Origin of the sequence: Glaciibacter superstes DSM 21135 (assembly GCF_000421145.1) — a bacterium.
GTDB classification, from domain to species: Bacteria; Actinomycetota; Actinomycetes; order Actinomycetales; family Microbacteriaceae; genus Cryobacterium; species Cryobacterium superstes.
The window spans coordinates 57,672-115,342 of the sequence record NZ_ATWH01000004.1 but is presented as its reverse complement, the minus strand read 5'-3'; the positions used below and the strand labels follow the sequence as shown (position 1 = coordinate 115,342).

53 protein-coding genes (2 of these 53 cut by a window edge) are annotated in these 57,671 nt (G+C 62.9%); 38 read left to right on the top strand and 15 right to left on the bottom strand.

All coding sequences use genetic code 11. The features are described 5' to 3' along the window. The 10 genes from K323_RS24645 to K323_RS28805 form a co-directional block, all read left to right on the top strand. Positions 1-116, top strand: partial view of an IclR family transcriptional regulator gene (locus K323_RS24645; protein ID WP_084697068.1) — the 3' portion only. The gene continues 709 nt to the left of window position 1, outside the view; the window shows 116 of its 825 coding nt (coding positions 710-825); its start codon lies beyond the left edge, outside the window; its stop codon occupies positions 114-116. Positions 117-277: 161 nt separating this feature from the next. Further along, positions 278-1,459, top strand: coding sequence for a 4-hydroxybenzoate 3-monooxygenase (locus K323_RS0106545; protein WP_022884489.1), 1,182 nt, complete (start codon positions 278-280; stop codon positions 1,457-1,459). A 25-nt stretch (positions 1,460-1,484) separates the two neighbouring features. After that, positions 1,485-2,261 (top strand): protocatechuate 3,4-dioxygenase subunit beta, encoded by a 777-nt coding sequence (gene pcaH, locus K323_RS0106540; protein WP_022884488.1) that lies wholly within the window; start codon positions 1,485-1,487, stop codon positions 2,259-2,261. After that, positions 2,254-2,919 (top strand): protocatechuate 3,4-dioxygenase subunit alpha, encoded by a 666-nt coding sequence (gene pcaG / locus K323_RS0106535; RefSeq protein WP_022884487.1) that lies wholly within the window; start codon positions 2,254-2,256, stop codon positions 2,917-2,919. Before pcaH ends, pcaG begins: the two co-directional genes overlap by 8 nt. Next, complete coding sequence (locus K323_RS24640) at positions 2,903-4,363, top strand: lyase family protein (RefSeq protein ID WP_022884486.1); 1,461 nt, start codon at positions 2,903-2,905, stop codon at positions 4,361-4,363. Before pcaG ends, K323_RS24640 begins: the two co-directional genes overlap by 17 nt. Next, positions 4,360-5,556: a bifunctional 3-oxoadipate enol-lactonase/4-carboxymuconolactone decarboxylase PcaDC gene (pcaDC, locus tag K323_RS24635; protein ID WP_022884485.1), complete on the top strand. Its 1,197-nt coding sequence runs from the start codon at positions 4,360-4,362 to the stop codon at positions 5,554-5,556. The genes K323_RS24640 and pcaDC overlap by 4 nt, the downstream gene beginning before the upstream one ends. A 61-nt stretch (positions 5,557-5,617) precedes the next feature. After that, complete coding sequence (locus tag K323_RS24630) at positions 5,618-6,526, top strand: CoA transferase subunit A (protein ID WP_022884484.1); 909 nt, start codon at positions 5,618-5,620, stop codon at positions 6,524-6,526. 1 nt (position 6,527) lies between these two features. After that, the gene (locus K323_RS24625; protein WP_022884483.1) at positions 6,528-7,214 is read left to right on the top strand and encodes a CoA transferase subunit B; all 687 of its coding nucleotides are present in this window, start codon (positions 6,528-6,530) and stop codon (positions 7,212-7,214) included. Further along, positions 7,211-8,431 carry an acetyl-CoA C-acetyltransferase gene (locus tag K323_RS0106510; RefSeq protein WP_022884482.1) on the top strand — a complete coding sequence of 407 codons (1,221 nt, stop codon included), beginning with the start codon at positions 7,211-7,213 and terminating at the stop codon, positions 8,429-8,431. Before K323_RS24625 ends, K323_RS0106510 begins: the two co-directional genes overlap by 4 nt. A gap of 768 nt (positions 8,432-9,199) precedes the next feature. Then, positions 9,200-9,613, top strand: a complete 414-nt coding sequence (locus K323_RS28805) for a hypothetical protein (RefSeq protein WP_022884481.1) — start codon at positions 9,200-9,202, stop codon at positions 9,611-9,613. Positions 9,614-9,679: 66 nt separating this feature from the next. On the opposite strand, the gene K323_RS0106500 is transcribed toward K323_RS28805, so the two are convergent. Together K323_RS0106500 and K323_RS0106495 are read right to left on the bottom strand one after the other, a co-directional pair. After that, complete coding sequence (locus tag K323_RS0106500) at positions 9,680-10,429, bottom strand: SDR family NAD(P)-dependent oxidoreductase (RefSeq protein ID WP_022884480.1); 750 nt, start codon at positions 10,427-10,429, stop codon at positions 9,680-9,682. 31 nt (positions 10,430-10,460) lie between these two features. Then, positions 10,461-12,077: a phytoene desaturase family protein gene (locus K323_RS0106495; protein ID WP_022884479.1), complete on the bottom strand. Its 1,617-nt coding sequence runs from the start codon at positions 12,075-12,077 to the stop codon at positions 10,461-10,463. A 162-nt stretch (positions 12,078-12,239) separates the two neighbouring features. Here K323_RS0106495 and K323_RS0106490 point away from each other — a divergent pair, with 162 nt between their 5' ends. The 3 genes from K323_RS0106490 (at position 12,240) to K323_RS0106480 (ending at position 15,420) form a co-directional block, all read left to right on the top strand. Beyond that, positions 12,240-13,022 carry an SDR family NAD(P)-dependent oxidoreductase gene (locus tag K323_RS0106490; RefSeq protein ID WP_022884478.1) on the top strand — a complete coding sequence of 261 codons (783 nt, stop codon included), beginning with the start codon at positions 12,240-12,242 and terminating at the stop codon, positions 13,020-13,022. Then, positions 13,019-14,035, top strand: a complete 1,017-nt coding sequence (locus K323_RS0106485; protein ID WP_022884477.1) for a substrate-binding domain-containing protein — start codon at positions 13,019-13,021, stop codon at positions 14,033-14,035. Before K323_RS0106490 ends, K323_RS0106485 begins: the two co-directional genes overlap by 4 nt. Before the next feature lie 65 nt (positions 14,036-14,100). Beyond that, positions 14,101-15,420 (top strand): MFS transporter, encoded by a 1,320-nt coding sequence (locus tag K323_RS0106480; protein ID WP_022884476.1) that lies wholly within the window; start codon positions 14,101-14,103, stop codon positions 15,418-15,420. A gap of 95 nt (positions 15,421-15,515) precedes the next feature. Here the strand turns inward: K323_RS0106480 and K323_RS0106475 are convergent, their stop codons facing one another. After that, complete coding sequence (locus tag K323_RS0106475; RefSeq protein ID WP_022884475.1) at positions 15,516-16,298, bottom strand: IclR family transcriptional regulator; 783 nt, start codon at positions 16,296-16,298, stop codon at positions 15,516-15,518. Between the two features lie 91 nt (positions 16,299-16,389). After that, the gene (locus tag K323_RS28800) at positions 16,390-17,004 is read right to left on the bottom strand and encodes an SRPBCC family protein (protein ID WP_022884474.1); all 615 of its coding nucleotides are present in this window, start codon (positions 17,002-17,004) and stop codon (positions 16,390-16,392) included. A gap of 112 nt (positions 17,005-17,116) precedes the next feature. Here K323_RS28800 and K323_RS0106465 point away from each other — a divergent pair, with 112 nt between their 5' ends. The 10 genes from K323_RS0106465 (at position 17,117) to K323_RS0106415 (ending at position 30,532) form a co-directional block, all read left to right on the top strand. Then, positions 17,117-17,932 carry an IclR family transcriptional regulator gene (locus tag K323_RS0106465; RefSeq protein WP_084697066.1) on the top strand — a complete coding sequence of 272 codons (816 nt, stop codon included), beginning with the start codon at positions 17,117-17,119 and terminating at the stop codon, positions 17,930-17,932. A gap of 93 nt (positions 17,933-18,025) precedes the next feature. After that, a complete protein-coding gene (locus tag K323_RS0106460) occupies positions 18,026-19,456 on the top strand; it encodes an aldehyde dehydrogenase family protein (protein ID WP_051147238.1) in 1,431 nt (476 codons plus the stop codon). A 64-nt stretch (positions 19,457-19,520) separates the two neighbouring features. Beyond that, positions 19,521-21,299 carry an ABC transporter substrate-binding protein gene (locus tag K323_RS0106455; protein ID WP_169515614.1) on the top strand — a complete coding sequence of 593 codons (1,779 nt, stop codon included), beginning with the start codon at positions 19,521-19,523 and terminating at the stop codon, positions 21,297-21,299. Positions 21,300-21,332: 33 nt separating this feature from the next. Next, complete coding sequence (locus tag K323_RS0106450; RefSeq protein WP_084697064.1) at positions 21,333-22,658, top strand: alcohol dehydrogenase catalytic domain-containing protein; 1,326 nt, start codon at positions 21,333-21,335, stop codon at positions 22,656-22,658. A gap of 166 nt (positions 22,659-22,824) precedes the next feature. Further along, positions 22,825-23,766, top strand: a complete 942-nt coding sequence (locus tag K323_RS0106445) for an ABC transporter permease (RefSeq protein WP_022884469.1) — start codon at positions 22,825-22,827, stop codon at positions 23,764-23,766. Beyond that, a complete protein-coding gene (locus K323_RS24610; protein WP_022884468.1) occupies positions 23,753-24,667 on the top strand; it encodes an ABC transporter permease in 915 nt (304 codons plus the stop codon). Before K323_RS0106445 ends, K323_RS24610 begins: the two co-directional genes overlap by 14 nt. Next, positions 24,664-25,743: an ABC transporter ATP-binding protein gene (locus K323_RS24605; RefSeq protein WP_022884467.1), complete on the top strand. Its 1,080-nt coding sequence runs from the start codon at positions 24,664-24,666 to the stop codon at positions 25,741-25,743. Before K323_RS24610 ends, K323_RS24605 begins: the two co-directional genes overlap by 4 nt. After that, the gene (locus tag K323_RS0106430) at positions 25,743-26,750 is read left to right on the top strand and encodes an ABC transporter ATP-binding protein (RefSeq protein ID WP_022884466.1); all 1,008 of its coding nucleotides are present in this window, start codon (positions 25,743-25,745) and stop codon (positions 26,748-26,750) included. The genes K323_RS24605 and K323_RS0106430 overlap by 1 nt, the downstream gene beginning before the upstream one ends. Positions 26,751-26,806: 56 nt before the next feature. After that, positions 26,807-28,432, top strand: coding sequence for an FAD-dependent oxidoreductase (locus tag K323_RS0106425; protein WP_022884465.1), 1,626 nt, complete (start codon positions 26,807-26,809; stop codon positions 28,430-28,432). A 255-nt stretch (positions 28,433-28,687) separates the two neighbouring features. Continuing rightward, the gene (locus K323_RS0106415; RefSeq protein WP_169515613.1) at positions 28,688-30,532 is read left to right on the top strand and encodes an oxidoreductase; all 1,845 of its coding nucleotides are present in this window, start codon (positions 28,688-28,690) and stop codon (positions 30,530-30,532) included. Positions 30,533-30,589: 57 nt separating this feature from the next. Here K323_RS0106415 and K323_RS24600 read toward each other — a convergent pair whose 3' ends face one another. The 5 genes from K323_RS24600 to K323_RS0106390 form a co-directional block, all read right to left on the bottom strand. Further along, positions 30,590-31,057: a MarR family winged helix-turn-helix transcriptional regulator gene (locus K323_RS24600; protein WP_022884462.1), complete on the bottom strand. Its 468-nt coding sequence runs from the start codon at positions 31,055-31,057 to the stop codon at positions 30,590-30,592. Between the two features lie 60 nt (positions 31,058-31,117). Beyond that, positions 31,118-33,040 (bottom strand): FAD-dependent monooxygenase, encoded by a 1,923-nt coding sequence (locus K323_RS0106405; protein ID WP_245570934.1) that lies wholly within the window; start codon positions 33,038-33,040, stop codon positions 31,118-31,120. Positions 33,041-33,717: 677 nt separating this feature from the next. Then, the gene (locus K323_RS28415; protein ID WP_022884459.1) at positions 33,718-34,248 is read right to left on the bottom strand and encodes an ABC transporter permease; all 531 of its coding nucleotides are present in this window, start codon (positions 34,246-34,248) and stop codon (positions 33,718-33,720) included. Continuing rightward, entirely contained in the window at positions 34,167-34,457 is a 291-nt protein-coding gene (locus tag K323_RS29765) for a hypothetical protein (RefSeq protein ID WP_157509368.1), read from the bottom strand. Before K323_RS29765 ends, K323_RS28415 begins: the two co-directional genes overlap by 82 nt. A 154-nt stretch (positions 34,458-34,611) precedes the next feature. Then, positions 34,612-35,388, bottom strand: a complete 777-nt coding sequence (locus K323_RS0106390) for an alpha/beta fold hydrolase (RefSeq protein ID WP_022884458.1) — start codon at positions 35,386-35,388, stop codon at positions 34,612-34,614. A 221-nt stretch (positions 35,389-35,609) separates the two neighbouring features. Here K323_RS0106390 and K323_RS0106385 point away from each other — a divergent pair, with 221 nt between their 5' ends. Beyond that, positions 35,610-36,371, top strand: coding sequence for a response regulator transcription factor (locus tag K323_RS0106385; protein WP_022884457.1), 762 nt, complete (start codon positions 35,610-35,612; stop codon positions 36,369-36,371). Next, complete coding sequence (locus K323_RS24590; RefSeq protein ID WP_022884456.1) at positions 36,368-38,056, top strand: sensor histidine kinase; 1,689 nt, start codon at positions 36,368-36,370, stop codon at positions 38,054-38,056. The genes K323_RS0106385 and K323_RS24590 overlap by 4 nt, the downstream gene beginning before the upstream one ends. Positions 38,057-38,164: 108 nt before the next feature. Here K323_RS24590 and K323_RS24585 read toward each other — a convergent pair whose 3' ends face one another. From K323_RS24585 to K323_RS24580, 3 genes are all read right to left on the bottom strand, one after another. Beyond that, the gene (locus K323_RS24585; RefSeq protein ID WP_033372572.1) at positions 38,165-38,650 is read right to left on the bottom strand and encodes a MarR family winged helix-turn-helix transcriptional regulator; all 486 of its coding nucleotides are present in this window, start codon (positions 38,648-38,650) and stop codon (positions 38,165-38,167) included. A gap of 9 nt (positions 38,651-38,659) precedes the next feature. Further along, positions 38,660-40,387: an MFS transporter gene (locus K323_RS0106370; protein WP_051147252.1), complete on the bottom strand. Its 1,728-nt coding sequence runs from the start codon at positions 40,385-40,387 to the stop codon at positions 38,660-38,662. 218 nt (positions 40,388-40,605) lie between these two features. Next, complete coding sequence (locus K323_RS24580; RefSeq protein WP_022884453.1) at positions 40,606-42,402, bottom strand: DUF6398 domain-containing protein; 1,797 nt, start codon at positions 42,400-42,402, stop codon at positions 40,606-40,608. A gap of 95 nt (positions 42,403-42,497) precedes the next feature. Here K323_RS24580 and K323_RS0106360 point away from each other — a divergent pair, with 95 nt between their 5' ends. The 10 genes from K323_RS0106360 (at position 42,498) to K323_RS0106315 (ending at position 50,503) form a co-directional block, all read left to right on the top strand. After that, positions 42,498-42,764: a hypothetical protein gene (locus tag K323_RS0106360; protein WP_157509367.1), complete on the top strand. Its 267-nt coding sequence runs from the start codon at positions 42,498-42,500 to the stop codon at positions 42,762-42,764. Then, positions 42,761-43,213, top strand: a complete 453-nt coding sequence (locus K323_RS24575; RefSeq protein WP_022884451.1) for a type II toxin-antitoxin system VapC family toxin — start codon at positions 42,761-42,763, stop codon at positions 43,211-43,213. The genes K323_RS0106360 and K323_RS24575 overlap by 4 nt, the downstream gene beginning before the upstream one ends. 245 nt (positions 43,214-43,458) lie before the next feature. Then, positions 43,459-43,974: a 50S ribosomal protein L10 gene (gene rplJ, locus K323_RS0106350; RefSeq protein WP_022884450.1), complete on the top strand. Its 516-nt coding sequence runs from the start codon at positions 43,459-43,461 to the stop codon at positions 43,972-43,974. 50 nt (positions 43,975-44,024) lie between these two features. Continuing rightward, positions 44,025-44,408: a 50S ribosomal protein L7/L12 gene (gene rplL, locus K323_RS0106345; RefSeq protein ID WP_022884449.1), complete on the top strand. Its 384-nt coding sequence runs from the start codon at positions 44,025-44,027 to the stop codon at positions 44,406-44,408. Between the two features lie 335 nt (positions 44,409-44,743). Further along, positions 44,744-44,884: a hypothetical protein gene (locus K323_RS29760; RefSeq protein ID WP_022884448.1), complete on the top strand. Its 141-nt coding sequence runs from the start codon at positions 44,744-44,746 to the stop codon at positions 44,882-44,884. A gap of 110 nt (positions 44,885-44,994) precedes the next feature. After that, a complete protein-coding gene (locus tag K323_RS24570) occupies positions 44,995-45,474 on the top strand; it encodes a MarR family winged helix-turn-helix transcriptional regulator (protein WP_022884447.1) in 480 nt (159 codons plus the stop codon). A 28-nt stretch (positions 45,475-45,502) separates the two neighbouring features. Further along, positions 45,503-46,750, top strand: coding sequence for an MFS transporter (locus K323_RS0106330; RefSeq protein WP_022884446.1), 1,248 nt, complete (start codon positions 45,503-45,505; stop codon positions 46,748-46,750). A 184-nt stretch (positions 46,751-46,934) separates the two neighbouring features. Continuing rightward, positions 46,935-48,257, top strand: a complete 1,323-nt coding sequence (locus tag K323_RS0106325; protein ID WP_022884445.1) for an ABC transporter substrate-binding protein — start codon at positions 46,935-46,937, stop codon at positions 48,255-48,257. 153 nt (positions 48,258-48,410) lie between these two features. After that, entirely contained in the window at positions 48,411-49,544 is a 1,134-nt protein-coding gene (locus tag K323_RS0106320) for a carbohydrate ABC transporter permease (RefSeq protein WP_022884444.1), read from the top strand. After that, complete coding sequence (locus K323_RS0106315) at positions 49,541-50,503, top strand: carbohydrate ABC transporter permease (RefSeq protein WP_022884443.1); 963 nt, start codon at positions 49,541-49,543, stop codon at positions 50,501-50,503. Before K323_RS0106320 ends, K323_RS0106315 begins: the two co-directional genes overlap by 4 nt. 23 nt (positions 50,504-50,526) lie before the next feature. Here the strand turns inward: K323_RS0106315 and K323_RS0106310 are convergent, their stop codons facing one another. After that, positions 50,527-50,820, bottom strand: coding sequence for a hypothetical protein (locus K323_RS0106310; RefSeq protein ID WP_022884442.1), 294 nt, complete (start codon positions 50,818-50,820; stop codon positions 50,527-50,529). 157 nt (positions 50,821-50,977) lie between these two features. Here K323_RS0106310 and K323_RS30670 point away from each other — a divergent pair, with 157 nt between their 5' ends. Together K323_RS30670 and K323_RS0106300 are read left to right on the top strand one after the other, a co-directional pair. Continuing rightward, positions 50,978-53,926: a helix-turn-helix transcriptional regulator gene (locus K323_RS30670; protein ID WP_022884441.1), complete on the top strand. Its 2,949-nt coding sequence runs from the start codon at positions 50,978-50,980 to the stop codon at positions 53,924-53,926. 18 nt (positions 53,927-53,944) lie between these two features. Next, complete coding sequence (locus K323_RS0106300) at positions 53,945-55,879, top strand: ABC transporter ATP-binding protein (protein WP_026851319.1); 1,935 nt, start codon at positions 53,945-53,947, stop codon at positions 55,877-55,879. A gap of 20 nt (positions 55,880-55,899) precedes the next feature. Here the strand turns inward: K323_RS0106300 and K323_RS0106295 are convergent, their stop codons facing one another. Both K323_RS0106295 and K323_RS0106290 read right to left on the bottom strand, forming a co-directional pair. Beyond that, entirely contained in the window at positions 55,900-56,586 is a 687-nt protein-coding gene (locus tag K323_RS0106295; RefSeq protein ID WP_022884439.1) for a DUF305 domain-containing protein, read from the bottom strand. A gap of 4 nt (positions 56,587-56,590) precedes the next feature. Continuing rightward, positions 56,591-57,277, bottom strand: coding sequence for a thioredoxin-like domain-containing protein (locus tag K323_RS0106290; protein ID WP_022884438.1), 687 nt, complete (start codon positions 57,275-57,277; stop codon positions 56,591-56,593). A 353-nt stretch (positions 57,278-57,630) separates the two neighbouring features. Between K323_RS0106290 and K323_RS0106285 the strand changes: the two genes are divergently transcribed. Continuing rightward, positions 57,631-57,671 carry the 5' end (the start) of a cystathionine beta-synthase gene (locus K323_RS0106285; protein WP_022884437.1) on the top strand. It continues 1,324 nt past the right edge of the window, so only the first 41 of its 1,365 coding nucleotides appear in the window; the start codon lies at positions 57,631-57,633; its stop codon lies beyond the right edge, outside the window.

Genomic DNA, 57,671 nt, shown 5'->3' with positions numbered 1-57,671 from the left:
TCACCCGCACGGATCCGGCCACCGGAGCGCGCCTCGATCCGGCACAGGAGCAGGCGGTGCGGGTCGCTGCGCACGGCATCAGTCGCGCCCTCGGGTATCGCCGCTCCGCCACGTAAAGTCGACGTCCCCGCGCTGGCCGCTGCGGGTCTGTCACTTCCACTCAGTGGAAGGTGCACTCAATTTTTGGACCGGCGGGTCGAGAATGGTGCAACTACCTGTCACCGTCTACCTGTCAACGTCTACCTGTCAATGTCGCGAGGATAGGACACCGCAAGCCGTGCCCAATGAGATAACCCGAATTGCCATCATCGGTGCAGGTCCGGCCGGTCTGCTCCTGGCCTGGGCCCTCCGTGATGCCGGAATCGATTCGATCGTGGTCGAGAATCGTTCGGAGGACTACGTGCTCGCCCGCATCCGTGCCGGCGTGCTTGAGCAGGGCTCGGTGGAGACCCTCACCCGCCTCGGCCTCGGCGATCGCATAGCCAGCGATGGCATGGTGCACAACGGCATCTATCTGCAGGCCGACGGGGTCCGCCACAACGTGAACTTCAACGAACTCATCGGTCGCACCGTGACCGTCTACGGCCAGCAGGAAGTCGTGAAAGACCTGGTCGCAGCCCACCGCGACGCCGGCTCGACCATCTATTACGAGGCAACGGATGTCTCGGTGCACGATCTGGAGTCCAGCGATCCCCGTGTCACCTTTGGCCACGGCGGCGAGCAGCACACGATCACGGCCGACTTCATCGTCGGTGCCGATGGGTTTCACGGCGTCTGCCGGCCGTCGATACCCTTCTCTGACATCACTCTGTATGACCGCAATTACCCGTTCGCCTGGTTGGGCATCCTCGCTGACGTCGCGCCATCCACCGATGAGCTGATCTACGCGCTGCATGAAGACGGCTTCGCCATGCACTCGATGCGCTCGCACACGGTCTCACGCCTCTATCTGCAGGTCGATCCAACTGAAGACATCGCGAACTGGCCAGACGAACGCATCTGGGAGACGCTGCAGACCCGACTCGCCGTGCCGGGCTGGACCCTGCACGAAGGAACCGTCACCGAAAAATCGATCACCCCGATGCGCAGCTTCGTCGCTTCGCGACTCGACTACCACAACCTTTTTTTGGTCGGCGATGCCGGACACATCGTGCCGCCCACAGGAGCCAAAGGGTTGAACTCGGCAATCTCCGACGTGACCATGCTCGCCGCCGGGCTGATCAGCCACTACGCGGGCGACGACGGGTTGCTCAGCCGCTACGGCGCCGCGGCCCTCGCCAGGCAGTGGAAGGTGCAGCAGTTCTCGCAGTGGATGACCGAAACATTGCACAGACACCCTGGCGACCTGCAGACGAACGAGTTTGACTATCGCAGCCAGCTCGGCCGAATCGACTACGTGACCGGCTCCCTGCACGCCCAGCGATCGCTCGCCGAGCAGTACACCGGCCTCCCGCTTTGATCCAGCACCCACCGAAAGAAGAATCATGACAACGCTGCCTTCCCAGGACGAGATCACCGCAGAGATCGTTGACGTCGAAGCGGATGCCAGGGCCAAAGTTGAAGCCGGCGGCTCACCGGAGCTCCACCCGCGCCGTGACTATGCTCCGTACCGCAGTTCTGTGCTCCGCCACCCCACCCACGAACTGGTGCGCGTCGACCCTGAGGAGATCGAACGGTTCTCCCCGGCATTCGGCCACACCGACGTGAACCCGCTGGAAAGCGACCTCACCATCGCACACTCTGCGGAGCCGATCGGGGAGCGCATCACCGTCAGCGGCCACGTGGTCGACGGTGATGGCCGCCCGGTGCGGAACCAGCTGATCGAGATGTGGCAGGCCAACTCGGCGGGGCGCTACGTGCACAAGCGCGACCAGCATCCGGCTCCTCTCGACCCGAACTTCACCGGCGTCGGCCGCGCCATCACCGGGGAAAACGGCGAATACAGCTTCCAGACGATCAAGCCGGGGCCATACCCCTGGCGCAACCACATCAACGCCTGGCGTCCGGCGCACATCCACTTCTCGCTGTTCGGCAACGCGTTCACCCAGCGCCTGATCACCCAGATGTATTTCCCGGCCGACCCGCTGTTCGCACTCGACCCCATCTACCAGTCGATCGCGGATCCGGCAGCGCGCCAGCGCCTGATCGGCCAGTACGACCACAACCTGAGCGTGCCGGAGTTTTCTCTCGGCTACCGCTGGGACATCGTTCTGACCGGACCGAAGTCCACCTGGATGGAGAGCGAGGAAGCCCATGACTGACGTGAACCGCACGATTGCCGAGCAGGCAGAAGAATTCGACACGATTGCGCCACCGGAACTTGACCAGTCGCAGATCGGGTCCGCGCGCCAGGGTGACGGCATCCAGACCCCGTCGCAGACGGTCGGGCCGTTCTTCGGATATGCGCTGCCGTATGAGAAGGGGTGGGAGCTGGTTCCCGGCCATCACCCGCAGGCGATCCGTTTCCACGGCACGGTCTACGACGGCGACGGCGCTGTTGTTCCCGATGCCATCATCGAGATCTGGCAGGCCGACTCCGAAGGGGTGCTCAGCACACAGCTGGGCAGTCTTGAGCCGGACGGTTACACCTTCACCGGTTTCGGCCGCACCAGTGTCAACCTGGCTGGTCACTTCTCGTTCACCACCGTCAAACCCGGTGCGGTCGCAGCCGGCGCTGCCCCGTACATCCTGGTCACCATTTTTGCTCGTGGGCTCACGCACCACCTGTTCACCCGCGCGTACTTCCCGCCGGCCTCCGACGCAGAGAGCGCGGCTCATGAGGGCGACCGGGTGCTGCCCGCGGTCCCCACAGAGCGGCGTGCGACGCTCATCAGCGTGGCGGACGGGCCGGCGTCGTACCGATTCGACATCCGCATGCAGGGTGTTGGAGAGACGGTGTTCCTTGACTTCGACGACTGACCCACACCCCGATCCTGCGCGCTCGACACGAGATGCCGGGCTCCTCGATCCGTTCCGTCCTGCAACTCGCCAGTCCGAACTCACCAGCGACGCCGCCTGGCTTCAGGCCATGGTCGACGTCGAGCTTGCCCTCACCCGCACCCTCATCGACGTCGGGCTGGCGCCCGAATGGATGAAAGCGGTCTGCGACACCCTGACTGACGCCGATTCGCTCGACCTCGCCGCGATCGCCGCAGAGGGACGCGGCGGTGGCAATCCGGTCATTCCCCTGGTCGCGCATCTCGGGGCCGCCGCAGAGGCCGTCCGCCCCGGCGCCTCAGACCACCTCCATGTCGGCGCCACCAGCCAGGACATCCTCGACACCGCAGCTATGGTGATCGCCCATCGTGTGACCGGCGAGATCCGCACGCAGCTGAGCGTGTTTGGCGACAACCTGGCCACCCTCGCCGACGAGAACCGGCAGACCGTGATGGCCGGCCGCACTCTCGGCCAGCAGGCCTCCCCGACCAGCTTCGGCCTCGTGGCCGCCGGCTGGCTCGATGCGGTGGTTTCCACCGTCGATGCACTCGACCGCGTGCGGGCCGGACTCCCGGTTCAGCTGGGAGGAGCGGTCGGCAATCTCGCCGTGCTCACCGAGATCGCCAGGTCGAGGCGAACGGATGCCACGCCCGTCGCCGTCGTCGACGAGGTGACGGCCGGGTTCGCCCGGCGCCTCGGCCTCGTCGATCCAATGCTCAGTTGGCACACCAACCGCGTGGTCGTCACAGAGCTGGGGTCTGTGCTGGCGCAGGCAGTCGGGGTCGCAGGAGCCTTCGCCCTCGACATCACCGTGCTCTCGCGAACCGAGATCGCCGAAGTGAGCGAACGCCTCTCCGCAGGGGAGGGCGGCTCGAGCGCCATGCCGCACAAGCGAAATCCGGTGACGGCCGTGCTCGTCGCGGCGGCCGCCCGTCAGGCTCCTGGGTTGCTCAGCACGCTCTACGGCAGCATGCTCGCAGAAGACCAGCGGCCGAGCGGCGCCTGGCACGCGGAATGGCACCCGCTCAGGGAGCTCGAGCGTCTCGCGATGTCTGCGGTGAGCGGGGCATCGTCGCTGGCAGGGCGACTCGACATCGACGCGGAGCGAATGCGCGCCAACCTCGAACTCACCGACGGGCTCGTGTTCAGCGAGAGGGTGACAACTATTCTCGCAGAGGCGCTCGGCAAGACTGCCGCCTTTGACATGGTCGCGCGCGCCTCTCGCGAGTCTGTCGACACCCACCGTCCACTGCAGGTCGTCCTCTCCGGTTCCCTCGCCTCCGACGGTCACAACGATCGATTGCGTGAAGCACTGTGGGCGGCGTTCGACTACGGCGGTGACCTCGGCCGGTCGGATGCCGGCATCGACAGGGTGCTCGCACGTCATCGCGCACACGCTCAGGCCGAAAGGAACACAGCCTCATGACCAGACCCATCCTCCGGTGCGTCGTTGAACCGGTGCGAAGCGGCGCGGCAGACGCGCAGCTGATCGTGCTCGGCCCTTCGCTCGGCACAACCACTGCGCTCTGGGACGGAGTGGTCCCTGCTCTCGCGGAGCACCACCGGGTGCTGCGATTCGACCTGCCAGGCCACGGCTTCGGCCCGGCGACGACCGAGCCGTTCACGGTCGCCGAGCTTGCGGCATCCGTCGTCACCGCCGTTGACTCCATCGGCGGAGGCTCATTCCATTACGCAGGCGTCTCGCTCGGCGGTGCGATCGGCCTGAGACTCGCGCTGGACTTCCCCGACCGGCTGCGCTCCCTGGCCGTCATCTGCTCCGCTTCGAAAATCGGTTCATCCCAAGGCTGGCTTGAGCGCGCGGCGCAGGTTCGCGCCAGCGGCACGTCCGCGCAGGTGCGCGGCAGCTCAGAGCGCTGGTTCGCGCCGGGTTTCCTCGAGCGCGACCCGTCCGCCGGCTCCACGGCACTCGAGAAGTTGATGCACGTCGACGACGAGTCGTATGCGCTGTGCTGCGAGGCACTGGCGGGTTTCGATGTGACGGATGCCGTCGGCGACATCCGTCTGCCCACCCTCTGCGTCTCGGGAGAATTCGACCTGGCGACTCCAACCGCACTGCTCGAGGAACTGGCAGAGGCGATACCGGGTGCCAGCCAGGTGACCATCTCGAACGCGGCGCACCTGCCGGCATACGAACGGCCGGATGTGGTGGCCTCGCTGCTGCTCGCCCACGTCTCCGGGAAGGGAACACCGGGCGCTGGCGAACACACGGATGCCTTTACCGCGGGCATGGCGGTTCGACGGGCCGTTCTCGGTGACGCCCATGTTGACGCTGCAACGGCGGCGATCACCCCCGAGACCGCCGACTTCCAGGAGTTCATCACCCGCTACGCCTGGGGCGAGATCTGGGCCAGGCCGGGGCTCGACCGGCGTACCCGCAGCTTCCTCACAATCGCATCGCTGGTGACGGGTGGCCACGAGCACGAACTCGCGATGCACGTGCGCGCCGCCCTGACCAATGGGCTCACCCGCGCCGAGATCAGCGAGGCCATCATGCACACCGCGATCTACGCAGGGTTGCCAGCTGCGAACGCCGCGCTCGCTGTGGCGCGCGACACGTTCGCACTGATCGACGCCGCGGCGGATGCCGCTGGCTCCTGACTACCAACTCCTGATTCACACACCCTGATGACCACCTCCTGATCCAACGAAGGACAGCTCTATGGACAAGACGTACACCTCCGCGGCCGCGGCCGTTGCCGACATCCCCGATGGCTCATCGATGGCGGTGGGCGGGTTCGGCCTGGTCGGCGTGCCGATCGTGCTGATCCGTGCACTGCTTGCCCAGGGAACGACCGACCTTCGCGTCGCGTCCAACAACTGCGGTGTCGACGGCTGGGGGCTTGGTGAGCTACTCGCTGCCGGGCGAATCAGCAGGGTGATCGCGTCATACATCGGTGAGAACAAGGACTTCGCCCGCCGTTACCTCGGTGGTGAGCTCGAGGTGGAGCTGACTCCGCAGGGCACGCTCGCCGAGCGGCTGCGCGCCGGCGGCACCGGCATCCCGGCGTTCTTCACCGCCAGCGGTGTCGGCACGATGGTCGCAGAGGGCGGCCTCCCGTGGCGTTATGGCCCGGACGGCGAGGTGACGGTGAAGTCGCCGCCAAAGGAGACCCGCATTCTCAGCACCTTCGGTAAAGAGACCGAGTATGTGCTCGAGGAGGCCATTGTCACCGACTTCGCCCTGGTGCGAGCGGCCAGGGGAGACCGGCACGGCAACCTGGTGTTCGAGAAGTCGGCACGCAACTTCAACCCGCCGGCGGGCATGGCCGGCCGGATCACGATCGCCGAGGTCGACGAACTGGTCGAGCCGGGCGAGATCGACCCAGCCGAAGTGCACCTCGCGGGCATATACGTTGACCGCATCGTGCAGCTCAGCCCGGACGAGGCATCCGACCTGCCGATCGAAAAGGTGACCACCCGGCCCAAGCCGGGTGCGGCATCCGCTGCGACATCGGACACTGCGACATCGGATACTGCGACATCGGATACTGCGACATCGGACACTGCGACATTGGACACTGCGACATTGGACACTGCGACATTGGACACTGCGAAGGAAGGCAACTGAGATGGCACTTTCACGCAACGAAATGGCGGCACGGGCGGCTCAGGAACTCGCCCCGGACAGCTATGTGAACCTCGGCATCGGTCTGCCGACGCTGATACCCAACTTCCTCCCGGAGGGCGTGCACGTGATCCTGCACTCCGAAAACGGTGTACTCGGCGTCGGCCCGTATCCGTGGGAGGGGGAGGCAGACCCGAAACTCATCAACGCGGGCAAGGAGACCATCACGGTCAACCCGGGAGCCGCGTACTTCGACTCCTCGCAGAGCTTTGGAATGATCCGTGGCGGCTTGATCGACGTCGCCGTGCTCGGTGCCATGCAGGTGTCGACCGCTGGCGACCTCGCCAACTGGGCGGTCCCCGGCAAGCTGATCAAGGGCATGGGCGGCGCGATGGACCTCGTGCACGGCGCCGACAACGTGATCGTCGTGATGGAGCACACGGCGAAGGACGGGTCGTTCAAGATCGTGCCGGAGTGCACCCTGCCGCTGACCGGCAAGAAGGTCGTCACGCGCATCATCACCGATCTCGCCGTGATCGATGTGACGGATGCCGGCCTCGTCTTGCGTGAGGTCGCCCCTGGTCTCACCGTCGAAGAGGTTCAGGCGGCGACCGGCGTTCCACTGATCGTGGAGAGCGCGCCGACGGTCATCACCACCATCCTGTCGTCGGAAGACGAGGCCGGCTCATGACGGCCATGCGGGAGGTCGTGATCTGCGAGCCGCTGCGAACCCCGATCGGGCGGTTCGGCGGTGTGTTCAAGGCGGTCGCGCCAGTGGAACTCGCCGCCACCGTGATCGCCGCGCTCATGTCGCGCACTGGCCTGGACGGTTCGGTCGTCGACGACGTCATCCTCGGCCAGGGCTACCCATCGGCCGAGGCGCCGCCGATCGCCAGGGTCGCCGCCCTTAACGCGGGTCTCCCCGTCACCGTCGGTGGAGTGCAGCTCGACCGCCGCTGCGGTTCAGGGCTACAGGCGATCCTCGACGCGGCAATGCAGGTGCAGACCGGGGTGAGCGACGTCGCGATCGCCGGCGGAGTCGACTCGATGAGCCAGGCGCCGATCTACACTGTCGATTCCCGCTGGGGGCTCTCAGGCACCACCGGTGTGCTGCTGCGCGACGCGCTCGGCCGTGCAAGGGAGACAGCGGGCGGCACCCGCTTCCCGATCCCCGGCGGCATGATCGAGACCGCGGAGAACCTGCGCCGTGACTACTCCATCGACCGCGCCGAGCAAGACGCACTGGCGCTGCGCTCCCAGCAGCGGGCGGCCCGTGCCGTGGCCGATGGGCGCTTCGACGACGAGATCGTGCCGGTCTCTGTGCCGGGCAGGAAGGGCGCCGTCGTGATCGTCGACACCGACGAGACACCGCGGGAGACCACCATCGAGGCGCTGGCAGGGTTGCGTCCGATCATGGTGAAGACGGATGCCGACGCCACCGTCACCGCAGGCAACGCGAGTGGGCAGAACGACGCGGCAGCGGCGTGCATCGTCACCACGCCGGGGCGGGCTGCAGAGCTGGGCCTCACCCCACTGGTGCGGCTGGTATCGTGGGCCCGCGCCGGCGTTGACCCCACCCTGATGGGCATCGGGCCGGTTCCCGCCTCGGCGAAGGCGTTGGAACGCGCCGGGCTGACCCTCGCCGACATGGACCTGATCGAACTCAACGAGGCGTTTGCGGCGCAGGTGCTCGCGGTCAGCCGCGAATGGGGTTTCACCGAAGCCGACTGGGAGCGCACCAACGTGAATGGATCGGGCATCTCGCTCGGGCATCCGGTGGGCGCCACCGGCGCGCGCATCCTCGCCACCGGCGCCCGCCAGCTGCAGCGCGACAACGGCCGCTACCTGCTGGAGACCATGTGCATCGGTGGCGGGCAGGGCCTCGCCGCGGTCTGGGAACGGGTCTAGCACCATGACGGTAACCAGGCCCGGCCGGATTGACGGCAAGGATGCCCGTCAGCGGCTGCGCAACTGTTGATGCCGAGGGTGAGGTCTACTACAACCGGAAACGGGTGCACTCAACCCTCGACTACCTCACCCCGCTCTGGCGTGACCCCGTTTGGTGGATATCTCACAAGAGAATGTCCACGGAGTGACCACGACCTTGACTAGGCATAGCTAGTCCTGACAGTTCGGCAGGCTAACCGAAACGATGCCAAATCCGTCTCCTTGGACAGGGATCTATTCATCGAGAGTTGTAACCATAGGACATCATCGGGGCTTGACGCTCCCAGGTCCGCGCAAATCGAGTAACACTGAATATTCGCCTCTGAGGGGTCCAGCACCACTGCTCCAAACCCCAGATCGCGTCGTTCAGAGCCACTGTTGGTGTGAGCGAGAGCCACCTGAAAAGCTCCTTCCACATGTGACGGCCACGTGGTCGAGGAGTATCGGTAATGGTACGAAAGATCAGGGCGAAACTTGTCTTGCAGTTTCGCAACCAGGGTTTGTCGGGCAGGGCTATTGCTGCGAGCTGGGCCGGGCCGGGGTGACCCCATCGCGGGCGGAAGCGGCCTGCGCATTCGCTTTGCGGGGGCCGATTCGATCGCCGTGATATGCGCACCTGCGACCAATCCTCGACGCCGGGCAAGACAACACCGGCCCCGTCCCCGATGCGCCGGAGGGTGACAATGGCGGATACGTGCGCGGCGTCGCCTACTACGCCGGAGGGGTCCGATGAGTCGGCTGGATGGGGAAACCAAACGCAAGCTGCGCGAGATGAACGCGGGCGAGTTGCTGAAGGCCATCGACACCCAGGACGAGACACTCAGCATGGGCCTGCCGATCGAGGACCGTGTCAGGTTGGTCGTCGATGACGCCTACTCCACGTTCACGCATTCCAAGGTCGCGGGCCTGATCCGGTGGGCGGAGAGGCGTTTCCCGACGCGCTCACATTTCAGTGAGGCACCTCGGCCCGGCGCAGCGGACGGTGATGGTGCCGCCGTTATGGACGCGGTCGTTGCGGACCCGCCAGTGGTGGCCATCACGGCTGCGACGGGTGGTGCTGCGGTGTGCTCACGTCTTGCCGCGACCCCGTTTAGTGGGTATCTCACAAGAGAATGTCTATGGCGTGACCACGATCTTGACTAGCGGCCAGGTCCGCGCACATCGAGTAACACTAGATACGCGCGAACCTGGACCCGATGTTTCTCGCACTCAGATGTAGAGCGGGAAGCCGCCGGAGACCTGCAGAGTCTGACCGGTGATGAAACTCGCGCTGTCGGTGCAGAGAAACTCCATCGCCTGCACAATATCGGTTGTCGTCCCGCCTCGGTGAATGAGCTGATAGTTGTTGATCATCTGATTGATCACATCGTTTTCGGCCAACTCTGCCAAGGCATTTTCCGACGCGATTGCTCCGGGCGCGATCGCATTTACCCGAATACCATCGGGTGCAAATTCGCTTGCCAGACCGACCGTGAGCCCTCGTACCGCGAGTTTGGTGATGCCGTAGACCGTATTCGAAAGATAACCCGTGATTGACGAGAGACTAACAATCGCAGGGCTCTTTCCCTCCGCGAGAAATGGCCGGGCCGCCCGTGCACAATTCACAATGCCGATGACGTTGACGCCCAGGATGAGTTTCCAAGCATCTTCGTCCAACGTGGTGATGGGTACATTCCATTTTGTGAGATGCAGTCCAGCATTGTTGACCAGGATATCTAGCCCGCCGAAGCGCTCTGCACCGGCCTTGACCGCGGACTCGACCGAGTTCTGATCTGCAACGTCACAGTGTACAGCGAGGACACGATCCGCTCCGATTTCCGTCGCTGCAGCTCGTCCAGCGGCTTCGTCGACATCTGCGATGATGACGTTTCCGCCGTTTGCGACGATATGTTTCGCCATGTCCTTGCCGATACCGTTTCCGGCGCCGGTGATAAATGCTGTCCTACCTACGAATCCCATGAAGATCCTTTTCTTAATGTTGGGCGTGCGGTCAGGGAGCCTGCTCAGCAGCGTTCTTCATTGCTTCGCGAACATCGATCGGGTCCCACCAGGGGGTCAGCCCAAGGTCATCCGCGATGATTTGTGAAACGATGTAGCCGGCACCGCCAGAGATTGCTCCGCCCGGGTGGGTGGGTGATCCCGCCATGTAGAGGTTGCTAATCGGTGTGCGGTATCCAAAGTGGTTCCACATGCTCTGCTCACCAGCGAACGAGCCGATAAAGATGTCACCGTTGACCATCTCGGGGAACTCTTCCGTGTATTCGTAGGGCGTGTACGCCCAGGAATCGATGATGTTGTCTTCTGTCAGGTTGGGGGCGTATTGCCGCCAGACATCCATCACCTTGGTTGTGATCTCGTCCTTCCTCGACATGATGCTCTTCGGGTCTCCGTCGGGGGCGTAGGGAACCGCGTACCAGGCGTAGGCCGTGGACTTCCCCTCCGGCGCTTGAGATGGATCGAATTGGGTAATGTGTCCGGTGCCAAACGAGACCAGATCGGGTACGCGACCTTCTGCCACTTGAGCATGCAGGCCGAAGAGGTCCTCCATCGTCTCTGCGCCGACGTTGTACTTCAAGGCGTGGTTAATGTTGGGGTTGAAGTCTGAGCCGATGTAGCGGGGTGCCTCGTTGAGTGCGAGGTGAATACCGAAAAGGCCCCATGCCGTTTGCTTGAAATTGTCTACCTTAGTGAGGTATTCGGTAGACATCTGGTCTCGACCGACGAGCTTATTGAAAGTCTGCGGCACGTCGATGCAGCTCGCAACGAATTGACGAGCGCCGATCTCGCGACCATCACTGAGCACGACACCGGTGGCCTTGTCTCCATCGACGACAATTTTCGAGACCTCGGCTTTGTTGATGTACGTACCGCCAGCACGGATGAAGGCTTCGTGGAGGCCACGAGCCAAGTTCCAACTACCCCCCACGCAAACTTGGTAGCCTGCGGAAAGATCGAAGGCGCGCACGGCAGCACCCATTGGGCTTTTCTCCGTGACGCTGTCGTAGAGCACGGTACCGAACAGGGAGAGCTTGAACAGCATGAGCAGCTGAACCTTCTCGTGCTCAAACATTTCCTTGATCAGATCGAGCGGCTGGTGCTCGATAATTTCGAGGAAGTCTCGGCCGATCGCGCTCTTGCTGAGTAGTTCTTCACGTTCCAACTCGGAGAGCGGTTCCGAATAACGCTCGGCGAGAAATATGGCGTTACTGATCTTCTCGGAGCGACTGTTCCAGTCACGGAACGTCTCCGCATCCTTCTTCGAGAACTGCGCAATCGAAGCGACCGTTTCTTCAAGACTGCGGGAGATCACCAATGAAGAGCCGTCAAGGTGCGGCTGGGCGAACTCGTACTGCGGCGTGACGTAGTTCACCGTCGCCGAGAGTCCCAGATCTTTGAACCATGGGGCGTTTGTGATGTTGAAATGGTTGATCGAATGCGGGTTTTGGTAGAAACCAGGGGGGCCCGGCTCGATGGTGCTCAGACCACCGCCAAACTGCAGCCGCCGTTCGAGTACCGCAATTTTTAGACCGAGCTTCGCTAGGTAGGTGCCAAGGATCAAGCCGTGCTGGCCCGCTCCAATGATGACTCCGTCATAACTCTCCGACATCGTGTTTAAGCCCTCCTTTGAGTTCGACTGATATTCATATGTTCGGGTATGCAGAATGCTAGCCCGCAACGTCGAACATATGAGATGCTATTTCCACGACGCAGCGGAGTCAAGGCTTTCTGAAATAGACGGTTGACTCTTCGAGGAGAATTAGGAACGGGGATGAGTGTGGAGACCACATCAACTGAGCAACCGCTATTGGGCAAGGCCAGCTTTATTACGGGTAGTGGTCAAGGGATCGGGCGTGAGTTTGCACTGAGATTCGCCTCGGCCGGCGCGGCAGTTGCGGTCGCGGACCTCGATGAGCGTCAGGCTCAAGCTGTTGCCGATGAAATTATTGCGGTGGGTGGTCGGGCGATAGGCATCGGGGTCGATGTGGCGGATGAAGAAGCCGTCGAGACCGCGGTCAAGGTGGCTCTCGGCGCCTTCGGCCGCCTGGATGTTCTGCTCAACAGTGCTGCAATCTTCTCCACACTCACGATGAAGCCATTCGACGAAATATCTGCGTCGGAGTGGCGCAAGGTCATCGATGTCAATCTCACGGGAACTTTTCTCTGCACAAAGGCAGTAGCAGCACATATGCGAGCGCAGGGTTCGGGCACGATCATCAATATTTCGTCCGCGACCGTGCTCAGCGGACGGCCCAACTATCTGCACTACGTCGCGTCGAAGGCCGGCCTCGTGGGACTCACGCGTTCGCTCGCTCGTGAGCTCGGCCCCGACGGTGTCACCGTGAATGTGATCATGCCGGGCTCCGTGGACACTGGCATCGCGCGAGACTCCGCGCGTCCAGAGGCGGTCGAGCAAATTGTTGGCGGTCAATCGATCAAACGCCGTTTGGTGCCAGGGGACATCGTCGGCGCGGCGGTGTTTCTGGCCTCTTCGGCGGCGAGCGCTATTACGGGACAGACGATGGTAGTAGATGGCGGGTCGAATTTCCTATGAGCACTGGATACTCGGGTGGCGCTGACGAGCGTGTTGAACTGACCCTGGCAATCAACGAATCGGATCAGGTACGTGACATCTCCTCCGGTGTCGTGCCGGTGAATGGCGTACGTTTGCGAACGGTGCATCACGAAGTGGAGGAGATATTCTTCCGCTTCACGAAGTTCCGAGAATGGGAAATCACCGAACTCTCGCTGGCGAAGTACTGTTCGTTGCGCGGTGCGGGGGACGATTCCGTGGTGGGCTTGCCAGTCTTTCCCTCCAGGTCGTTCCGGCACTCCGGCATCTACGTGCGGGCGGATGGTCCGGTAGACAATCCATCGGCCCTAGTTGGTGCGCGGATTGGGTTTCCCGAGTGGACCGTGACGGCGACCGTTTATCAGCGTGCGCTGTTGCAGAGCGAATTCGGGATTGATCTCACCGGCATTGATTGGGTTCAGGGCGGAATCAACGAGCCTGGTCGTATTGAGACGCTACCGGTTGGATTGCCAGATGGCGTGAGCGTTCGCGCCGAACGAGAGCGCTCTCTTAATCAACTTATGTTGGACGGAGATCTCGACGCGATGGTCGTTCCGCACGCGCCCGAGGCCGCCGAGGATGGGTCTGGTCGCATCGTCCAGCTGTTTTCGGACGTCCGCGCTGTTGAGGAAGACTACTACCGACGCACCGGCATTTTCCCGATTATGCACCTACTCGTCATGCGCAAGGACATTTTCGACAGATATCCCTGGCTCGCCCCGAACCTGGTCACCGCCTTCACTGAAGCGAAGGATCGTAGCGTTAAGCGCATGCTCAGTGGCACAGCGCCGCACATTCCGGTGCCGTGGGGTCCAACGACTGCCCGGGCGGCTACCAAAGTATTGGGGCCGGATCTATGGCCCTATGGTGTGGACGCGAATCTCAAGACGCTCGAAGCTTTCATGACCTATGCCCATGAGCAGCGCCTGACCAAGGAGCTACTCAAGGTCGAGGACCTGTTCCCGAGCTCGGTGCTCGAGAGCTTCCGCATCTGAGCAGCGCTTTGTTATATAGCCGAGCTCGGCAATACCTTGCGGTTGGCGCGCTCTCATCCGCCGGCATGGGCGCATCATTCATGCAGACCATTCTCATGCCGATCCAGGGGGAGCTGCCGCGTCTGCTCGGGGCGAGTCCATCGGCAACGGCCTGGGTGATCACGGTCACGCTCCTTTCTTCTGCTATTTCGGTTCCCATCTCCGGCAAGCTCGGCGATATGTATGGGAAACGTGCGGTTGCACTCGTTCTGCTTGGCGTGCTTTTCCTGGGTTCCCTTGTCTGCGCACTTGCCCCCGGTTTGGGCACGATGATCTTGGGTCGCGCTCTTCAAGGACTTGGCATGGGCATCATTCCACTTGGTATCTCGCTGCTGGGTGACGTGGTTGACACCAGGCGACTCGGGACCGCTATCGCCTTGGTTTCCGCGACGCTCGGCGTCGGTGCAGCCATTGGTCTTCCGGTCAGCGCAGTGGTGGTACAAAACGCCGATTGGCACGTGCTCTTTCTCGTCGCTGCGGCTCTTGCGCTGATTAACTTTGTCCTGGTGTACTTGGTGGTGCCGGACGGTGGAGTTTCGCAACGGGGCCGCATTGATGTCGTTGGTGTAATTGGCCTTACGGTGGGTCTCAGCGGAATTCTACTTGCCGTGTCTCAAGGCAATGTCTGGGGCTGGAACTCTGCGGGGGTGCTCGGCTGTCTAATCGGTGGCCTCATCGTGCTCGTCGCCTGGGCAGGGCACGAGCTGCGTATCGACGACCCGCTCGTCGATCTACGAGTGAGCGTCCGTAGGACGGTATTGACCACGAACCTGGCATCTGTCGCGATGGGTTTCGCCTTATTTGCATCAAGCGTCGCGTTTCCGCAGCTCCTACAGCTTCCGGGAGTGGTGGGCGGCCTCGGCCTAGATTTGCTCTCCGCTAGTTTGGTGCTGGTCCCCGCCGGTCTTGCGATGCTCGTTATGTCGCCGATCGCGGGGCGAGTCGGGCGCACCGCGGGGCCAAGACCCTTATTGATCGCCGGAGCAATGGTGATTACTGCCGCCTATCTCGTGTGTCTCTTCATGCCATTACAGGTGTGGACGATTGTGGTCGCGAACATCGTGATTGGGGCGGGTGTCGGACTCGGTTATGCGGCGATGCCCGCACTCATCATGGGCGCGGTTCCGAAGAACGAGATCGGATCCGCAAACGGAGTGAATACGCTCATGCGGTCCTTTGGTACCACCGCCGCTTCGGTCGTGGCTGGGGCCATCATCGCTGCTTCCGCTGGCGACGATATCGTCGCGTCGTTCTCTCTTATCTTCATCTTGGGCTTAGTCGCCGCAACTGTCTGCACCGTGATCGGATTCTTCATCCCAAGGACCCACGTGCAGAGTAGGGGTTAGCGCGCGGCTCGAAAAGCGCCCCGCTGAAGATGCCGCGAGGCGTCTTCAGCGGGGTGAATAAGAATGCAGCGTAACCCTGCACCGAGTGATGTTGCTCAGGGGAGACGATCACTGATTTGACGGGCCGCGGCCTGCAGCGCTTTCGCGATGGCTGGCGCGTCATCGTCGGAAAGACGAGAGGGGGGTGCTCCGACTGCCAACGCAGCAATAACGCTATCGTCGTGCCGTCGCACCGGGACAGCAACAGACGACACGTCCTCCTCGCTCTCCCCATATGAGGTCGCATATCCGCGCTGGCGGGTGTCTGCGAGTATGCTTTCAAGCTTTGATCGTTGCCCAACCGTGTGGGGCGTCAACCGAGGTAGCGTTGGACTCTGCAACAGGTGGTGCAATTCGTCTGCACTGAACTCTGCGAGCAATACACGCCCGCTTGCGGTGGCATAAGCGGGCAGCAGTTGTCCCGCGCGGCCGCCGACTCGAAGGCCCTTTGATGTTTCAATCGATTCGAGAAAAAAGGCGTCGGCGCCGTGCAGCACCACGAGGTGGACTGTTTCGCCCGTTGTCTCGACGAGATCGCTCATGATGGGGCGCGCGACCGTGGCGAGATCTAATCCGCGTGATACAGCGATGGACAACCGGATGAGGGCTGGCCCAATGAGATACACGCGGCTGTCTGGATCTTGCCGGACAAATTCTCGAACGGCTAATACCTGGAGCAGCCGGTGAGCTGTGGAGCGCGCGACACCGAGTATCCGACTGGCCTCGGCAACCCGGATACTCGGCGTACCTTGTGCAAACAGCTCGAGGAGACGCAGCGCATTGTCGACCGAACTAATGGGATAGCCCTGATCCGATGGTGTCTCAGCAGCAACTGTCAAGAGAACTCCTGAGTACTAGCGTGATGTGATTGAGATAAAGCATGGCACAAGCTTGCTGTGGCAACAGTGGTTAACGACAGACAGCATCTGTTCAGCGCATAGCGCTCCCGTTCTTCTCCAATGCCCCACGGATACCTCGTACGAGATCTTCAGCAGCAGGTTGCAGCATTGGCGCCATCAACATATCGAGCATTGGCGCCATCGCGCCGCCCGGTTGCAACTGTAGTCTTCCGGTTAGGCGAGATGACTCGCCTTCGAAGGGTACATCGGGTTCGTTCGTGACCTCGGCATGGCCGCCATCAGTCGTGGCGCGATCAATGACGGAACGCGCCACCTTTGCCTGGAGTCGTTTGCCCCAGGATGGACTACTCCCGTCGGCGTCTACCCTGCCCTCAATAACCTTTTCACCGGGTTGCACCGCGGTCATGACCATTGAGCCGGACCCGGAAATGCGCTCTGTAAGCCCGGTAAGTTGGAATTCGACTCGCTCACCCGGCATCCATTCGGTGATGTCGACCTGAATGTCTACCTCGCGCGCGAGCATTCCAACGTCGCCGCGTAACGTCCACGTAGAACGCTTCTCGTTGACTAACTCCATCTTCTGGTAGCCGATCACGAAGCGAGCCCAGTTTTGGAAGTCCTCAATGAAACTCCAGACCTCATCGACGGGTGCGTTGATCTGCACGGTGTACTCAATTTCAGACATAAAACCTCCGATGCGGCTGGCGACCTTCGTTGGTCGCTGCTGTTGATGCCTTGTCAATCAGGCTATGCACTGCGTCATTGTGGTGACTTAGTTTCGCGCCTATGATTCTACTATGCAGAATTCACCCAAGGTCGTGACGTACCCGATTGAATCTGTCGACAATGCGTTGCGTCTTTTGCACCTGCTCCGCAACCGGGCCGTCGAATACGCCCCGAATAATGTGATGGGTGGTCAGCTCGGTAACGGAATCGGGGTTATTGAGGCCTCCCGAAAGCTGCGCGTGGCACCCTCAACGGCGCATCGAATGCTTTCCATGTTGGTCTATCACGGCTTTGCGGTGCAAGACGCGGCCAAACGATATCGCCTGGGGCCTTCGTTCGCGTCGTTGCCCGAAAATCCAAACACGCCGGACCTACGCGCGGTGACGCGGGGCACTCTCGCAAAGATCAGCGCTGAGTCGAAAGAAACAGTGCACTTGATGGTGCTCCAGGGGCCCAGCGTTCGTTTTCTTAGCGGCATTGAGGGTGAGGACCCGGACCGGATCGATAGTAAAGAGGGCATGGTGCTGCCGGCGCACACCACTGCGGGGGGTCGTGCGCTACTCGCGCATCTGGCCGCGGCTGAACTCGCGGCACTCTATCCTCATGGGCTACCAGCGTTATATGCGGCAACGGTAACTGATCTGTTCGAGTTGAGTCGTCAACTTACGTCCGTGCTTCGGCGCGGCTACGCGGTGAGCCTCGACGAAAGCGAACGCGGCATCGCGGGTGTCGCAGCTCCGCTTCGCGATACGAAGGGGAGGGTGCACGGCGCGATAGCGGTGGCGCTTCAATCCTCGCACTGCTCGGGAAGCCGGTTGCATCAGATCGGTTCGATGCTCATGTTGGAGGCGAAGGAGCTTGCACCTCGGCTCGACACCTTTGTCTAAAGCGTTCGACAGTGCGCAACGGAATTCTGCACTGAAGAACGATGCCCTCTGGTTTCACAGCGACCCCGGGGACTGAGGCTAAGTTTCGGGAGCATGAGCACTTGGAAAATGTTGATCAATGGCAAAATGGTATCGGCCTCGGACGGAAGTTTGACCCCGACCTACTCGCCGTCGACGGGAGAGCTGCTGGGCGAATTCCCGGCGGCCTCACCGGACGACGTCGAGCTTGCAGTAACAAGTGCTGCCGCAGCACAGGGCGAGTGGGCGGCGCTGCTCCCTGGTGAACGCGGGGCGGTACTGCGCAAGATGGCTGCCGTGCTTCGCGCAAACCGCGAGGAGCTAGGCCGTCTCGACGCACAGGATGGCGGCAATCCCGTGACCGCCATGACAGGCGACGTTGAACTTGGGGCAGAGATGCTCGAGCTCTTCGCAGAATGGGGTACGCATCTCGGCGGAACGACGATGGCGGGTGATCCCAAACTGCTTCATTACACGGTTCGCGAGCCATACGGTGTCGTTGCGCGATTGATTCCCTACAACCATCCGATCATGTTTGCCACCACACGCATTGCGGCGCCACTGATGGCGGGCAACTCCGTCGTGCTCAAGGCTCCAGATCAGACGCCGCTCTCCGCTCTGCGTATGGCAGAGCTATTCTCCGAGGTGCTCCCACCGGGTGTGCTTTCAGTGCTCACCGGCCCCGGCTCACGGGTTGGCAGCGCACTTGTCGGCCACAAACTCATTCGTCGCATCGCGTTTACCGGCAGTGTCCCGACGGGTCAAGCGATCCTCCGCAACGCGGCAGAGCAAGGTATCAAGAATGTGAGCCTGGAGCTTGGCGGCAAGAACCCTTTGATCGTACTGAAAGACGCCGACCTTGACGCCGCCGCCCGCGGCGCAGTCACGGGGATGAACTTCCACTGGACAGCAGGACAGTCTTGCGGCTCGACGTCGCGACTGCTCGTGCACAGGTCGCTCTACCCCGACATGCTTGATCGCATTGTGGCTGGAGCGCAGGCCGTACGCATGGGCGACCCCCTTGATCCTGAAACCGAAATGGGTTCCATGGTCACTCTGCGTCATCGCGACAATGTGGCCTCGTACATCGAGGCGGGACGCGCGGAGGGTCTCAAGCTCGTTACCGGAGGGAATACCCCTGGACCCGGAGCATTCGTCGAGCCGACAATATTCGCCGATGTGCCCGCGAGCTCCAAGCTCTTTCAGGAAGAAATCTTCGGACCGGTACTTTCCGTTACTCCCTTCGACACCGAAGAGGAGGCCATCGCGCTGGCGAATAATAGCGACTTCGGACTTACGGCGAGTATCTGGACACAGGATGTGGCTCGGGCGCACCTTCTCGCACGTCAGGTTGAGGCCGGCTACGTATGGATAAACACCAGTTCGCGTCACTTCGCAGGAATGCCGTTCGGTGGCGTCAAAGACTCCGGCCTCGGTAGCGAGGAGAGCGTCGATGAGTTGCACTCATTCACCGTCAATAAGGCGGTGACCGTGAAGCTAGAGTGAACGAACTTTAGCACTGCCTCAGACTGTCGTTTTCGCACGCAGGATGGCGAGAAGGAAACTAAATTTGCCATTCTTCACCCTGATTACAATTACTCGACTCCGAACTGGCACAGTCGCCGGACAACTAATGGTCGGCAAGGACGCCCACCAATATACCTTGGGAGATTTGATGAGAAAGCAAGTATTTACATCTCTAAGCGCGATGGCGCTCGTAGGAGCGCTCGTGCTCGCCGGCTGTTCTTCGGATGCGGCCGGTGGAGGTAGCGACGGTGGGGAGAACGCGGGAACTGCCGCCGTTGCTCCCGGGACAGCGGCAGAGATCACGACCGGCTATTTCGATTTCGGGAATACGGAGGGATCGGGCGGGCCGGTGACCGGTGGTACTTTCACGTTCGCGTACACGGGATCAATCCTGAGTTTTGATCCGGCGACGCAACAGTACTCGGGCACCTCCGGTGGTAACGAGGCCGCGGCGGTGTACGGCGTGCTTTCCGAGTATGACTCTGAGGCCGGGAAGTACGTGCCCGCGATGGCAGAATCGGTCAAAGCAAACGACGATTTCACGCTCTGGACCATAGGGCTTCGCGATGGCGTAATGTTCACCGACGGAACGCCCTACGATGCCGAAGCGGTGAAATTTAACCTGGACCGCGTCGCAGAGAGTGGCAAGGGATGGTCCACGCTCTGGAAGCAGATGGTATCGAGCGTGACGGTGAAAGACCCGAAGACGGTTGAAGTAAAACTCAATAGTGCTTGGGCCGATTTCCAGTTCTTGCTTTCGCAAGCACCCGGCATGATCGCTTCCCCTACGGTAGTGCAAACCGAGGGTGAAAACTACCTGAATCAGCCAGTGGGCGCTGGTCCATTCGTGCTGAAGAGCTGGACGCCGGGTCAATCGCTCGAGGTTATTGCGAATGACGATTATTGGGACGGTCGGCCGAATCTTGATTCGGTGATTTTCCAGACGGTCACCGGCGGAGACCAAGCAGCATCCGACGCACTTCTTGCCGGTAACGCCCAGGGTTCATACACTGGCAATATTCCAGTTGCGTTGGAGTGGCTTGATCCCGCAAATGGTCTCAACGGCTACGCTCGCGTGGCCAACACCTCCGCGGTATTGCTCATGAATAATGGCACCCCTGGAAATCCAGATGCATCGGCCAAGGACATCAACGTCAGGAGGGCGATCGCGCAGGCGATGGACACGACGGTCATCGATCAGCGTGCCGATGACGGCCTCGGCCTCCCAAACAGCGGAATGGTCGTGTGGGATGCGCCGTCGATATGGCAAAATGACGACCCCGGCTTGAAGTTCGATCTCGATGCTGCCAAGGCCTCCCTTAAGAAGGCTAAGGCTGATGGCTTCGACGGAAAGCTCGATCTGCTCTACCAGACAACCGGAGAACAGGCCGCCCTAACGGTGCAGGCGCTACTGCAGACGGCAGGTTTCGAGGTATCGACCACCCCGACCTCGGCGATCGGTGACATTATCACCCGCGTCCTCGTCAACAAGGACTACGACCTTGCGATGTACGGCTGGCCGGTGCCGGATGAGCCAGGAGAGCTTTTTACCAGCTACCTGGGACGATTCGGCGTGGAGGGCAACCCCACCGGTTTCTACAGTGAGAGCCTCGAAGATGCGCTCAAGAGCTTCGCTGCGACCGATGACCAAGAGGAGAAGAAGGCCAAGCTGGCGGACGTCCAGGCAGAGTTTACGAAGGACGTTCCTGCCGTGCCCCTCGGCGGCGGTATCGGTGTCGTGACGTGGGCAGGAAACGTGCACGGGATCACGGTCTCGTCTCGTGTCACGCTTGATTTCTCAAAGGCGTGGATCGAAGGCTAGTGGATCATCGGTTCGGGCTCAAAGACCCAGACGATGTTCGGCTCGATCACTACGGATCCGGGCAAAGCGCCAAAGTCAATATCCAAAGTATTTACGTTTGCTTTAAAGATGAGGGAAATGAAGATGAGTAATGAAGCTCGTGTGTTCAAAGGGTGGGTTCGCCATCGGGACAAGTTCGAAATGAAAGAGCTCAGGCTGAACCCGATCCGGCCCAAGGACGTGGTCATTCGGAATCTTGCAGCACAGGCGTGCTACACCATTGTGACCAACGTTACGGAATTGCCCGAAGAGGCCTGGCGTACCCGCAGCCCTGGCCACGGCGCCATGGGAATTGTTGAGGAGGTCGGTCCGCTCGTCACCCGGGTCAAGCCTGGCGACCGGGTCGTCACGCCCGTGCTTCCGGCATGTGGAACCTGCTACAGCTGTTTGCGGGGCGAGTGGTGGTGCTGCGGACATAAGAACGACATTGATTTCGCGCACCCCGATAACCCGCCTTTTGCGGTCATGAATGATACCGACGAGCCGGTATGGCAGGATCACACCGGCGGATTCGCCGAGTATGCGGTGAATGATGAGTCGTGGGTAGTGCCGGTGAATGAAAGCAAGCTCTCCGATATTGAGCTTGCGACGCTCGCCTGCGTTCCCGGCCCCGGTTGGGCGTTTGGGCTGATCGGCATGCCTGTCGAGATCGCCTCCTCCGTGGTTGTCCTTGGGGCCGGCCCGCTCGGCCTCTCCATCATCCAAGCCGCGAAGATGGCTGGGGCGAGGCTAATTATTGCCGTCGAACGCATTCCTCACCGCTTGGAGGCGGCCAAGAAGGCCGGTGCGCACGTCGTTATCAACTCGGACGAAACCGGTATGGACGAGTTGGTTCCGATGATTCGTGAAATGTGCCGCCCCTCCACGGACAATATGTATGCTGGCGGCAAGCCGTACGACGGCATGTACAACGGACTCGGGGCGGATCACGTTTTCGAAGCCGCTGGAATTACATTCGGGGATCCGACAACCGGCAGCCCCGATGACAAAACTGGTGCACACTTCATAACGCTCGGACCGAAGCTTACGCGTCGTGGCGGCACATTCGTCGCGACCGGGGTGATTGCGCCAACGAGCGACCCGAAGGTGTGGGGTCCAGCACCCGGTCCATTCGACTACCACGGCAAGCGGTACCTTTCCGCTGCATACGGTGGTGCCAACGTGTTGCGCGACATTCCACGACTCGCACACCTGATCGAGGACGGATATCTCGACGCGAAGGCGCTGGTTGATCCAGTATTCCCCTTCGAGCGGGCAGACGAGGCGTTGTGGAGCGCGGCGAATCGTGATGGATTGCTGCCGATCATAACCTTCTCTTGACATCGGACGGTGTCTCCACTCGATGGGCTGAGCTTTCAGCCGGTCGCGTGGAGACCCGTGCCGGTTGTCGAGGCGAAGACTCTCGTCCGCGTCGGATGATTGTTTCGCTGGGACCCGGAAAGACCTATTCCTCCATTCCTCACACAAGGGTGACACCGTGAAACTCATGATCAATAAGGTCGTTCAACTAGTGGTTGTGCTGCTCTTGGTGAGCATCGGCACATTCGCGCTGACCTCATTGATGCCGGGAGATCCCGCAACCGCAATACTTGGCCCAGACCAGCCGGCTGAGGCCTATATCGAGCTCCGCGAGGAGCTCGGCCTGAACGATCCGGTACTCGCACGCTACTTTGGCTGGCTCGGTCACGCGCTTCAAGGCGATCTCGGTAATTCGCTGGTTACTCCTTTCCGAAGCGTCAACGAACTCGTCGGAGGTGCCTTCCCGGTAAGCTTCCAGCTCGCGGCTATGGGCTTGATCATTTCCCTCGCGATCTCGATTCCTCTTGCGATGGTCTCTGCGCGCCGACCAGATGGCGCTATCGACCGTGCGATCAGCGCGCTAACCTTCGGAATTCTCGCGGTCCCCAGTTTCGTCGCCGGTCTAATCCTGATTGCGCTCGTGGTGAATCAATTGAATATATTCCCTCGAACACAATGGATTCCGTTCACAGAGAACCCGCTAGACAACCTTTATCACGCTGCGCTGCCGGCAATTACCATCGCCCTCGCAGAAGTGCCCACCTTCACCCGCGTACTCCGTGGCGATCTCGTGAGTACGCTGCAGGAGGACTTCATTCTTTCGGCGCGCGCGAAGGGTATGCCAGCGTGGCGGATCATGATTTTTGACGCTTTCCGTCCGTCCTCCTATTCGCTTATTACGGTGGTTGGGCTCGCACTTGCCTCGTTGATCGGCAGTACCGTCATCGTCGAGACGCTGTTCTCGCTGTCGGGAATGGGTTCCCTTATCGTCAATGCCTCCTATGTCGGCAATGTGACAGTCGTGCAGGGTGCTGTGTTAGTCATCGCGGTCTGTTATGTGCTCATCAACGCCGTCGTGGATTTGCTCTACGCCGTCATCGACCCGAGGATCCGTCGTGCCACAACATGAAACAAGGCGGCCACTCGCCGCACCGAAGACAACTCCCATCCCGGTCTCTTTCGAAAAGCCCCGCAAGAATTTCCACGTCGACCTACTTCTGTGGTTCTGCATTCTCTGGCTCGGTGCGATTGTCCTCGCCGCGATATTTGCACCGCTGCTTCCGCTTGCGGAGGCGCAGGACGCGTCCAAGACTCTTATGGAACCGACGAATCAGCCGCCGTTCACAGTGCCGGGACATCCATTAGGAACCAACGGACTTGGGCTCGACATCTTCGCTCGGTTAATCTATGGCGCTCGGATCTCTCTTACTGTTGGCGTTGCGGCTGTGGCAATTGGCATGGCGGTTGGCGCCATGCTCGGTACCTCAGCGGGCTACCTGCGTGGGGCTTGGGAGGCCGTCATCGGTGTCCTCACGAATACGCTCCTGGCGGTGCCCGCACTTATCCTTCTGATCGCACTCTCCACGGTGCTGCGTCCGAGCGTTGTGAGTTTGACATTTTCGCTTGCGCTGGTTGCTTCCCCCGGTCTCATCCGATTGGCTCGGGCAAATACACTTGCGTTTACACAACGGGAATTCATCACCGTTGCCCGTGCGCTCGGCGCAAAGCCGGGCCGCGTAATCCTCCGCGAGCTTCTTCCGAATGTGTTGCTTTCGATGATGTCGCTCAGCTTCGTGTACATCTCCGTGCTCATTGTGGCCGAGGCGTCTCTCGGCTTTCTTGGAGTCGGCATTCGCCAGCCGACGCCGTCCTGGGGAAACATGATTGCTGAAGGATTGGGAGGCAAGATGGAGCAGTATCCGCATCTTGTTTTTATCCCCGCGACAGTGCTCTTCCTTACGGTGTTCTCATTCAACCTTTTGGGAGAACGAATGCGCAAGCGTTGGGATAAACGAGAGGTATCACTATGATCGGGACCAACACACTCCACGCAGTACCCGCCGATATTGAGCCGAGCAAGACGCTATTGCGGGTGCGCGATCTGAGTGCTTCCTTTTCCACCCCGAGCGGAGAAGTGGTATCCGTGGAGCGGGTTTCTTTCGATCTTCATCGCGGGAAAACGCTGGGCATCGTTGGAGAGTCCGGCAGCGGAAAATCCGTTTTGGGACGTACCATCATGGGTCTGACCGGTCTGTCCGGAAATGCGACGGTGTCCGGGCAAATTCTCTTTGACGGCGTTGATTTTACGAACCCGGATAAGAAGCTCCGTTCGGAATTTCTCGGCTCCAAAATTGCCATGATCTTCCAGGATCCGCTGAGCTCACTCAACCCGGTCAAGTTGGTTGGCACGCACGTCACCGAGACTCTCCGTCAGCACGACCGTTCGCTGAGCCGCCGGGATGCGAAGGAGCAGGCAATCGGCTTGCTCGACAAAGTACGCATCCCCGATCCTCAGCGGCGCTTCGGCCAGTATCCCCACGAGCTTTCGGGTGGTATGCGCCAGCGCGTCGGAATTGCGATCGCGCTCGCGTGTAGCCCTCAGCTGCTGGTCGCTGATGAGCCGACGACCGCACTCGATGTGACAGTGCAGAAGCACGTGCTCGACCTGCTCGGCGCGATCTGTGAGGAGCAGGGCATGGCCATGATCCTGGTCAGTCATGATCTCGGGGTAGTCGCGGGACGAAGTGATGAGGTGATGGTGATGTACGCGGGTCGAATCCAAGAGAAAGCACCCGCCAGCGAGTTCTTCGTGCGCCAGTATCATCCATACGCCTATGGTCTGCTGGCCTCGAAACCAATGCTCGATAGTCCCGCCCACGCCGAACTACTGTCGATCACTGGCCGTCCGCCGGATCCGACCGACCGTTTTCCAGGTTGTCGCTTCGCACCGCGTTGCCAGAACGCGAGGGCTATCTGTCGAGAGCAAGAGCCACTTCTCGAACCAGTCTCGGATGCTGCGCCCGAACATAAGGCGGCTTGCTTCTTCCCCATTGATGGGTTGGCCGTGCGAACCACTGTCGACAATAGCCAGGAAGGAGCTCCGTGATGGCTGGCACCGGAAAGGCCCATCTCAAGGAGAAAACAGACGCGCGGCTCCGGGTCGAGGATCTCGTTGTCGAGTTCCAGGCCAAGAGTGGGCAGCGTGTGCACGCGGTTTCGGGAATTAGTTTCGATATTCTCCCCGGAGAAACCGTCGGAATCGTGGGCGAATCCGGCTGCGGCAAGTCGACGGTGGCTCGCGCCGTTATGCACCTGCCGCAGCCCACCTCGGGGAGTGTTGTTCTCGATAACATCGACCTGACCGAGTTGAGCGCGGAGAAGCTACGTGAATCTCGGGTCAGGATGCAGTTAATCTTCCAGGACCCCATCGCTTCGCTCAACCCGCGCCGCAGGGTGAAAGATTTGGTGGCCGAGGGTGTCTCGATTTGGAACCGGGGCGATGACAAGGCTCGAACCGAGTCCCGGGTCCGCGAGCTGCTTGAATCGGTCGGACTCGACCCCGACACGATCTGGAACCGCTACCCATACGAGCTCTCCGGGGGGCAGTGCCAGCGGGTGTCGATCGCACGTGCACTGATGATGCGACCCGAGCTACTCATCTGTGACGAGATCCTCTCGAGCCTCGATGTGTCGGTGCAGAGTCAGATGTTGAATCTTTTGAAGCGCACGAAGCGCGAGCTCGGGCTCTCGCTGATGTTCATCTCACACGACCTCGGTGTCGTGAAAAACATCAGCGACCGCATCATCGTTATGTATCTCGGCAAGGTCGCCGAGGTCATGGACGTTGAGGCCCTTGATCGGGAGACCATTCATCACCCCTATACCGATCTGTTGTTGGAATCAGTGCCCAAGGTTACCGGGGAGCGAGTGTTCCCCGGTCTTCCAGGGGAGGTGCAGGAACTCCCGTCGCCGTTGAACCCACCGAGCGGATGCCGGTTCCGAACCAGGTGTCCGCTGGCGACAGCGCTTTGCGTGGAAGAAGAACCACAACTGGAAGAAAAGGCACGCGGTCAGTTCATTGCGTGTCACAACGTCGCAAGTCTCTCCAAATAACAAACTCCGAATAACATGACCCGCCCGCATTCCGGGCAGAACGAGGAAACACGAACATGCAGCACACAGACGTGGTCGTCATTGGTTCCGGTGCATCCGGGCTCACCGCCGCACTTATCGCCGCCGCGGAAGGTCTCAAGGTAACCGTTGTCGAGAAGACGGGAGTGATCGGTGGTACCAGCGTGGTCTCGGGCGGCTCCATCTGGGCGCCGGGGAATCGTTATATGGCGGAGCTTGGCCGCGGTGACAGCCGTGACGAGGTGATCGAGTATTTGCGCGCACTAACCCTTGACCGGGTGGACGAGGAGCTTTACACCACCTTCGTGGACACGGTGAATCCAATGCTCGACGAGGTCGTCGCTCTAACCGGGATCAAGTTTGAGGCGAATCCTCATCATCCCGACTACCAGCCGGAGTTGCCGGGTGCCAAGGCCGAGGGCGGTCGCACTCTGCAGGGCGATCTTTTCGACAGTACACTGCTCGGGGACTTTCAAACCAAGCTACGGACGTCCCATAGTGGCGTTCCGATCACCCGCCTCGAGGTGGATGCGTGGGGTCAGGACACGATGGACCGCTGGGACTGGGCTCTCGTCGCTGATCGGGTGTCCCAGGGCATCGTCGGGATGGGGGCAGCGCTCTGTGGCGCTCTACTCAAGGGATGTCTCGACCGCGGTGTGACGGTGCTCGTTGACTCGCCTGCCTTTTCACTCATCCGCGGTGATGACGGCGTAGTCGCCGGTGTTGTCATCGAACACAACGGCCTCGAAGAGGAGATCCGCGCGGAGCGCGGTGTCGTACTCGCGAGCGGTGGGTTCGAGTGGAACAAGAATCTGGTCGATCAATTCCTTGGCAAGCCCCTGAACTCCCCGGCTAGCCCGCCAGCGAATACCGGCGACGGTCTCATCATGGCGATGGAGGCCGGAGCTGCGCTGGGCAATATGAGTGAAGCCTGGTGGACCCCGACGCTCTACGCCGAAGGAGACACCTACGATGACGAGCCACTCTACCGCCCGACCAGCAGTTTGCGTACGCTGCCCGGCGGCATCATTGTCAACCAAGCTGGGCACCGCTTCGTGAATGAGGCGATGAACTACAACGACATGGGCAAGGCGCTCGGCAACTTCGATCCGCAGAATTACGCATACGCTAACCAGCCATGCTGGCTGATCTTCGATCAGCGCTTCCGCGACTCCTATTCGGTGGGAATGGTCACTCCGGATGCCTTTACACCGGCATGGATTACAGTGGCGGATTCACTCGACGAGCTCGCTGAGAAGGTCGGTATCGATAAGGCCGGCTTCAACGACCAGATCACGCGGTACAACGAGTACGCCGCGACGGGTAAGGATCCTGAGTTCCACCGTGGCGAGTCTGCTTACGACACCTATCGAGGAGATGCGCGGGTAACACCGCACCGTAACCTCCGCCCACTCGAAGGCGGCCCGTACTATGCCGTTCAGATCCGACTCGGGGCGCTCGGCACCAAAGGCGGCCCGCTCACAGACGCCACCGGCAACGTACTTCGTGCCGATAGAAGTGGCCCGATTCCTGGACTTTACGCGGCGGGAAATGTTGCGGCGAGCTGGTTCGGGGCTGGATACCCTGGCGCGGGTGCGACCCTCGGTGCTGGCATGGTGTCCGGCTATTTGAGTGCAAAGGCTTTGGCTTCTTCTCAGGGGTAGCGCCTCAGGGATAGCTCCTAATAGGTGGCCAACGACCAGGTCCTATCCTCCAGAACCATGACCTGTCCGTCCGAGCTCCACAGACGTTCGAAAAGAGAGTGTGCAGTGAATCCGAACTTACTTGCCCAGCCGCTGGATCTCGGGGGTTCGGGTTCACTCACCCTGCGCAATCGTTTCGTGATGACTCCCCATCTGGGGCGTCTCGGTGCAATACGGCTTCCCACTTACCTTGCCAGGCGCGCACCAGGTTATGGCATGGCAATCCTCCCCGCTGGGGCCGGCATGCTGGGTTTCCCCGTGTATCCACCGGAAATTGTCGCGGGACTCGAGCGCGGCCGTTCTGACCAGGATGGCGTCCCATTGCACCCCGCAGATCCACGCTACGCGAATCATCACCAACAGAAATATGGTGATGTGCTCGGTGCCTTCGCGAACGCGGTACAGCAATTCGGCTCGCTCGCCATCGGGCAGGTTCATCACCCCGGCGCCGAGCAATCCTGGGATAGTTTCGCACCGGCAATTGCACCATCAGCGATTCGCGGTGATGAGTTCGGAACCGTGCCGCATGCGCTGACGGCCCGCGAGATTGGGCACCTGATAGATGCCTATGTTGATACCTCAGCGTCCATTGTCGCGGCGGGGTTTGATGGGGTCGAGCTTCATGCGAGTCACGGCTATTTGCTCAATCGCTTCATCTCGCCCTATTACAACCGGCGCACGGACGAGTGGGCGGCCGGCCCGACACTACTCGCACGACTGCTGGAAGCGATCAGGGAGAGAGTCGGGGATGCCCCGTCCTTGAGCATCCGATTGCAGGCGGACGAGGAGATCACCGGTGGCCTAACGACAGACGGTGCATCGGATGTTGCGGTAGCGGTCGCGCCCTATCTCAATTTTCTCAGCGTCTCGATCGGGAACCATACCGGGCTGCGCGATAATCGCCCGGCGACTTCCTACACGAGCCCATGGCTCAACGAGTATGGCCCCGCTCTCGACGGCGCGCAACAGGTCCGACGAGCCCTTTCCGATGCGGGTCTAGCGCGCCCGCTACTGGTCACCGGTCGCATCACCAGCGCTGCTTTCGCCCGCGGTATCCTCGAGAACGGCGTCGCCGATATGGTGGGGCTCGCGAGGGCACTCATCGCCGACCCGGATTTCCCGGCCAAAGCGATAGCGGGCAAAGACGCCGAGATCAACCGGTGTATCGGCTGCAACGAGTGTGTTCGAGTGCCACTCTCGTGCCCGGTCAACCCCGATGCGGGACGGGAGGGGGCGCACGAGAGTGTGCCGGTTGACCAATCACGACGAATTGCGGTGATTGGTGCCGGCCCGGCCGGAGCGAACCTCGCGATCAGGGCAGCGGATCGCGGCCACGATGTCGTCCTGATCGATCGAGCCGACGGGGTCGGTGGGATGCTGCGCAAGCTGGTCAATTCACCGTTGCTTTCCGAGTGGTCTGCCATGATTGAGCAACTCGAGCGCCGGGTCGCGGAGTCCGGCGTTGAGTTCAGGCCCGGTGTCGTCGCAACCGAAGAGACGGTCTCCGGCCTCAAAGCTGATCGCGTGGTTTGGGCGACGGGTTCCATCGCGTTGCCGCTCGACTTCGATGCTGATTCAGCGGTGCACACTACCGAGGAGCTACTCGAGGGCAAGCGGCCGCCGGCGGGGGTCCCTGTCGTGGTCGTGGGAGGTGCCGAGCCTCATTTGGAGCCTTTCATCGCCGCCGATCTTCTGTCCGCGGAGGGCTGGAGTGTCACGCTGATCTCGGAGCGACCGGTGTTCGGCACCGATATTGAGCCACGCACGCTGAACGCAATTTTTGGTCGGCTGATGCGTCAGGGCGTTCGCCTCATGCCGATGACCAGACCGCTCGCCTGGGAACGGGGAGTGCTTCGCACGGAACAGACATTCGGCGGCAGGGCAGAAGCACTGGAAGCGGGCGCGGTAGTCCTGGCCAGGGGGAGGCTCGCCGCTGCGACGCCGGCGGATGCAGACACTCCGGAAACGACGACGCAGACGTATCTACTCGGCGACGCGCTGGCCCCTCGCCGAATGACACACGCTGCGCTGGAGGGTGCGCGCTTTGGCGCAAATATTTGATGAAACGGGCGTGGCAATGCAACACCGCAACCGGAATGGCGCCCATAATACTGCGTGTTATCGGGTCGCAGTCGCCGCGTTCTGAAGCGCCCCCTGCTCGACTCCATGCGCAAGCATGGTGAGTAGCGTGGAGCACAGTACGGCGCTGGCGCGGGAGTCCAGGCTTTCCGTGAGTAGCACTTCGACCCGGTCTACCGCGGGACGAAGCGCTCGTACGGTGGAATCTCCGAGGGGCGTGAGAGTCAGCACCTTCCTTCGGCGATCCTTCGTGCTCTGCACTCGGTCGATGAGCTCATTACGTATCATGCGCTCCACGAGGTCAGCAATCGTCGAGCGGTCGAGATCGAGTTCGTGGCCCAGATCCACTTGGCTGATGCCAGGGCGGCGCTGGAGCACGGAGAGTGCGGTGAACTGCACGCTTGAAACCTCGGACGAGACCTCGCGGTTCCACAGTGCCAGGTGTAGCTGCTGAGCGCGGCGCAACAGGTGGCCGGTGTGGTACCCAGCTGGATGATCGTGGCTCATAAATCTCAGTGTGGCACTGTTCAGCAGCAGGAATCGTGCGGTTGGCCGGACCTGCCATTATCAAACGAGACGTAGCACGCCGTCGAAGTAGCCCGATAGACCGTTAAAGTCGTTCAGCGCTAGCACATCGGCGATGTACTGATCCGGACGGACGATCACCACGGCGCCCTGTTTCCGATCAATGCCGCGAGCGTTAAAGAGTTCTCCGGATCGGGTTACCGATGAGAAAACCTTCTCCTGGTCGATGAGACCATGACTACCAGTGCGGGGGCGCAAGAGGTTCGGTAACTCGTGGAGACCAACGTCGCGGTGCGGCCGCTGCACGATACCGCGTACATCGATGACGTCGTCAATGTTCCACCCCGCCGGGGTGTGGCGCACGATTGGTGAGGTGGGATCCCGCTCGAGCCAATCGCAGAGCTGAACGAACGCTGTCTCATCTTCGTCGCTGAAGAGGTAGACCCGGAAGCGCCCATCGGCCCGATGTACGTGTCCGAGTTCGAGGTGTTTCGCATCGGACACTCTGGTGACGGGGAAGGAGTGGATCCGGGTACCAACCTCGAAACCGGTCGCGAGCAGCTGAGCCTCACCTTGGCCGGTCAGCCGAGAAGGAGCGTAGCGAATCCCGAGGCCCGCGGTGTACTTCCCCGATCTGGTGAAGTATTCTTGCAGCTCTTCGGGATCGACGCCCCCGCGCTCCGGGTGATTCGGGTCGCGCGGGCCAGCTGCCATCATGGTGGACCACTCGCGGTCGAAATCGATAAGTTGCTGGGCGGTCGGCTGACGTTCGAGAGAGTATGTCTCGAGTAGCGAGGGGTCGGCGAGGCCCTGGAGTACGGAACTGAGTTTCCATCCGAGGTTAAGTGCGTCCTGCATCGAGATGTTCATGCCTTGGCCCGCCTTGGCGCTGTGCGTGTGGCAAGCATCCCCAGCGATGAAGACCCGCGGGTCGAGATCGAACCCTGCCACGTCATCGAAGCCGTCGGTGACTCGCTGCGCTACCTCGTAGACGGACCACCAAGCGATCTCTTGGACGTCGAGGGTGTAAGGGTGCAGCACCTGATTCGCGATCTCGATGATCTGTTCCGCGGTACGACTTCGAACTTCGGCCCTGTTACTCTCGTCGACCTCGCCGAGATCAACGTACAGGCGCACCAGGTATCCACCCTCGCGTGGGATCAGGAGGATGCTTCCGGACTCGGCGGATTGGATCGCTGCCTTCAGCCGAATATCTGGGAAATCGGTGATGGCGAGGATATCCATTACGCCCCAGGCGTGACCGGCCGAATCTCCGTACAACTCGCGACCGATTGCCCTACGTACGTTACTTCGAGCCCCGTCGGCACCCACGACGTACTTGGCGTGCACGGTGCGAACTTCGCTGCTCCGCACATCGCGTAGTTGCGCCGTGACAGGATACTCACGAGCGCGATTCACCTCGAGGTCGAGAAACTCGAAGCTGTAATCTGGCACGAGTCGCGTTCGACTGCGCTCCATGAAATCGAGCAGATAGTCATGGATTCGCGCCTGATTTACGATGACGTGCGGGAACTCACTCAGTCCGTCTTCGACGTCCTGAATTCGACCGGTGCGCACGATGTTCTCACGGTTGTCGGTGGCAGGGCGCCAGAAACTTGTTTCATTCACCCAGTAGGCCTCTTCAAGCAGTTTTCGCGAAAGACCAAACGATTCAAACATCTCGACGGTACGGCAAGCGATACCGTCAGCTTGGCCGAGTTCGAGGCGGCCCGGCCTCCGCTCTACGAGCATCGTGGTAACGGTCGGAAACTGCGAAAGATGTGCTCCAAGCAGGTTGCCAGCTGGACCACTGCCCACGATGAGAACGTCAACGTTATCGGATACGTCGGGCTCCGCGGTCGTGTCTGGGGCGGCTGGTTGAATGCGTGGGTCGCCCAGTCTGAAGCCGTCTCGGTGGAATTGCACGCGAATCCTCCTTGAGTGCGGCGTTGGCGGCTGCTTCATAAGTCAAGAGTGCCGATACTGACAGGTTATAGTCAGTACCCCAACGAATGCAACCATTCGCGTTGACTCATAAGGAACCTCCGCGTAGCCCTTCTGGTTGTCCCATTTGAAAACCTCCGCTTCGGCGTGGTTTGGGAATCGGTAACGGGTGACTGTGGGTTGCGCCCGTTTCTATGGAGTTGACGATGACGCAGCGGGCAGGCTTTCACGATGAAGAAGGCGCTCGCGTATGCGGCACGATCAGGAGCTTGTCCTCACGGATGCCGAGGCGACCCTGTTGGTGAGGATGAGCGCGGCGACGATCGATCGCCGGCTCACCCCGGAACGGGTGAAGCCGATGTCCCGCGCCGCGCCATGTATGCCATGCCGTGCCTTGACCTGCAAGCGCTGAGCCGCGGAATCATGCGAGGAACGGGACAAACTGAGCTGGTCAAGGGTCGCAGGTTCAAACCTTGTCAGCCCGACAGTGGGGCCGATCTAAAAACCGGTCTAAGAACCAACACATGTTAGCGGCCATGCCAAACTGCCCATAGGCGGCCACGGAACTGCCCACTGACGGCCAGCAGAATTGCCCGTTGGTGGCCATGAGATCTGCCCACTTCTTGTTCAGTGGCCGACCGCTTGAGCGGCGGGAGCCTCTTCCCGGGGTTTGATTGCGGTGTCTAGACGCACCAAAGTCACCCAGGAAGAGGCCCTGTTATGAAGTTAGACGGAGCAGTCATGAGCGACTGGGCGACGTCGAGCGGAATGTACACGTTCGACGCCGTCGCGGCATCAGCGCTCGCCGCCGTCACCAGGCCGACGATCTCGAAGTCAGTGCCGGCGATCGCGAGGGTGTCGCCAACGGCGACGGATGCGGTGGTCGCGTATGCCGAGTCGAGCACCGCAACATTCGTGCCGGCATCGTCGCTCGCAAGAGTGCGTCCGTCGGTCAATGTGACGGCCGAGAGAGGCCCAACGGCGTCTTGCGACGGGTCGAGGCCGAGCACGGTGAACGAGTCGACGTCGAATGAGCTGCCGCCGGCGCCGTCCGGTCCGCCGGAGGGCGGTGCCTCGCCTTCCCCTGGGGCCCCGCCCTGCTGCATCTGCGAGAAGTCTGGTAGTTCTCCGGAGAAAGTCGTGTTGCTCAGGGACAGTGTCGCCGCTGCGGCCGACACGTTGTCGATGTCGCCGACGGTATCGAGGGCGGATGCGTCGAAGGTGGACATACCGATGCCGGCGGTGAGCCGGGCTTGGTTGATGCTTCGGTGCCGACTCCGTACACGGTCTCGAGCACCTTCGCCTGGGCGAGCTGCACTCCACTGGACACGGAGTTGACGATGATGACGAGGGCGATGGCAAGAGCCATGCCGATGGCGACGATGGCCGTCTGCTTGCGGCGACCGGCGAGTTCCCGTCGCAGGTAGGTGATGAACATGGGTCTCCGTTCGGGCAGCGGGTGTGTTCCCGCGCTGCAGCCGACGTTAGAAACAGCCGATATGCGGACGCTGTGGTGCGGCTATGAGTCGGCTATGGGTGGCGCGGTCGCGCGCCGCGCCCGCACGCCCCTCCGTGGTTCACAACTGCCGGGGTCAGTGCGCGTCGAGCCAGCCGTCGACGGCTTCGCGCATAGCACTCGCGTGCGCCGGCGCGCCGTCGTCGCGGGCCGGCACGCGTAGCAGGTCGGCCCCGAGGCTGTCGGCCCAGCGCTCGGCGACCGCCTCCGGGTGCACGGGGTCGCGCGGGGCGGCAACCACCATGGTGCGGGTTGGGTGTGCGCCGCCCGCCACCGCCGCGAGCTCCGCGTCAAAGTCGAAAGCCCGGTTGCGTGGGATCTCGACGAGCCGAACGGCGCGCGCCGCAGCATCCGTCGACCGGAACTGGCTGAGAAGCCCGGCAGCACCGAGTCGGGACTCGACACGGGTGCGTTCGAAGAGGGCGGTGCGCCGAAACGCGTCTTCGCCGGCGACGGCTCCGAGGTCGGCGAGCAGCTGCCCGATCACCGGGAACGCGCGCAGGTTCTGCGGCAACGGTTCGTCGGTGAACGCCGGCCGCACGAAGACCGCCCGCTCGATCGGGAGCAGGCCGCGAAGCAGGATGCGCAGGGCGATGGCCGCGCCCATCGAGATGCCGACGACGGTGAACGGATGCCCGTCGCCGGCTCCGTCGGGGCGAGAGAGCGCCTCGCGGGTGACATCATCTGCCAGCCGGTCGAGGTCGAAATCGGCCGGGTCGCCAGTGACGCCGGACGCCCCGTGCCCGCGCACATCGGGGGCGATCACCGTCGCCCCACCGGCCAGCACCGGCCCGAACAGGTCGAGTGGCTGGCGGCGGTCGGCGCCGAGGCCGTGCAGCAGGAGCGTCGTCACTCCCCTATTCTGCTCGCGCGGCTGGTCTGACGGGTCTACTCTGCTCACGCGACGCGTGAGGGGTCACAAATCGTCCTTCCGGTGCCCGCTGACGCGCCGGTTGACGAGCACTGTGCGTCCCCTCACGCGCATCGAGGCTGCGGTAGCACCTGTCGCGCCCTCAGACATCGCGAAGCGCGCACATAGCGAACTCATAGGAAGTACGCAGATACTTGTCCATCATGAGCACCAGTGCATCCGAGAACAGGGCCGCCCGTACCACTCGCGCGCCGAGGCTCACCAAGGCGGACGGCAGTGCCATCCGTGTGCTCGTCGTCGACGACGAACCGGGCCTCACCGACCTGCTCTCTATGGCCCTGCGGTACGAGGGGTGGGAGGTTCGCACCGCGGGCGACGGCCAGCAGGCGCTGCGGCTGGCCCGCGAATTTCGTCCAGACGCCATCCTGCTCGACATCATGCTGCCCGATATCGACGGCCTCCAGGTTCTGCAGCGGGTGCGTGCCGGCGGCGAAGAGACCCCGGTGCTCTTCCTCACCGCCAAGGATTCCCTCGACGACCGCATCGCCGGGCTCACGGCGGGCGGAGACGACTACGTCACCAAACCGTTCAGCCTCGAAGAGGTCGTCGCCCGCCTGCGCGGGCTCATCCGGCGATCGACCCTCGCGGTCGCAGACTCCAACGATCCGCTCATCACGATCGGCGACCTCACCCTCGATGAAGACAGCTACGAGGTCTTCCGGGCCGGCGAACCGATCGAGCTCACTGCCACCGAGTTTGAGCTGCTTCGCTATTTGATGCGCAACCCGCGCCGGGTGCTGAGCAAGGCGCAGATCCTCGACCGGGTCTGGAGCTACGACTTCGGCGGCAAGTCCTCTGTCGTCGAGATCTACATCTCCTACCTGCGCAAGAAGATCGACGCCGGCCGCACACCGATGATCCACACGGTGCGCGGCGCAGGCTACATGCTGAAGGCCACACAGTGACCGATCCCGCCGACACAGGACCGACGCCAGGCGAGGGCCAGGCGACGGATGCCGGCCAGGCGGCGGATGCGGGCGAGGCGACGGATGCCGGCGAGGCGACAGAGTCGACTGGTCCGACAGAGCAAACAGAGCCCCCGCGCCCGCGGAACCGCGCACCCTGGACGCTCCGCCGCCGCCTCGTCGTGGCGGTCGTTGCACTCCTGGCCCTGGTCAGCGTCGTGATCGGCGTGGTGAGTGTCACCATTCTGCGCCAGCGCCTGCTCGATGAGCTCGACCGGCAGCTCGCCTCTGCCGCCGACCGGTCGAGCGTGGTGATCGACGGCGGGCTGAGGGGGATCGGCACCAACCCGGCGGCGTTCGAAATCCTCAACGGCCCTGCCCAGGCATCCGGAACCCTCGCCCTGGTCTTTGACGGCGCGAGCCTCTCGGCCGGTTACCTCGATGAGGAAGGCGCTATCCGCGCCCTCGATACGGAGCAGGTCCAGGTGCTCGGCGACAAGGTGACCGTGACCGGACCGGTGACGGTCGATCTCGGTGGCGACGTCGGTTCGTATCGGATCGTCGCGCAGAATTCACAGGGTGGCGCCAGTTACCTGATCGGCCTTCCGATGGCCGACGTCGATGAGACAGCGGCGAACCTGGCCTGGATCATCGCGCTGGTCTCGCTCGCCGGGATCGTGGTGGTCGCCGCCATGGCAGCGTGGATCGTCAGGATCGCCCTGCGTCCGCTCGGCCGGGTCACCGACACGGCCGCGCGCGTCTCAGAGCTGCCGCTTGACCGTGGCACGGTGTCGCTCGTCGATCGTGTCCCGGCGGCGGATACCGACCCGCGCACCGAGGTCGGTCGGGTCGGGTCCGCCCTGAACCGCATGCTCGACCACGTCGACCTGGCGCTCGAGACGCGGCAGGCGAGCGAGCACAAGGTGCGTCAGTTCGTTGCGGATGCCAGCCACGAGTTACGCACGCCGCTCGCGTCGATCCGCGGGTACTCGGAGCTCACCCGTCGCTCTGGGCAGGAGTTGCCGCCCGACACCGTGCACGCGCTCGACCGCATCGAGTCCGAGTCCGTGCGAATGACGGGGCTGGTGGAAGACCTGCTGCTTCTGGCTCGGCTCGACGAGGGCCGCGAGCTCGAGCGGAAGCCCGTTGACCTGACCAGGCTGCTCGTCGATGCGGTGAGCGATGCGCACGTTGCGGGTGGCGACCACGTCTGGAACCTCGATCTCCCTGACGAGCCTGTTGAGGTAGTGGGAGACGACGCCCGCCTGCACCAGGTCGTCGCGAATCTGCTCGCCAACGCGCGCGTGCACACCCCGGAGGGTACGACGGTGACGGTAGCGCTCTCCACTCAGCCAGCCGACCCCGCGTCGACCGGCTCCGCGTCGAGCAGTATCGCAGAAGGCCGCGCGATCGTCACGGTGACGGATGACGGTCCAGGCATCCCGGATTCGCTTCAGTCGACCCTGTTCGAGCGTTTCGCGCGCGGCGACAGCTCCCGATTCCGTGGAACGGGCAGCACCGGGCTCGGCTTGGCCATCGCGCGTGCTGTCGTGACCGCGCACCACGGTGAGGTTGAGGTGGTGAGTCGCCCCGGCTTCACCAGCTTCCGGGTCTCCCTGCCGCTGACCGACACTGCCGCTCCGCTGACCGACACTGCCGCTCCGCTGACCCTGCCGCTCCGCTGACGCTTCCACTCGGCTGAGGCGCGACTAACCGAATCCGGGGACCACGAAGTGTCCAACAGCGGGTGCGCGGAGAGAGCGATGGGATGGCGCGGCTGCAGCGCGGGGCGGCTATTCCTCCGGAGATCCGTTCAGGCGGGCGAGTAGCGCGGCGAAATGCTGGAGGTCGTCGACCGGCCAGGAACGCAGCCGCGTGTGCACCAGCGCAGCGTTTCCGACGCGCACCTCATGGAGACGGGTCTTCGCGAGCGGCGTGAGCGCCATGATGCGCGCGCGACCGTCTGCCGGGTCTGCCTGAAGTTCGATCAACCCGAGTTCCTCGAGCTGGCGGGCCTGCCTGCTGATCACGCTTCGGTCGACCATCATCTGGTCGGCCAGTGAGCCGGCCTGGAGGGGCCCGCACCGCGCGAGCATCCGCAGCACCTTCAGACCGAAAGGCTGCAGCGTCGGATCGACCCGCACGGCGGCATCGCGGATGCTCGCCCTGATGTGACCGGCGAGCACGGTCATCTGCTCCTCGACGTCCGTGATCGCTGCCTGCGTCGCGGCGTCCGCCGTCACATCCGCCGCGGCATCCATGTGGGCCATATCCGTCATGATCACAGGCTACCGATGGCCATCCGAGTCGCCCGCCGACGGGCGAGCCGCCGACGACCGGGCGGCCGGCGATCCAGAACCGTCGTGGGCACTGTCGATGACCCGCACGGAACCGGTCGGATGCGCCTGTCCGGCTGGGCTGAGGGCAACGTATCCCGCGCTCACCCCGATCAGGGTGTCTTCGACGTCTTCGAGCTCGGCCTCATGTGCAGCCTGCCTGTCGCGCTGGAGGTCGATCGCGTTCTTGGTGCCGAGCGGGATGTTCGGCATCAGCGCGACCATGATCAGGGTGATCACGGCGAGCGGGACGGCCACGAGGAACACCAGTCCGACGCCGGAACCGTATGCCGACTCGACCAGCATCCGAAGCGCACTGGGGAGTGCATCGATGTGGGGGATCGTGCCGCCGCCCAGCGTCTGGGCCGCGGTCGCCTGGTCGGCGGGGCTGAGATCGCCCATGCCGTCCTTGATGTGGTCTGCGACGTAGGTTCCGAGCACGGAACCCATCACGGAGACTCCGATGGTGCCGCCCAGGCTGCGGAAGAAGGTGACGCCACTGGTGGCGACGCCGAGGTTCGACACCTCGGTGGTGTTCTGCACGACCAGCACCAGGTTCTGCATGATCATGCCGACGCCGGCGCCGAGGATGAACATGTAGATGCCAACGAGCACGAGGCTGGTCTGGTAGTCCAGGCTGCCCAGGAGCACCGACCCGGCCACGACCAGCACAGAGCCGGACACCATGATCGCCTTCCACTTGCCCCGGCGACTGATCAGGTTACCGAAGAGGGTCGACGAGATGAGCAGGCCGCCCATCATCGGGATCGTGAGCAGGCCGGACTCTGTCGGTGTTGCACCGCGGGCGAGCTGCATGTACTGCGCCAGGTAGACCGACGTTCCGAACATCGAGACGCCGACTGAAATGCTGGCGATCACCGAGAGAGTGAAGGTGCGGTTCTTGAACAACGCGAGGGGTATGATCGGTTCCTTCGCGCGGAACTCGACGATGACCGCCGCAATCAGCAGCACGGCTGCGCCGAGCACCATGACGAACGAGCTGACGGATGTCCACTCGAATTGGTTTCCGGCCAGCGTCACCCAGATGAGCAGCAGGGAGATTCCTCCGGTGAGCAATACTGCGCCGAGGTAGTCGATCTTCACCACGCGCTTGACGATCTTCGGCAGGTGCAGGGTGCGCTGCAGCAGCACGATGGCGACGATCGCAACGGGAAGCGCGATGAAGAAGTTCCAGCGCCAGCCGAAGGCATCCGTCACCACGCCGCCGAGCAGCGGGCCGCCGATGGTTCCGAGCGCCATGACCGCACCGAACAGGCCGGCGTACTTGCCGCGCTCTCGCGGGCTGATGATGTCGGCCATGATGATCTGGCTGAGCGCGGCCAGACCACCGGCACCGAGGCCCTGCAGCACCCGGAACATGATGAGGGTGCCGGTGTCCTGCGAGAAGCCGGCCAGGGCGGAGCCGAGCACGAAGACGATGAGGGCGAGCTGGATGAGCAGCTTGCGGTTGAACAGGTCGGCGAATTTGCCCCAGAGCGGGGTGGAAACCGTTGTCGCCAACAGGGTGGCGGTGATGACCCAGGTATATGCGGACTGGTCGCCCTTGAGGTCAGAGATGATCAGCGGCATCGATGTGCTGACCACGGTGCCGGCGAGGATCGAGACGAACATGCCGAGGAGGAGGCCAGACAGCGCCTCGAGCACCTGGCGTTGGCTCATCGTGCCGTCGGCTGAGACGGTCTTCGTGGTTGGTTTTGGTGCTCGTACGGGGCGCTCGGCGCGTGACATCTGACTCCTGCTGGTAATTGACAACAGTCAACTATATAAATCTAGTGGACACTTGTCAACTACTTTGCCGTCGACTTGTCGACGCGTGCGCCCCAGGTGTCGCCTCATCACGGTCGCAGGCGACACAAAGGGCGCACGGGCAGGCGCCGTCAGGTCACGTCATGCTGATCTCGGAACCGGATGACCAGCTCACGAGTGTCTGCCAGGAGCAATGCCGCGTCGCCGAGTTCTCGCCCACCGGCGAACTCGTCGGCGCCGATGGCTCGGAGCATGGGGTCGGCGCGCGCCGCGACATTGGGGCCGACGCCCAACCGGGCGGTAATGTCCTTGACCCGCACCTCACCGGGATCGCCGAGAAAAAAGTCGTTCGCTCGACCAATGATCACGCAGACGGCCGCTGCCGTGGTGTGCGCTCGCGCCTTGCCGCGGAACACGGCCGGGTCGGCCGTCGCGACGCGGTGAACAAACCGGCGGCACGCGGTTCGAAACTCGACGTCGAAGAATTCGTCGCTGCATCCGTCAACGAGTGTGACCACCTCGCCGACCTTGTCGTGGATATCGCTCGGCAGGCCGTCCCAGTCGAATGGTTCGTTCGGAAGCGGAATCGTGTCGATCTCGTCAAGCGCGCGCCTGCTGCCCACCATCGCCAGGGCGAAGTTGGTGAGGAGGTCCTCGTCGGTGATCAGGCCGCCGGACAGCCAGCCGTTCTCCACACCCAGTCGCGGACCACCTCCGGAGACCAGCTGCTCAAGGATTGCCTCCGCGTCTTGAGGCTGAGAACGGATGGCGCCATGGAAGTCGGACTCGAATTCGTCAACCGCCGCGAGAGTCTGCAGAGTGAGATCAGCAGAGATGCCACGTGCGGCATGAGAGAACCTGACGAATGCGCGGAGCAGATCGGGCGTCTTGGTGAGGAAGTCGACCGGTCCCACCACCTTCCTCGGCATCCAGCCCAACACGATCTCCGCAGAGACGGGGCTCCAGCGGAGCGGGTCGCCAGGGCCGTAGTCGGTGCCGAACCAGAGAATCGACTCGAGAAGCGACCGATGGTCGTCGTCATCGAGTCGGCGGCCGAACTCTGAGTCGAAGAAGTCGTCGGTCAGTTCGGCCAACTGCTTGGCACTCCACTCCGGGCGCTCGTACTCCTTCCCACCCTCTGGCAACTTCGACACGATCCATTCGACCAGCGGTCGACAGGCAGGCCAGGTCTCTGTCTCGAACGGAGGAAAGGTGATGGAACCCTTGAAGGTGGCCTCGGTGATCCGGGTTCTGGCATCAGCGAACGAGAGTTCCCGAATTTCTGTGTCGTCCGAGTTGTCGATCTCAGCCCATCTGGCGATCACGTCTTCGACGGGCAAATCGAGAACGAATGCGTCTTTCACGACTGTTCCGAGGTTGTGGTCGATGTAGATCATGATGCTGAGTTCGCGGTCGTTCGGAAGGTGAACTCCGATGCAGACGTTGTCGCCGTCGCGCAGCACGTGGAGCATTTCCACGATCCTGTGGGGCTCGGCCTGCTCGAGCCGTAGCGTCCAGCCGGGAATCGGGAGCTTCCTTTCTGCGACGGAGCGGCGAATGCGTTCGGCCAGGAGTTCGTCGGGCGTCATCGCTTCGATCACCTTGAGCAGGGCATCCGTTTGGCGCAGTCCCACGTCCATGAAGCTGTCGCACAGCTCCGTGAGGGAGATGCCGAGCTCCTCGGGGTCGGCCCTTGCGGCAGGGTGTCCCTTCTGTCGTTCGTCGAGTGCGGCCATGATCGAGCTGGCCTGGGCGAGAAGGGCGAACGGATGCGGCTGGCGCAGGGCGTCGTCGAGACCGGCAAGCAGATCCAACTCCGGCAGCTCATCTTCGCCTGGCACCGCGGCGAGGCGCGGAGGCACTGAGGAAGGCTTGCGGGTGCTCGTGCGATGCGGGGCGCGGTTCTTCGGGCGCTTCTTCGAAGTCATCGTTCCAGCGTAAACGCCCGTCGCGGGAGGATGCCAGTTCTCTCTGAACCCATATAACCAGTCGGTGCAGGACATGCACATGCTACTGTATGTGCATGGCTACTCTTGATCGCCGGGTGCAGGTGCTGTTCGATCCCGCGCGCTACGCCGCGTTGGAAGCTGAGGCCGCGGCTGAGCGGCAAAGCGTTGCAGCCGTCATTCGGGAAGCCGTCGATGAGCGCCTTGCCCGGCGGCGACAATCTCGGCAAGAAATAGTAGAGAGGCTGTTCGCTCGAGCAGATGCTCACGCCGATTCCCGTCCCATCGACTGGGAAGAGGAAAAGGAGTCATTCGAGCGTGAATACCTGCGCGACCTGCCGTGACTGAACAGGCGATCCTGCTGGACAGTGCGATTGCTATTTATGCGCTTGGTGAGGACCACCGCTACCGCGACGTCTGCCGCGGTGTAATGAATGCAGCCGCGAAGGGCGCCTTTAGGCCGTATGCCAGCGTGGAGATGATTCAGGAACTCGTGCATCATCGCTTACGGCGTACCGGAGACAGGTCCCTCGCAGCCGCAGACGGGAGAGACGTTTCCGCGGTTTGCACGCTCTTGAATTTTGATCGCGAGGTTCTTGACCTGAGCATGAGTCTCATCGAACGAATTCCGACGATTCGTGGGCGCGATGCGGTCCACGCCGCGTCCGCACTCGTCTACGGTATTGAGCGCATCGTCTCGCCCGACCGCGCCTTTGACGGGATACCAGGGCTGACGCGAGTCGACCCGGCCGATTTCGAGCAGACGCTCGCGAGCTCGCCCCTCAATCAGTGACGGACGTGACTGATCGATTTGCACGCTGTGCGTCGCATCCGGTAGCGTGTGACAAAGCCAAAGACCGCCGGTTATTGCCGTGCTCAGAAATGAGAACGGCAATCGAAGGTTCATTCACGTGAACGGCCCGCGCAGGATTCGAAGTAAAGCGCAGTGAAAGCTGCTCCCAGCTCCGGCCCTGTGCCGGAGCTTTTTTCATGTCTGCGCCAGGGGCTACCGGCACATGAAAACATTTGAGGAGCGCCATGGCGAACAAGGAAGCATCGGTCGCCGAGCTGCAGGAGAAATTCCAGAGCTCGACCGCCGTTCTGCTCACCGAGTACCGCGGACTCACTGTTTCCCAGCTCAAGGAGCTGCGGAAGTCCATCAGTGGGGACGCCACGTACGCCGTGGTAAAGAACACGCTGACCAAGATCGCGGCGAACAATGCCGGCATCAGCTCGTTTGACGACGAGCTTGTCGGACCGTCTGCAATCGCCTTTGTACACGGTGACCCTGTCGCCGTCGCGAAGACCCTGCGTGACTTTGCCAAGGCAAACCCTTTTCTGGTGATCAAGAGCGGTTACTTCGACGGTAACCCGCTCTCCGCCGCAGAGGTAGGCAAGCTCGCCGACCTCGAGTCCCGTGAAGTTCTGCTCGGCAAGCTTGCCGGCGCCTTCAAGGCCTCGCTGTTCGGAGCCGCATATCTGTTCAACGCACCGCTGTCGAAGGCCGTTCGCACGGTCGATGCGCTGCGTGAGAAGCAGGAGTCCGCGAACTAGGCATCAGCCCAGTACCGCGGTGAGTAATTTCAACAACTAAGGAGAACATCATGGCAAAGCTTTCAACGGAAGAGCTGCTTGAGCAGTTCAAGGGCCTGACCCTGATCGAGCTCAGCGAGTTCGTCAAGGCATTCGAGGAGACCTTCGAGGTCACCGCCGCCGCACCGGTTGCTGCCGCAGCCGCTGCCGGCCCTGCCGCCGCCGCAGAAGAGGTCGAGGAGAAGGATTCCTTCGACGTCGTCCTCGAGACGGTCGGCGACAAGAAGATCCAGGTCATCAAGGTTGTGCGCGAGCTCACCAGCCTCGGCCTGGGCGAAGCAAAGGCAGTCGTCGACGGTGCACCAAAGGCCGTCCTCGAAGGTGCCACCAAGGAAACCGCCGAAAAGGCGAAGGCTGCTCTCGAAGAGGCAGGCGCCAGCGTCACCCTCAAGTAGTCGAGGCCCCGAGAGGGGTTCTTGCTTGAGGCGTGATCGGCTTATGTCGTCTTTTCGACAGCCACACGCAGTGATCGCGGTTTCCTTGGGTTGAGATTCGGTTTGTCCGAATCTTCCCCGAGTTATCCGCGTTCCGAGGGCGTCGCCCCCGTAACGGGGCGGCGCCCTTGCGGCGTTTAAGCCCCCGTTCCGGCTGGGCTCATTTTTGGCAAGTGCGGATGCTCGGTTCCTGCCGCGCGGCATCCGTCGCACGGTTCACACCCTGTGTCACTTTGGTGCGCCATTTTGGCGCGCTCACCCGTGCAACGGGGCACGCATGCAGAAATGAATCCACCATGAACAACCCCACCCGCTGGCGACGATTCGCCAGCTCACTGCGGCACCTGTTGGTTGCCGCGCTCACGACGGACTCGGCCCCACGGGCCGCGCACCCGCCGAATACCGATTCGCTCGGTGCGCACTGGAACTTCCGGTGACCACGCACTGAGCATAAGCAGAACGGCCGGCCCGGCTCATACCGGGCCGGCCGTTCTCGAATCTCGCCCCATAGTGTCGCATACATAGCCTGGCTATGTAGAATTGCAGCATGCCCACCGATCACAGCACGCTCACCGACCTCCACCGCCTTCTCGGCGACCTGGTCTCCGTCAACAACCGCCTCACCAGGGTCGCTGCTCGTGCGGCTGGCGGCGGCACAGAGTCGCCAGCCGTCTGGCGAACGCTGAGCGTGCTCATCAGTTCCGGCCCGATGCGGCTCGGCGAGCTCGCAGAACTGAGCCGGGTGTCACAGCCGACCGCGAGCAAACTCGTCGAAAGCCTCGACGCCCGCGGGTGGATCCTCCGCACCGTCGACCCGACGGATGCCAGGGCGAGCCTGGTCGACGTCACCCCGGTCGGAGACGCGGCTCTCGCGCAGTGGCGCAACGAACTGGCCACCGCAATGATGCCCCTCTTCGCCGACCTGCCAGCCGAGGACATCGTCACCCTGCAGCGCGCGGTCGACATCGTGCAGCAACGTGTGGACACGGTTGAAAAGAAGCCGGTTGAACCGAAGAGGGAAGTGTGAGGCAGTGAGTCAGAAGTCGGCAGAATTGATGCCAACCACCTCAACCGACGGGGCAAGCAGCATCCTGCATCAGCCGAAGGCGGTGTGGGCCGTCGCCTTCGCCTGCGTGGTCGCGTTCATGGGGATCGGACTGGTCGACCCGATCTTGCCGGCGATCGCCGCCGACCTGCAGGCAACACCGACAGAGGCGGAACTGCTGTTCACCAGCTACCTGGTGATCACCGGAATCGCGATGTTCTTCACCAGCTGGCTTTCCAGCCGCATCGGCGCCAAGAAGACTCTGCTGATCGGCCTCGCGCTCATCGTGGTGTTCGCCATGGCCGCCGGACTCTCCGGCGATGTCGAGTCGATCATCGGCTTCCGCGCCGGCTGGGGGCTCGGCAACGCCCTCTTCATCTCGACGGCGCTGGCCACCATCGTCGGCGCGGCGGCAGGGGGCACATCGTCGGCCATCATCCTCTACGAGGCCGCCCTCGGAATCGGGTTGGCTATCGGTCCGCTGGCGGGCGGGCTTCTCGGCAGCATCAGCTGGCGTGGCCCGTTCTTCGGCACCGCAACCCTCATGGCCGTCGGGTTCATCGCCATCGTCACGCTGCTGAAGACCGAGGGGCCGAAGCCCGTTCCGACCCGGGTCTCCGCGCCGTTCCGCGCCCTGGCCAGGCCGGCCCTCGGCATCCTCGCCGCCGCAGCACTGTTCTACAACATCGGCTTCTTCGTGCTGCTCGCTTATACACCGTTCGCCCTCGTGCCCCTCGGCCTCTCCAGCGCCATCACCCTCGGCTTCATCTTCTTCGGCTGGGGACTCTCGGTGGCCGTCACCAGCGTGTGGGTCGCTCCCGTTCTCACCAGAAGGATGCCGCGCACGCGCGTTCTGTGGCTCGTGATGCCGTTGCTCGCAGCCGACCTCGTTGCCCTTGCGCTGCTGATCGACTCGGCCGTCGGCTTGATCACCTGCGTCGTGATCGGCGGGACGTTACTCGGTGTGCTGAACACGGTGCTCACCGAGTGTGTGATGGAGGCGACGGACCTGCCTCGGTCGGTGGCGTCATCCGCTTATTCGGGGGTGCGTTTCCTGGGCGGCGCAATCGCACCTCCTGCGGCGACCCTGCTGGCCGAAGGCCTCTCGCCCGCGGCGCCTTTCTATGCCGGCGCGGCATCCGTTCTCATCGCCGTGGTGATCGTCGTGGTGGGCAATCGTCACCTGCGCGCGGCGGACGGCCACAAAGAGACGTCACTGGAATCGGCGGAAGTGCTCGCGGTCGCCGACGCGAACTGAGTCGCCCTGCCCCACGCCTGCGCTCTGGACCGATAACGATTTGGCAAATACCGATGGTGATTGTGCCGCGGTGCTTGCCGACGTCTTGCGGCGCCCCTAAGTTGAGACTGTAAACGCTTGCTCACCCAGAGCCGCCCCGGCTGCTAGCGTGGGAGCGCTTTCACGATCTCAACGAGGAGGAATAATGCGGTCATCCCTGCATCGACGTTTCACAGCACCTATCGCGATTGCGGCGGTCGCCGGCCTTGCCCTGGCTGGTTGTTCCGGCGGTCCGGGCAGCACAGGCGGCGGAGAAGCCGGCGCGGCCGGAGACGGTGAAGTCACCGTGTACGGCACGATCGCCGATACCGAGGCCGAACTCCTCGAAGAATCCTGGGCAGACTGGGAAAAAGAAAACGACATCGACATCAAGTACGAGGCGTCGAAGGAGTTCGAGGCCCAGATCTCGATTCGCGCGCAGGGCGGCAACGCTCCAGACCTCGCCATCTTCCCGCAGCCTGGCCTGTTGGCCGACCTCGCCAGCCGCGACTATCTGAAGCCGGCGCCGGAGGGCGTTGAAGCCAACGTCGACGAGGGCTGGTCAGAAGACTGGAAGGCCTACGGCACAGTCGGCGACACCTTCTACGGTGCGCCGCTGATGGCCAGCGTCAAGGGCTTCGTCTGGTATTCACCGGCGAAGTTCACGGAATGGGGCGTCGAGGTCCCTGAGACCTGGGATGACCTCCTCGCGGTGACCAAGACCATCCAGGAGAAGACCGGGGCAGCCCCGTGGTGCGCCGGCTTCGGCTCCGGTGAGGCCACCGGTTGGCCGGGAACGGACTGGGTCGAAGACCTGGTCCTGCGCCAGGCGGGCCCTGAGGTCTACGACCAGTGGGTGTCAAACGAGATTCCGTTCACCGACCCCCAGATCAAGTCCGCGTTCGACGCGACCGGCGAGATCCTGCTGAACCCGGCGTACGTGAACGCCGGATTCGGTGACGTCGCCTCGATCAACAGCACCGAGTTCGCTGACGTTGCCACACCGATCTCAGACGGAACTTGCGCGCTGACCCACCAGGCGTCGTTCTTCGACGGCTTCATCACGGATGCCGGTGGCACCGTCGGCCCTGACGCTGACGTGTGGGCGTTCATCACCCCGGCGGTTGAAGCTGGCGGCCAGGCGGTCACCGGCGGCGGCGAGATCGTCGGCGCATTCTCCGACGATGAAGACACCCAGAAGGTGCAGGAGTACCTCTCGAGTGCAGACTGGGCGAACAGCAGAGTCTCCCTCGGCGGTGTGATCAGCGCCAACAAGGGCCTCGACCCGAAGAACGCGCAGAGCCCGATCCTTCAGGAGGCCATTTCCATCCTGCAGGACGACAAGACGGTGTTCCGTTTTGACGCCTCCGACCTGATGCCCGGCGCCGTCGGTGCCGGAACCTTCTGGAAGGGCATGGTCAACTGGATCAACGGCACCCCGACCGATGAGGTGCTGACCGCCATCGAAGCCGGCTGGCCGTCTGAGTAGAACAGAGCACCAACCGAACCGGCTGTGGGCCGCGCGAGCAATCGGGCGGCCCACAGCCCTCGGCTGGTGTACGGTTTCGATAACTCCGGGCCACAGGAGCCAATCCGCTGAGTCCACCGTCCTGAGTCCACCGTCGTACTCGAGAGGCATCACATGTCAGCCTTCTTCACCTGGTTAGCCGGTCTCCCGCCGCTGGCCCAGGTTCCGATCGTCATCCTCGTCTTCGCGGTGGTGGTCGCGGCCATCCTCTTCTTCGTCGAGATCGCCCCGCGCTCTGGCCGCATCTACACGATCATCCGTCTAGCGGTGTGCATCCTGGGGCCACTGGCCATCCTGCTCATCGTCGGTTCGTACTGGTGGGCCGCCGCAGCGGCGGCCGTGCTTGGCGGGGTGTTCTTCCTCCTCGACTACCGCTCGAAGCAGGGCGCGGGCTATCTCTTCCAGTTGTTCGGCTTCCTGGGGCCGGCCGTGCTGCTCCTGACGCTCGGACTGATTCTTCCGTCGATCCAGACGATTGTGCAGTCGATGATGAACTCGCGCGGCGAACGTTTTGTGGGGTTCGAGAACTTCATCTGGATCTTCACCCAGCCAGAGGCGATTCGCACTGTGGGGAACACCATCATCTGGGTGCTGGTCGCGCCGATCGTCTCAACGATCGCCGGCCTCGCCTACGCCGTGTTCATCGACAAGAGTCGTGGCGAGAAGTACTTCAAGATCCTGGTGTTCATGCCGATGGCGATCTCATTCGTCGGAGCATCCATCATCTGGCGCTTCGTGTACACGGCTCGCCCGGCGGAGCAGAACCAGATCGGCCTGCTCAACCAGGTGGTCGTGTGGTTCGGCGGGGAGCCGGTCAGCTTCCTCGCGGTCGAACCCTGGAACACCTTCTTCCTGATAGTGGTGCTGATCTGGGTGCAGACCGGTTTTGCCATGGTCATCCTGTCTGCCGCCATCAAGGGTGTCCCGACCGAGCAGGTCGAGGCGGCAGAGCTCGACGGAACCAACGGCTGGCAGCGCTTCACCAATGTCACGGTCCCCGGCATCCGGAGTTCGCTGATCGTGGTGCTGACCACCATCTCGATCGCCTCGCTGAAGGTGTTCGACATCGTGCGCACCATGACCGCCGGTGCAAACGACACCAGCGTCATCGCCAATGAGATGTACACCCAGTTCAAGAACTTCGAACAGGGACGGTCGGCTGCATTTGCCGTTGTGCTGTTCCTGCTGGTGTTGCCGATCGTGGTCTACAACGCGAGACAGATCAAGAAGCAGAGGGAGATCCGATGAGCGCCGTCGTACCCGTCGAGCTGCCCATCGACGCTGACACCGAGAAGCAACTGCGTCGTGGTGAAGACTCAGCGCCTCGGCGCACCAAGAGACGGCTGACCAGCCGTGGCGCGACGATTGCCGCGCTGCTCATTGCCGTTCTCTGGACCGTGCCGACCTTCGGCCTTTTCGTCTCGTCGTTTCGTCCTGCCCAGCAGGTGCGCACCACCGGGTGGTGGACGATCTTCGAGAACTGGGGATTCACCTTCGACAACTATGGCGAGGTGCTGAAGGCCGGCAACAGCCAGATCGACCTCGCCGGGGCCTTCATCAACTCGATCGCGATCACCCTCCCGGCGACCCTGATCCCGCTGATGATCGCCAGCCTGGCGGCCTACGCGTTCGCCTGGATCGACTTCCGGGGCAAAGACATCATGTTCATCGCGGTGTTCGCTCTGCAGATCGTGCCGATCCAGATGGTGCTTGTGCCTCTGCTGCAGTACTTCTCGCGAGGCGAGCTCTTCGGTTTTCCGGTCGTGGAATCGCTGACCGAGGGCGGCGGTTACGCGCAGGTCTGGATCGCGCACACCATGTTCGCGCTGCCTCTGGCAATCTTCCTGCTGCACAACTTCGTCTCCGAGATTCCGCGTGAGGTCATCGAAGCCGCGCGCGTGGACGGTGCAGGCCACGGGCAGATCTTCTTCCGGATCATCATCCCGCTGACGATGCCGTCCCTCGCCGCCTTCGCGATCTTCCAGTTCCTCTGGGTCTGGAACGACCTGCTGGTGGCGTTGGTCTTCGCCGATGGCGCCGTAGCACCGATGACCAAGCTGCTCGCCGAGATCACCGGCACCAGGGGCCAGGACTGGCACCTGCTCACGGCCGGAGCGTTCATCTCGATCCTGGTTCCGCTGATCGTGTTCTTCGCCCTGCAGCGGTACTTCGTGCGCGGCCTGCTGGCCGGGTCGACCAAGGGGTAGACGCCGGGCAGAGACCCGATCGTTCAGTGCTCCGGCAGCCAGGACTCACTGGCACCGCACCCAGGACTCACTGTTTCGTTACTCAGGGCGGTGCGGTGACCCATGCCCCCGGTGAGATCGTCGCAGCGTACGAACTGCGGACCGATCCACGTCAGGAAGCAGTGCCGTGAGTCCTGCTGCACAACGGGCTGCTGAGGCTTTCCCGGGTCTTGCATCGCTGCAGCGGGAGCGACGCCGGTGCCGGCGAGGATGGAGACCGCGAATGCGGCAACCATCCAGCGACCGGCGGACGGTCGTGGGGAGAGAGCGTGAGACATGGTCGTACCTTCCAGCAAAGTGAGGCGGGACGGAACCTGACCTCTTCACTGTGTGCCGGGCAACCCGGCCACCGCATCGGGCGCACCCCCTCAGACTGACGGGAAAAATCCTCAGATTCGCCCGGTCGACGAGTCGGATCGGTGGGAAACTGGCACCATGACCACACGCCCAGGCGTGATCGGGCCGGTTCTCGTGGGACGCACCGGGGAGCTGGGCGTCGTCAGCGCGCTCCTCAATCGCGCCGCAGCCGGCGAAGCGGGGGCGATGTTGATCTTTGGGGATGCGGGAGTCGGCAAGACCACCCTCGTGCAGCGAGCCTGCGCGAGCGCTGGCTCTTCCGCACTGGTGCTCTTCGGAGCCTGCCTGCCGTTGACCTCCATGACGGTCCCCTTCCTCGCGATCCGCTCGGCCGTCAGGGGAGCCAGGAGCGCGGGGATCGCCCTGCCTCCGGTCATCACTCCCGGTGACGCACCCGCCAATGTCCCGATAGCCTTCGACGCCTGGCTCGACGACCTGTGCCGCGATCGGCTTGTGGTTCTGGTGATCGACGACCTGCACTGGACTGACCAGAGCACCCTCGATGTGTTGACCTACCTCCTGGCCGGGCCGGCCGAACGTGGCCTCGCGGTGGTCGTCACGATCCGCAGCGGCGAGGTGAGCGGCGGCCACCCGTTGCAGAACTGGCTGGCCGACATCCGTCGACTGCCCCGAAACGAACAACTGACGCTTGATCCGCTCGATCGTGCCGCCACCGGTGAGCAACTCTCTCACCTGCTGGGTGCACCTCCGCATCAATCGCTGGTGGAAGATGTCTTCACGCACACGCGTGGAAACCCCTACCTCAACCGGCTCGTGGTGAATGACCTCACCCCGAATACGCGGCATCTGCCGCCCGATCTGCCGCCCGACCTGAGATCCGCCGTGTTGCAATCGTGGCGCCGCCTGTCGTCACCCACCCGAGAGCTGACCAGAACGCTGGCCGTCGGCGGCGGCCCGCTCACCGCTGGTGACCTCACCGACGTGACAGGCAGCACCCTCGGCGCCGAGCACGTCGTGCCGCTCCTGGGGGAGGCGGTCGACGCGGGACTGCTCGATGCGGCACGCGATGGCCGCTATTGGTTCCACCACCCGTTGACAGCGGAAGTGCTCGAGCAGACCATGAACGACGTCGATCGCGAACGCTGGCATTCCGCATTCGCCCGCCATTTCGAGAAGCGGGTGACGGATGCCGCCGTGCCGGCCGTCGAGACAATGGTAGCGGTGGCAGAACATCAATTTCGGGCTGGTCACCACGCAGAGGCTTACCGCTGGGCGATCCGCGCCGCCGATGCCGCGGAGTCGGCCGGCGCAACTGCTGAGATGTTGCGCCTTCTGCGTCGAGCTGCCGATCTGAGGCCCGCGCTCTCCACGGCCGATCAGAGCACGCAGGAGCTCTTGACGCGTCTCGCCGCCGCAGCCGGCGCCGCTGGGGCTCACGAAGAGGAGCTCCGAGCGGTCGATGCGTTGCTTGAGCGCTCCGACCCCGGCACACAACCATTGCTCGTGGCCGAGCTGATGGTTCGCCGTATGCATTTGCGGTTCTCGACCGGCCGCTCATTTCTCTCGCCAGACGACATGCGGGAGGCCGTGCGGCTCTCTGGTGTGGAGCCCGCGAGCTGGCAGCATGCCCTCGCCCTGGCCGAGCTGGCCCACGCCGGGATCTGGCAGGACGACGCGGATGCCGCCGAAAACGCGCATCGCGCGCTGGCCCTGGCGCAGGCAGCAGGCAACCCTCGTGCGCTGTCGTACGCGTTGTCAGCCAACTCCATGGTGGTATTCATTGCGGGCCAGAGCCAACAGGCGCTTTCATTCGCGACGGCGGCCGTGGCGGCGGCCGCCCTGGCCCGCGACTACTGGGCCTACTGCCACGCCACGCTGTGGGAAGCCAATGCGCTGGAGATGTGGTCGAGCGGGACGTATGCGGATCACCTCCGGATGCGGAGGGAGCAGCTGGCTGAGTTGGGCGGCCCGCATGCGTACATCGCGATGCTGTCGGCCGACGAAGCCAGCAGCTGGCTCGCGATCGGCGAATGGCGGGAGTGCCTGAGCCGGCTGAGGGTCGCGCTCGGTTCAGATCCCGGACCGTTCGCCGACGTCAGCGCGCGATTGGCTGCCGCTCGGCTCGCCGCCTGGCAGGGGCGCGTGGAGGAGGCACAGGCCCATTTGGCTCGCGCCGACGAGTTGTTCGAGGAGAGCTCGGGCTTTCTCAATTTCACTTTCGACGCGAACCGCGCTGAGGTGCTCCTGGCTGCGAAGGACCCGGCGGCCGCCTTCGATGCGGCGATGGCTGGCGCGAACTCACCCGGCGTACCGCCGACGATGTGCGAATGGCTGATGCCGTTGGCGTCTCGTGCCCTGGCCGACCAGGTGCAGGAGTGCAGGGACGCCGGGTGGGACACGGCCGTCCTCCTCGCGCGCGTCGACGACCTGCTGACTCGATTTCCGCATGTGATCAGAGACTTCGGTGAGTCGACCGAGCTCTGGGACCTTCAAATATCCGCTCTGGAAGATATGTACCTGGCCGAGGTCGGCCGCGCCCGCCAGGTCTTGGAGAACGACCTGCAGTGGGTGCGAGCGGCGGATGCCTGCCGCACCGCGATGCTCGCCTGGGAGGAGGTATACGCGTGCTGGCGTGGTGCTGAGGCGCTGCTTCTGCACGGGCATCACCGCGAGCCGGCAGCATCCATTCTTCGTCGAGGTCTTGCGCTCGCCCGCGTACTCGAGGCACGGCCCATCGAACGCGAACTCGAAGCGCTCGCGTTGAGCGCGCGGATCCCCATCGGTGTCTTCACCCATGCGGCGGTACTCGCGTCGAAGCCCACAGGAGAGCTCGCCGAGTTGACCGTTCGTGAACGCGAGATTCTGGACCATGTCATCGCCGGCCGCACCTACGGCGAAATCGCGCGCTCTCTCGTGATCAGTGAAAAGACCGTGAGTTCGCACATCTCCAACCTGCTGCGTAAGACCGGCACCTCAAATCGGATCGACCTCGCACGCCTCGCAATGACGGCAATGGGGCGCAGCGATGCAGCGAGCGGCGACCCTCCGGCCCCGCCCGGCGTTTAGGGTGAACCTATGAGCGGAATGGGCGGACGCGGCGGCGGGGGAGGCGGTCGCGGCGGTGGCGGCGGCGGCCGAATCAGTGGCGGCGGCGGCCGAATCAGTGGCGGCGACGTGGACGCCCAGCGGGCGGCCAATGCCGAAGCCCCGCGCATCCCGAACCTGCTTGGACGCATTGCCCAATTGTTCCGGCCACACCGCAAGGCGCTCATCGTCACCGTTGTGCTGGTGCTCATCGGTGCCGCGCTGTCCGTCATCCCGCCGCTGATCACCCAGCGGGCGTTCGATGAGGGGCTCTTCCCGCCGGGTGGGAAACCGAACCTGCCCGTTCTGGCCACACTGGTCGGCCTGATGCTGATCGTCTTCATCGGCTCTGCGCTGCTCGGTGTCTGGCAGACCTGGCTCACGGCGACAGTCGGCAACAAGGTCATGGGCGCCCTGCGCGTGCGGTTGTTCACCCACCTGCAGGCGATGGAACTGAGCTTCTTCACCCGCACCAAGACGGGCATCATCCAGTCGAGGTTGCAGAACGACGTCGGTGGCGTCGCGAGCGTGCTCACCAACACGATCTCCAGCATCCTGGGCAACACCGTCACCGTGATCGCGGCATTCGTCGCCATGATCCTGCTGGACTGGAAGCTCACCATCGTCGCCGTCATCCTGATGCCGATCCTGGTGATCGCGCAGCGGCGCGTCGGCCAGGTACGCGCCCGAATCGCCACGAAGACGCAGGAATCGCTCTCCGACATGACGGCGATCACGCAGGAGACGCTGAGCGTGTCCGGCATCCTGCTGTCGAAGAGCTTCACCAGGCAGAAGACCGAGATCGGCCGCTACGCCGACGAGAATGCCAACCAGGTGCGCCTGCAGGTGAGCCAGCAGATGAGTGGCCAGTGGTTCTTCGCCATGGTGAACATCTTCCTCTCCAGCATCCCGGCCATCGTCTACCTGGTGGCCGGTTGGCTGATGAGCGGTTCGGCGATTGGCGGTGCGGCGACGGATATCACGGCCGGCACGATCGTGGCGTTCACGACGGTGCAGGCCAGGTTGATGTTCCCGCTGCTTGGCCTGATGCGGGTGGCGCTCGATCTGCAGACCTCGAGCGCCCTGTTCGCGCGGATCTTCGAGTACCTCGACCTGAAGCCGGCGATCAGCGACAAGCCGGATGCCGTAGCCGTTCCGCCGAAGAGCGCAGACTCGGGGCGGGTCGAGTTCGACCACGTGACCTTTGCGTATCCAGACGCGACGACCGACTCCCGGCCGACCCTCGACGACGTGTCGTTCACCATCGAGTCTGGCGAGTTCGCGGCTTTCGTGGGGCCATCCGGTGCGGGCAAGACCACGGTGTCGTATCTCATCCCGCGTTTCTACGAGGCGACAAACGGCCGCGTGGTGTTCTCCGGTGTTGACGTGCGCGACCTGGCGCAGGAGTCGCTCGTCTCGCACATCGGCATCGTCAGCCAGGAGACCTATCTCTTCCATGCGACGATCGGTGAGAACCTGCGGTACGCCAAACCGGGGGCGACGGATGCCGAGCTCGAGACCGCGACGCGGGCCGCGAACATCTACAACACCATCGCGAGTTTCCCTGAGAGGTTCGAGACGGTGGTGGGGGAGCGCGGCTACCGCCTCTCCGGAGGCGAGAAACAGCGGATCGCAATTGCGAGGGTGCTACTGAAAGACCCGGAGGTACTGATTCTCGACGAGGCGACGAGCGCTCTCGACGCCATCTCGGAACGGGTCGTTCAGGCGGCGCTCGACACGGCATCCCGAGGCCGAACCACCATTGCGATCGCGCACCGGCTGTCGACGATCGTCGCCGCAGACGTGATCTTCGTTGTCGATGCCGGCCGGGTTGCGGAGCACGGCACCCACGCCGAGTTGCTCGCACGGGGTGGAGTGTACGCGCGGCTCTACTCCGAGCAGATCATGGAGCCGTCGCCCGCCCCTGCCGACTGAGCCTGCGCTCACCTGCTCGCTCAACTGCGCTCGGCGAGCATCCGTTCCATGAGCTCGATCTCGGAGAGCTGGCTCACCACGACGCTGTTCGCGAAGGTCAGCACCGAGGTGTTGCTCGCCCGGTCGAGTACCGCCTCCGCCATCTCCACCGCTCCCTTGTGGTGCGCGATCATCAGCGTCAGGAAGATCCGCTCGGCTTCGACGCCGGAAGCCGCCTTCAACTCGGCGATCTGTTCACCGGTGGCCAAGCCGGGCATCGGATCTCCCTGCTTGTGCTCAGAGTCGTGACTGTGGGCATCCGTCGACCTGCCGGGCCTGGTCATCCAGGTCATCTCGGGTTCTGGACCGGCCTGCGGCAGGCCCCACTCGGTGAGCCAGCCATACAGCTGCCCGGACTGCTGGGCCTGCGTCGTAGCGATGTCGTACCCGAGCAGTCGCACAGCGGGGTCGTCAGTGAGGTCGCGGATGATCATCGCCAGTTCGACGCCCTGGATGTGGTGCACCTGCATGTCGCGGGCGAACCCGGCCTCTGCGCTGGTGTTGCTCGGGTCTGGGTTGTCGAGCATGCTGAGCCGCCCGACGGAGAAGGCGGCAACGCCGACGATGACGGCCGTGACGACGATCGCCAGAATGAGCGGGACGCGGCCGACGCGGCGAGGCGCCGTCGGCACCGGTGCCTCGTGTTGCTCGGCCGCGGGGGTGCTCACTGGCCTAGGTGACCTTGCCGGGTGCGTCGAAGCCGCCGGTGCAGAGCGCGCCGGGCTCCGGCACCTTCTCGCTCTTCCAGTACTCCTCGAAGAACTCGGCGATGCGCGGGTCGTCGGCAGAGTCGACCTGCAGCTGTGCGTTCCAGGCGCTCAGCACGATCGGGGAAGGGATATCGGCGAAGGGCGAGAGGATACTGTACGTCGACGGGAGCTTCGTCTTCAGTGCGTCGAGGTCTTCAGAAGACATGGAGGGGTCGTACGTCACCCACACCGCACCGTGCTCGAGCGCGTGCACGGCGTTCTCATTGGGAACCTGCTCCGTGTAAACGCCGCAGTTCAGCCAGGTGGGGTGGTGTTCACCGCCGGCGGGAGGAGTCTGCGGGTAGGTGACGGGTGTCTCGACATGCCCTGCCCCGTTTTCGAACGTCTCAACGCCCTCGACCGTGGCCCCCCCGCTGCCGGCGTCGTAGCTCGCCTTCTGCGGGGTGAGCACCACTGTCGTCACGACGATGCCGATCACGACGACCGCGGCGACAATGCCGCCGATGAGGCCGATCCTGCGGTTGCGCTTGGCGCGCTTCTGCTGGCGGTGGTATTCCTCCAGCTTCTTGGCGCGCTGCGCGAGGCGCTGCTGCTTGACCGTGAGGTTCTTATTGCCGGACTCAGAGCCGGGCGGCGGGGCAGGGGTCACAGGTGGCCTCTCTCGATAGTGCGCGCTGCGATGAACGCTTGTTCTATACGAACGCATGAGTGCGCCGGGGTCATCCCCGGAACATCGTCTCACGGCGGGTTCACAGCAAGCTGGGAGGCCCGGCGGTTCCGGCAAGGTGACGAGCCCCCATTTCCGGGGGTGTGATCGCGAACGATCGCCCGATGGCCCGACCGAGGTCGCCTCAGGTGTGTGCCCGGCTTCGGTTAGCCGCAGCACATCGGCACTACCACCGCTCTACTCCGGGTGCGCCCGGCGTCGTTTCGGCCGCTTAATCGAATCCGGGGACAGGAGAGGAGGGCCGGGTAGAATCGAGTGTCGTTCGAAGGGGCTCCATGAAGATCGCAGACACCATCCTCGACCTCATCGGCGATAC

Bases quoted from the DNA above. Each gene is read 5' to 3' on its own strand.
- K323_RS28805 (WP_022884481.1), top strand. From the start codon at position 9,200: ATGAGTCGGCTGGATGGGGAAACCAAACGCAAGCTGCGCGAGATGAAC.
- K323_RS24570 (WP_022884447.1), top strand. From the start codon at position 44,995: ATGCCCACCGATCACAGCACGCTCACCGACCTCCACCGCCTTCTCGGC.
- K323_RS29760 (WP_022884448.1), top strand. From the start codon at position 44,744: ATGAACAACCCCACCCGCTGGCGACGATTCGCCAGCTCACTGCGGCAC.
- K323_RS29765 (WP_157509368.1), bottom strand. From the start codon at position 34,457: ATGTTCATCACCTACCTGCGACGGGAACTCGCCGGTCGCCGCAAGCAG.
- K323_RS0106425 (WP_022884465.1), top strand. From the start codon at position 26,807: ATGCAGCACACAGACGTGGTCGTCATTGGTTCCGGTGCATCCGGGCTC.
- K323_RS24600 (WP_022884462.1), bottom strand. From the start codon at position 31,057: ATGAGCCACGATCATCCAGCTGGGTACCACACCGGCCACCTGTTGCGC.
- rplJ (WP_022884450.1), top strand. From the start codon at position 43,459: ATGGCGAACAAGGAAGCATCGGTCGCCGAGCTGCAGGAGAAATTCCAG.
- K323_RS0106490 (WP_022884478.1), top strand. From the start codon at position 12,240: ATGAGTGTGGAGACCACATCAACTGAGCAACCGCTATTGGGCAAGGCC.
- pcaH (WP_022884488.1), top strand. From the start codon at position 1,485: ATGACAACGCTGCCTTCCCAGGACGAGATCACCGCAGAGATCGTTGAC.
- K323_RS0106405 (WP_245570934.1), bottom strand. From the start codon at position 33,040: ATGAAGCAGCCGCCAACGCCGCACTCAAGGAGGATTCGCGTGCAATTC.
- K323_RS24625 (WP_022884483.1), top strand. From the start codon at position 6,528: ATGGCACTTTCACGCAACGAAATGGCGGCACGGGCGGCTCAGGAACTC.
- rplL (WP_022884449.1), top strand. From the start codon at position 44,025: ATGGCAAAGCTTTCAACGGAAGAGCTGCTTGAGCAGTTCAAGGGCCTG.
- K323_RS0106370 (WP_051147252.1), bottom strand. From the start codon at position 40,387: ATGAGCCAACGCCAGGTGCTCGAGGCGCTGTCTGGCCTCCTCCTCGGC.
- K323_RS24580 (WP_022884453.1), bottom strand. From the start codon at position 42,402: ATGACTTCGAAGAAGCGCCCGAAGAACCGCGCCCCGCATCGCACGAGC.
- K323_RS0106360 (WP_157509367.1), top strand. From the start codon at position 42,498: ATGGCTACTCTTGATCGCCGGGTGCAGGTGCTGTTCGATCCCGCGCGC.
- K323_RS0106310 (WP_022884442.1), bottom strand. From the start codon at position 50,820: ATGTCTCACGCTCTCTCCCCACGACCGTCCGCCGGTCGCTGGATGGTT.
- K323_RS24605 (WP_022884467.1), top strand. From the start codon at position 24,664: ATGATCGGGACCAACACACTCCACGCAGTACCCGCCGATATTGAGCCG.
- K323_RS0106485 (WP_022884477.1), top strand. From the start codon at position 13,019: ATGAGCACTGGATACTCGGGTGGCGCTGACGAGCGTGTTGAACTGACC.
- K323_RS0106445 (WP_022884469.1), top strand. From the start codon at position 22,825: ATGATCAATAAGGTCGTTCAACTAGTGGTTGTGCTGCTCTTGGTGAGC.
- K323_RS0106430 (WP_022884466.1), top strand. From the start codon at position 25,743: ATGGCTGGCACCGGAAAGGCCCATCTCAAGGAGAAAACAGACGCGCGG.
- K323_RS28800 (WP_022884474.1), bottom strand. From the start codon at position 17,004: ATGTCTGAAATTGAGTACACCGTGCAGATCAACGCACCCGTCGATGAG.
- K323_RS0106325 (WP_022884445.1), top strand. From the start codon at position 46,935: ATGCGGTCATCCCTGCATCGACGTTTCACAGCACCTATCGCGATTGCG.
- K323_RS0106330 (WP_022884446.1), top strand. From the start codon at position 45,503: ATGCCAACCACCTCAACCGACGGGGCAAGCAGCATCCTGCATCAGCCG.
- K323_RS0106465 (WP_084697066.1), top strand. From the start codon at position 17,117: ATGCAGAATTCACCCAAGGTCGTGACGTACCCGATTGAATCTGTCGAC.
- K323_RS0106450 (WP_084697064.1), top strand. From the start codon at position 21,333: ATGTTCGGCTCGATCACTACGGATCCGGGCAAAGCGCCAAAGTCAATA.
- K323_RS28415 (WP_022884459.1), bottom strand. From the start codon at position 34,248: ATGTCCACCTTCGACGCATCCGCCCTCGATACCGTCGGCGACATCGAC.
- K323_RS0106495 (WP_022884479.1), bottom strand. From the start codon at position 12,077: ATGTCGGAGAGTTATGACGGAGTCATCATTGGAGCGGGCCAGCACGGC.
- pcaG (WP_022884487.1), top strand. From the start codon at position 2,254: ATGACTGACGTGAACCGCACGATTGCCGAGCAGGCAGAAGAATTCGAC.
- K323_RS0106500 (WP_022884480.1), bottom strand. From the start codon at position 10,429: ATGGGATTCGTAGGTAGGACAGCATTTATCACCGGCGCCGGAAACGGT.
- K323_RS24630 (WP_022884484.1), top strand. From the start codon at position 5,618: ATGGACAAGACGTACACCTCCGCGGCCGCGGCCGTTGCCGACATCCCC.
- K323_RS0106415 (WP_169515613.1), top strand. From the start codon at position 28,688: ATGGCAATCCTCCCCGCTGGGGCCGGCATGCTGGGTTTCCCCGTGTAT.
- K323_RS0106480 (WP_022884476.1), top strand. From the start codon at position 14,101: ATGGGCGCATCATTCATGCAGACCATTCTCATGCCGATCCAGGGGGAG.
- K323_RS24585 (WP_033372572.1), bottom strand. From the start codon at position 38,650: ATGACGGATATGGCCCACATGGATGCCGCGGCGGATGTGACGGCGGAC.
- K323_RS0106460 (WP_051147238.1), top strand. From the start codon at position 18,026: ATGAGCACTTGGAAAATGTTGATCAATGGCAAAATGGTATCGGCCTCG.
- K323_RS30670 (WP_022884441.1), top strand. From the start codon at position 50,978: ATGACCACACGCCCAGGCGTGATCGGGCCGGTTCTCGTGGGACGCACC.
- K323_RS0106385 (WP_022884457.1), top strand. From the start codon at position 35,610: ATGAGCACCAGTGCATCCGAGAACAGGGCCGCCCGTACCACTCGCGCG.
- K323_RS0106320 (WP_022884444.1), top strand. From the start codon at position 48,411: ATGTCAGCCTTCTTCACCTGGTTAGCCGGTCTCCCGCCGCTGGCCCAG.
- K323_RS0106300 (WP_026851319.1), top strand. From the start codon at position 53,945: ATGGGCGGACGCGGCGGCGGGGGAGGCGGTCGCGGCGGTGGCGGCGGC.
- K323_RS0106315 (WP_022884443.1), top strand. From the start codon at position 49,541: ATGAGCGCCGTCGTACCCGTCGAGCTGCCCATCGACGCTGACACCGAG.
- pcaDC (WP_022884485.1), top strand. From the start codon at position 4,360: ATGACCAGACCCATCCTCCGGTGCGTCGTTGAACCGGTGCGAAGCGGC.
- K323_RS0106510 (WP_022884482.1), top strand. From the start codon at position 7,211: ATGACGGCCATGCGGGAGGTCGTGATCTGCGAGCCGCTGCGAACCCCG.